56 protein-coding genes and 1 pseudogene are annotated in these 55,925 nt (G+C 74.7%); 24 read left to right on the plus strand and 33 right to left on the minus strand.

The window, feature by feature from the left end:
- Positions 1-204 (plus strand): annotated as a pseudogene (locus tag AC1WTP_RS19965) (ABC transporter permease); the annotation flags it as partial.
- Positions 205-257: 53 nt separating this feature from the next.
- Here the strand turns inward: AC1WTP_RS19965 and AC1WTP_RS19970 are convergent.
- Both AC1WTP_RS19970 and AC1WTP_RS19975 read right to left on the minus strand, forming a co-directional pair.
- Positions 258-662 (minus strand): DUF2267 domain-containing protein, encoded by a 405-nt coding sequence (locus AC1WTP_RS19970; protein ID WP_481650772.1) that lies wholly within the window; start codon positions 660-662, stop codon positions 258-260.
- A 79-nt stretch (positions 663-741) separates the two neighbouring features.
- Positions 742-1,695, minus strand: a complete 954-nt coding sequence (locus tag AC1WTP_RS19975; RefSeq protein WP_481650773.1) for a helix-turn-helix transcriptional regulator — start codon at positions 1,693-1,695, stop codon at positions 742-744.
- A 61-nt stretch (positions 1,696-1,756) separates the two neighbouring features.
- Here AC1WTP_RS19975 and AC1WTP_RS19980 point away from each other — a divergent pair, with 61 nt between their 5' ends.
- Both AC1WTP_RS19980 and AC1WTP_RS19985 read left to right on the plus strand, forming a co-directional pair.
- Positions 1,757-2,167, plus strand: coding sequence for a VOC family protein (locus tag AC1WTP_RS19980; RefSeq protein ID WP_481650774.1), 411 nt, complete (start codon positions 1,757-1,759; stop codon positions 2,165-2,167).
- The gene (locus tag AC1WTP_RS19985) at positions 2,167-2,742 is read left to right on the plus strand and encodes a YdeI/OmpD-associated family protein (RefSeq protein WP_481650775.1); all 576 of its coding nucleotides are present in this window, start codon (positions 2,167-2,169) and stop codon (positions 2,740-2,742) included. Before AC1WTP_RS19980 ends, AC1WTP_RS19985 begins: the two co-directional genes overlap by 1 nt.
- A 42-nt stretch (positions 2,743-2,784) precedes the next feature.
- Here AC1WTP_RS19985 and AC1WTP_RS19990 read toward each other — a convergent pair whose 3' ends face one another.
- The 4 genes from AC1WTP_RS19990 to shbA form a co-directional block, all read right to left on the minus strand.
- Positions 2,785-3,369 (minus strand): hypothetical protein, encoded by a 585-nt coding sequence (locus tag AC1WTP_RS19990; protein WP_481650776.1) that lies wholly within the window; start codon positions 3,367-3,369, stop codon positions 2,785-2,787.
- A gap of 343 nt (positions 3,370-3,712) precedes the next feature.
- Positions 3,713-4,864: a hypothetical protein gene (locus tag AC1WTP_RS19995; RefSeq protein WP_481650777.1), complete on the minus strand. Its 1,152-nt coding sequence runs from the start codon at positions 4,862-4,864 to the stop codon at positions 3,713-3,715.
- Positions 4,865-4,981: 117 nt separating this feature from the next.
- Positions 4,982-5,776, minus strand: coding sequence for an anti-sigma-D factor RsdA (locus AC1WTP_RS20000; RefSeq protein ID WP_481650778.1), 795 nt, complete (start codon positions 5,774-5,776; stop codon positions 4,982-4,984).
- Positions 5,773-6,354: an RNA polymerase sigma factor ShbA gene (shbA, locus tag AC1WTP_RS20005; RefSeq protein WP_481650779.1), complete on the minus strand. Its 582-nt coding sequence runs from the start codon at positions 6,352-6,354 to the stop codon at positions 5,773-5,775. Before shbA ends, AC1WTP_RS20000 begins: the two co-directional genes overlap by 4 nt.
- A 179-nt stretch (positions 6,355-6,533) precedes the next feature.
- Here shbA and AC1WTP_RS20010 point away from each other — a divergent pair, with 179 nt between their 5' ends.
- Genes AC1WTP_RS20010 through AC1WTP_RS20060 form a run of 11 tightly spaced genes read left to right on the plus strand, consistent with a single transcriptional unit; the run spans position 6,534 to position 17,601 of the window.
- On the plus strand, positions 6,534-7,511 hold the full coding sequence (locus AC1WTP_RS20010) for an ABC transporter ATP-binding protein (protein WP_481650780.1): 978 nt from the start codon (positions 6,534-6,536) through the stop codon (positions 7,509-7,511).
- Positions 7,508-8,278, plus strand: coding sequence for an MlaE family ABC transporter permease (locus AC1WTP_RS20015; RefSeq protein ID WP_481650781.1), 771 nt, complete (start codon positions 7,508-7,510; stop codon positions 8,276-8,278). Before AC1WTP_RS20010 ends, AC1WTP_RS20015 begins: the two co-directional genes overlap by 4 nt.
- A 1-nt stretch (position 8,279) precedes the next feature.
- Positions 8,280-9,083 carry an MlaE family ABC transporter permease gene (locus AC1WTP_RS20020; protein ID WP_481650782.1) on the plus strand — a complete coding sequence of 268 codons (804 nt, stop codon included), beginning with the start codon at positions 8,280-8,282 and terminating at the stop codon, positions 9,081-9,083.
- Positions 9,084-9,085: 2 nt separating this feature from the next.
- Positions 9,086-10,366 (plus strand): MCE family protein, encoded by a 1,281-nt coding sequence (locus tag AC1WTP_RS20025; protein ID WP_481650783.1) that lies wholly within the window; start codon positions 9,086-9,088, stop codon positions 10,364-10,366.
- Positions 10,363-11,394 (plus strand): MCE family protein, encoded by a 1,032-nt coding sequence (locus AC1WTP_RS20030; protein ID WP_481650784.1) that lies wholly within the window; start codon positions 10,363-10,365, stop codon positions 11,392-11,394. The genes AC1WTP_RS20025 and AC1WTP_RS20030 overlap by 4 nt, the downstream gene beginning before the upstream one ends.
- Positions 11,391-12,371, plus strand: coding sequence for an MCE family protein (locus AC1WTP_RS20035; RefSeq protein ID WP_481650785.1), 981 nt, complete (start codon positions 11,391-11,393; stop codon positions 12,369-12,371). The genes AC1WTP_RS20030 and AC1WTP_RS20035 overlap by 4 nt, the downstream gene beginning before the upstream one ends.
- Positions 12,371-13,615: an MCE family protein gene (locus AC1WTP_RS20040; RefSeq protein ID WP_481650786.1), complete on the plus strand. Its 1,245-nt coding sequence runs from the start codon at positions 12,371-12,373 to the stop codon at positions 13,613-13,615. The genes AC1WTP_RS20035 and AC1WTP_RS20040 overlap by 1 nt, the downstream gene beginning before the upstream one ends.
- Positions 13,612-15,018: an MCE family protein gene (locus tag AC1WTP_RS20045; RefSeq protein WP_481650787.1), complete on the plus strand. Its 1,407-nt coding sequence runs from the start codon at positions 13,612-13,614 to the stop codon at positions 15,016-15,018. Before AC1WTP_RS20040 ends, AC1WTP_RS20045 begins: the two co-directional genes overlap by 4 nt.
- Positions 15,015-16,259: an MCE family protein gene (locus AC1WTP_RS20050; RefSeq protein WP_481650788.1), complete on the plus strand. Its 1,245-nt coding sequence runs from the start codon at positions 15,015-15,017 to the stop codon at positions 16,257-16,259. Before AC1WTP_RS20045 ends, AC1WTP_RS20050 begins: the two co-directional genes overlap by 4 nt.
- Positions 16,256-17,038, plus strand: a complete 783-nt coding sequence (locus AC1WTP_RS20055) for a hypothetical protein (RefSeq protein ID WP_481650789.1) — start codon at positions 16,256-16,258, stop codon at positions 17,036-17,038. The genes AC1WTP_RS20050 and AC1WTP_RS20055 overlap by 4 nt, the downstream gene beginning before the upstream one ends.
- A 35-nt stretch (positions 17,039-17,073) precedes the next feature.
- Positions 17,074-17,601 (plus strand): hypothetical protein, encoded by a 528-nt coding sequence (locus AC1WTP_RS20060; protein WP_481650790.1) that lies wholly within the window; start codon positions 17,074-17,076, stop codon positions 17,599-17,601.
- 250 nt (positions 17,602-17,851) lie between these two features.
- On the opposite strand, the gene eccCb is transcribed toward AC1WTP_RS20060, so the two are convergent.
- The 6 genes from eccCb to AC1WTP_RS20090 all read right to left on the minus strand — a co-directional run bounded on the left by eccCb (position 17,852) and on the right by AC1WTP_RS20090 (position 27,641).
- Positions 17,852-22,198, minus strand: coding sequence for a type VII secretion protein EccCb (gene eccCb, locus AC1WTP_RS20065; RefSeq protein WP_481650791.1), 4,347 nt, complete (start codon positions 22,196-22,198; stop codon positions 17,852-17,854).
- Positions 22,199-22,201: 3 nt separating this feature from the next.
- Positions 22,202-22,651, minus strand: coding sequence for a hypothetical protein (locus AC1WTP_RS20070; RefSeq protein WP_481650792.1), 450 nt, complete (start codon positions 22,649-22,651; stop codon positions 22,202-22,204).
- Between the two features lie 174 nt (positions 22,652-22,825).
- A complete protein-coding gene (locus tag AC1WTP_RS20075; RefSeq protein WP_481650793.1) occupies positions 22,826-25,267 on the minus strand; it encodes a DUF4132 domain-containing protein in 2,442 nt (813 codons plus the stop codon).
- Position 25,268: 1 nt separating this feature from the next.
- Positions 25,269-25,661: a hypothetical protein gene (locus AC1WTP_RS20080; protein ID WP_481650794.1), complete on the minus strand. Its 393-nt coding sequence runs from the start codon at positions 25,659-25,661 to the stop codon at positions 25,269-25,271.
- Positions 25,662-25,822: 161 nt separating this feature from the next.
- Positions 25,823-26,287: a hypothetical protein gene (locus tag AC1WTP_RS20085; protein ID WP_481650795.1), complete on the minus strand. Its 465-nt coding sequence runs from the start codon at positions 26,285-26,287 to the stop codon at positions 25,823-25,825.
- A complete protein-coding gene (locus tag AC1WTP_RS20090) occupies positions 26,280-27,641 on the minus strand; it encodes a molybdopterin-dependent oxidoreductase (RefSeq protein WP_481650796.1) in 1,362 nt (453 codons plus the stop codon). Before AC1WTP_RS20090 ends, AC1WTP_RS20085 begins: the two co-directional genes overlap by 8 nt.
- A 154-nt stretch (positions 27,642-27,795) precedes the next feature.
- Between AC1WTP_RS20090 and AC1WTP_RS20095 the strand changes: the two genes are divergently transcribed.
- On the plus strand, positions 27,796-28,857 hold the full coding sequence (locus AC1WTP_RS20095) for an NAD-dependent epimerase/dehydratase family protein (protein ID WP_481650797.1): 1,062 nt from the start codon (positions 27,796-27,798) through the stop codon (positions 28,855-28,857).
- 24 nt (positions 28,858-28,881) lie between these two features.
- On the opposite strand, the gene AC1WTP_RS20100 is transcribed toward AC1WTP_RS20095, so the two are convergent.
- The gene (locus AC1WTP_RS20100; RefSeq protein WP_481650798.1) at positions 28,882-30,279 is read right to left on the minus strand and encodes a hypothetical protein; all 1,398 of its coding nucleotides are present in this window, start codon (positions 30,277-30,279) and stop codon (positions 28,882-28,884) included.
- Positions 30,280-30,425: 146 nt separating this feature from the next.
- Here AC1WTP_RS20100 and AC1WTP_RS20105 point away from each other — a divergent pair, with 146 nt between their 5' ends.
- Genes AC1WTP_RS20105 through AC1WTP_RS20115 form a run of 3 tightly spaced genes read left to right on the plus strand, consistent with a single transcriptional unit; the run spans position 30,426 to position 32,493 of the window.
- Positions 30,426-31,100, plus strand: a complete 675-nt coding sequence (locus tag AC1WTP_RS20105; protein WP_481650799.1) for a glycosyltransferase family 2 protein — start codon at positions 30,426-30,428, stop codon at positions 31,098-31,100.
- On the plus strand, positions 31,097-31,774 hold the full coding sequence (locus AC1WTP_RS20110) for a TIGR04282 family arsenosugar biosynthesis glycosyltransferase (protein ID WP_481650800.1): 678 nt from the start codon (positions 31,097-31,099) through the stop codon (positions 31,772-31,774). Before AC1WTP_RS20105 ends, AC1WTP_RS20110 begins: the two co-directional genes overlap by 4 nt.
- A complete protein-coding gene (locus tag AC1WTP_RS20115) occupies positions 31,771-32,493 on the plus strand; it encodes a class I SAM-dependent methyltransferase (protein WP_481650801.1) in 723 nt (240 codons plus the stop codon). Before AC1WTP_RS20110 ends, AC1WTP_RS20115 begins: the two co-directional genes overlap by 4 nt.
- Here the strand turns inward: AC1WTP_RS20115 and AC1WTP_RS20120 are convergent.
- Positions 32,490-33,362 carry an alpha/beta fold hydrolase gene (locus tag AC1WTP_RS20120; protein WP_481650802.1) on the minus strand — a complete coding sequence of 291 codons (873 nt, stop codon included), beginning with the start codon at positions 33,360-33,362 and terminating at the stop codon, positions 32,490-32,492. The genes AC1WTP_RS20115 and AC1WTP_RS20120 overlap by 4 nt on opposite strands.
- Before the next feature lie 179 nt (positions 33,363-33,541).
- On the opposite strand from AC1WTP_RS20120, the gene AC1WTP_RS20125 reads away from it, so the two are divergent.
- Positions 33,542-33,781: a hypothetical protein gene (locus AC1WTP_RS20125; protein WP_447137515.1), complete on the plus strand. Its 240-nt coding sequence runs from the start codon at positions 33,542-33,544 to the stop codon at positions 33,779-33,781.
- A gap of 206 nt (positions 33,782-33,987) precedes the next feature.
- Here AC1WTP_RS20125 and dinB read toward each other — a convergent pair whose 3' ends face one another.
- The 14 genes from dinB to AC1WTP_RS20195 form a co-directional block, all read right to left on the minus strand.
- The gene (gene dinB, locus AC1WTP_RS20130) at positions 33,988-35,175 is read right to left on the minus strand and encodes a DNA polymerase IV (protein ID WP_481650803.1); all 1,188 of its coding nucleotides are present in this window, start codon (positions 35,173-35,175) and stop codon (positions 33,988-33,990) included.
- Positions 35,176-35,242: 67 nt separating this feature from the next.
- Complete coding sequence (locus AC1WTP_RS20135; protein ID WP_481650804.1) at positions 35,243-35,827, minus strand: GNAT family N-acetyltransferase; 585 nt, start codon at positions 35,825-35,827, stop codon at positions 35,243-35,245.
- A gap of 57 nt (positions 35,828-35,884) precedes the next feature.
- Positions 35,885-36,256 (minus strand): hypothetical protein, encoded by a 372-nt coding sequence (locus AC1WTP_RS20140; RefSeq protein WP_481650805.1) that lies wholly within the window; start codon positions 36,254-36,256, stop codon positions 35,885-35,887.
- Positions 36,257-36,294: 38 nt separating this feature from the next.
- Complete coding sequence (locus AC1WTP_RS20145) at positions 36,295-36,819, minus strand: GNAT family N-acetyltransferase (protein ID WP_481650806.1); 525 nt, start codon at positions 36,817-36,819, stop codon at positions 36,295-36,297.
- Positions 36,820-36,874: 55 nt separating this feature from the next.
- A complete protein-coding gene (locus AC1WTP_RS20150) occupies positions 36,875-38,449 on the minus strand; it encodes a glutamate synthase-related protein (protein ID WP_481650807.1) in 1,575 nt (524 codons plus the stop codon).
- Between the two features lie 53 nt (positions 38,450-38,502).
- Entirely contained in the window at positions 38,503-39,723 is a 1,221-nt protein-coding gene (locus tag AC1WTP_RS20155; protein WP_481650808.1) for a PP2C family protein-serine/threonine phosphatase, read from the minus strand.
- A gap of 80 nt (positions 39,724-39,803) precedes the next feature.
- Complete coding sequence (locus AC1WTP_RS20160) at positions 39,804-40,883, minus strand: endonuclease/exonuclease/phosphatase family protein (RefSeq protein ID WP_481650809.1); 1,080 nt, start codon at positions 40,881-40,883, stop codon at positions 39,804-39,806.
- A 232-nt stretch (positions 40,884-41,115) separates the two neighbouring features.
- On the minus strand, positions 41,116-41,529 hold the full coding sequence (locus tag AC1WTP_RS20165) for a VOC family protein (protein WP_481650810.1): 414 nt from the start codon (positions 41,527-41,529) through the stop codon (positions 41,116-41,118).
- Positions 41,530-41,657: 128 nt separating this feature from the next.
- The gene (locus tag AC1WTP_RS20170; protein WP_481650811.1) at positions 41,658-42,791 is read right to left on the minus strand and encodes a peptidoglycan recognition protein family protein; all 1,134 of its coding nucleotides are present in this window, start codon (positions 42,789-42,791) and stop codon (positions 41,658-41,660) included.
- Between the two features lie 191 nt (positions 42,792-42,982).
- A complete protein-coding gene (locus AC1WTP_RS20175) occupies positions 42,983-43,675 on the minus strand; it encodes an RraA family protein (protein ID WP_481650812.1) in 693 nt (230 codons plus the stop codon).
- 264 nt (positions 43,676-43,939) lie between these two features.
- Complete coding sequence (locus tag AC1WTP_RS20180; protein WP_481650813.1) at positions 43,940-44,131, minus strand: DUF4926 domain-containing protein; 192 nt, start codon at positions 44,129-44,131, stop codon at positions 43,940-43,942.
- Positions 44,132-44,141: 10 nt separating this feature from the next.
- Positions 44,142-45,227: a WXG100 family type VII secretion target gene (locus AC1WTP_RS20185; protein WP_481650814.1), complete on the minus strand. Its 1,086-nt coding sequence runs from the start codon at positions 45,225-45,227 to the stop codon at positions 44,142-44,144.
- A gap of 53 nt (positions 45,228-45,280) precedes the next feature.
- Complete coding sequence (locus AC1WTP_RS20190) at positions 45,281-45,601, minus strand: type VII secretion target (RefSeq protein WP_481650815.1); 321 nt, start codon at positions 45,599-45,601, stop codon at positions 45,281-45,283.
- A complete protein-coding gene (locus AC1WTP_RS20195; protein ID WP_481650816.1) occupies positions 45,588-45,992 on the minus strand; it encodes a YbaB/EbfC family nucleoid-associated protein in 405 nt (134 codons plus the stop codon). Before AC1WTP_RS20195 ends, AC1WTP_RS20190 begins: the two co-directional genes overlap by 14 nt.
- Positions 45,993-46,146: 154 nt before the next feature.
- Between AC1WTP_RS20195 and AC1WTP_RS20200 the strand changes: the two genes are divergently transcribed.
- Entirely contained in the window at positions 46,147-47,007 is an 861-nt protein-coding gene (locus AC1WTP_RS20200; RefSeq protein WP_481650817.1) for an SPFH domain-containing protein, read from the plus strand.
- 30 nt (positions 47,008-47,037) lie between these two features.
- Here AC1WTP_RS20200 and AC1WTP_RS20205 read toward each other — a convergent pair whose 3' ends face one another.
- Positions 47,038-48,570, minus strand: coding sequence for a sensor histidine kinase (locus AC1WTP_RS20205; protein ID WP_481650818.1), 1,533 nt, complete (start codon positions 48,568-48,570; stop codon positions 47,038-47,040).
- A gap of 349 nt (positions 48,571-48,919) precedes the next feature.
- On the opposite strand from AC1WTP_RS20205, the gene AC1WTP_RS20210 reads away from it, so the two are divergent.
- The 4 genes from AC1WTP_RS20210 (at position 48,920) to AC1WTP_RS20225 (ending at position 53,095) form a co-directional block, all read left to right on the plus strand.
- Positions 48,920-49,771 carry a hypothetical protein gene (locus AC1WTP_RS20210; RefSeq protein WP_481650819.1) on the plus strand — a complete coding sequence of 284 codons (852 nt, stop codon included), beginning with the start codon at positions 48,920-48,922 and terminating at the stop codon, positions 49,769-49,771.
- Positions 49,772-49,867: 96 nt separating this feature from the next.
- Positions 49,868-50,815 carry a membrane protein gene (locus AC1WTP_RS20215; protein ID WP_481650820.1) on the plus strand — a complete coding sequence of 316 codons (948 nt, stop codon included), beginning with the start codon at positions 49,868-49,870 and terminating at the stop codon, positions 50,813-50,815.
- Between the two features lie 195 nt (positions 50,816-51,010).
- Entirely contained in the window at positions 51,011-52,294 is a 1,284-nt protein-coding gene (locus AC1WTP_RS20220) for an MFS transporter (protein ID WP_481650821.1), read from the plus strand.
- Positions 52,295-52,303: 9 nt separating this feature from the next.
- Positions 52,304-53,095: a maleylpyruvate isomerase family mycothiol-dependent enzyme gene (locus tag AC1WTP_RS20225; RefSeq protein WP_481650822.1), complete on the plus strand. Its 792-nt coding sequence runs from the start codon at positions 52,304-52,306 to the stop codon at positions 53,093-53,095.
- A gap of 75 nt (positions 53,096-53,170) precedes the next feature.
- Here the strand turns inward: AC1WTP_RS20225 and AC1WTP_RS20230 are convergent, their stop codons facing one another.
- The 4 genes from AC1WTP_RS20230 to AC1WTP_RS20245 form a co-directional block, all read right to left on the minus strand.
- On the minus strand, positions 53,171-53,599 hold the full coding sequence (locus tag AC1WTP_RS20230) for a PPOX class F420-dependent oxidoreductase (RefSeq protein WP_481650823.1): 429 nt from the start codon (positions 53,597-53,599) through the stop codon (positions 53,171-53,173).
- 101 nt (positions 53,600-53,700) lie between these two features.
- Entirely contained in the window at positions 53,701-54,087 is a 387-nt protein-coding gene (locus tag AC1WTP_RS20235; RefSeq protein ID WP_481650824.1) for a VOC family protein, read from the minus strand.
- Entirely contained in the window at positions 54,084-54,869 is a 786-nt protein-coding gene (locus tag AC1WTP_RS20240) for a hypothetical protein (protein ID WP_481650825.1), read from the minus strand. The genes AC1WTP_RS20235 and AC1WTP_RS20240 overlap by 4 nt, the downstream gene beginning before the upstream one ends.
- Positions 54,870-55,089: 220 nt before the next feature.
- Entirely contained in the window at positions 55,090-55,851 is a 762-nt protein-coding gene (locus AC1WTP_RS20245) for a FadR/GntR family transcriptional regulator (protein ID WP_481650826.1), read from the minus strand.
- Between the last annotated feature and the right edge of the window lie 74 nt (positions 55,852-55,925).

Below are 55,925 nucleotides of genomic sequence, written 5' to 3' on the forward strand. Positions count from 1 at the left end.
GCCGAGGCCACGCTGTCCTTCCTGGGCGTCGGCCTGAAGACCCCGGTGGTGTCCTGGGGCATCATGATCAGCGAGGCGCAGCAGTACATCCGCGTCTCGCCGTATCTGCTCTTCTTCCCCGCCGCGTTCCTTGTCACCGCCGTGCTGAGCTTCGTGATGCTCGGTGAGGCGGTCCGCGAGGCCCTCGACCCCAAGCTCCGCTGAGCCGAGGGACGACTGGCGGTTGCAGCGGTCCTGTGCGCCCGGAACGCGACGGGTCAGCCGCGGCGGGTCTCCCCGTCGTACCGCCCCGCCGAGTCGGTGACGTCCCAGAACTCGGCCGGCAGGTGGGTGATGACGTCGTCGTACTCGCCGGGCGGGATGGCCTCCCGGAGGGTGTCGAAGACCGCGCGCATGCCGGCCCTGGCGAGGTCCCCGTCCACCTCGGCCCGGCCACTGACCTGCTGGACGAACACGTCCAGTCCGAACCGCTGGGCCTTGTCCCGCGGCGCGAAGGCGTACGCGCGCAGCCCCTCCGGGAGCCGGGCGGACAGATCCCGCGCCTCGCCCCCGTCGATCCGTTCGGCCAGGGTCGTGAGCGTGGCGCGCGTGATGGCGGTCGCCTGCTCCGGTGAGGTGCGCAAGCGTCGCGCCACCGAGTCGATGAACTCGCTGTTCTCCACCTGCCGGGCCTCTCTCTGCGTGGACAGCGGCGTCTACCCGCTCGCCGGCGCGGCAAACGGGCGGGCCCGGGGGCGCGTCTCAGCCGGCGGCGGCCAGGTACCGGGCGGCCAGTTCGCGCAGCACCGTTCGCAGCTCGGGCGGCTCCAGCACGGTGAACGGCACGTCGAACTTGGCCAGGTAGGTGGCCAGGTCGGTCAGCGAGTCGGTGCCGGTGACCAGTTCGCAGGTGGCGTCGTCGAGCGGGATGATCTGACCCGACGTGGTGGTGCTGCGTTCGGCCACCACCGCGGCGGGTGCGTGCAGGCGGATCCGCGCCTGGTAGGTCCAGACCGCGGACCGGACGCCGCGCAGCACGTGCGCCGCGGCGTCGCCGCCGGGCGGCTCACGCGGCACGAAGCGTGGCCCGGTCGGCGGCAGCGGACGCACCCGGTCCGCGCGGAAGGTGCGCCAGTCCCGGCGGTCGGTGTCCCAGGCCAGCAGGTACCAGCGGCGGCCGGTGTAGACGAGGGTGTGCGGCTCGACGTCGCGCTCGCTGGCCTGCCCGTCGTGGCCGGCGTAGGTGAACCGGAGCCGTTCGTGGCTGTGCGCGGCCGCCGCGATCGCGGTGAGCGTGTCGGCGTCGACCGTCGGCCCGCCGCCGGCCGCCGACACCGTCGCCCCGCGCAGCGCGTCGACCCGCGGGCGCAGCCGCCCCGGCAGCGTCCGTTCCAGTTTGGTCAGTGCGCGCAGCGACGCGTCCTCGATGCCGGTGACCGTGCCGGCCGCGGCGGCGCGGAGTCCCACCGCGACCGCGACGGCTTCGTCGTCGTCGAGCAGCAGCGGCGGCAGCGCGGTGCCGGCGCCGAGCCGGTAGCCGCCCGCCGGCCCGGTGGTCGACCGCACGTGGTAGCCGAGCTGCCGCAGCCGGTCGACGTCGTTGCGCACCGTGCGGGTGGTGACCCGCAGTCGTTGCGCCAGCTCCGCGCCGGGCCAGTCCCGCCGCTGTTGCAGCAGGGAGAGCAGGCGCAGCAGCCGCGCCGAGGTTTCCAACATTCCCCGATTCTCCGTCAGGTTGAGGAACCAGATGTTCCGCAACCCCTCCTAGCGTGGGGTCATGACCGACACACCGAGACTGCGGGGCATGGCCAACGTCAGCTACTGGGCCAGGGACTGGCCGGCGGCCAGAGCCTGGTACACCGAACTGATCGGCTTCGAGCCGTACTTCCTGCGCGACGGCTACGCGGAATGGCGGCTCGGCGACCACCAGGACGAGCTCGGCCTCGTCGACAGCCGCTACCGGCCGTCGGGCGCGGCCGCCGGTCCGGGCGGCGTCGTCCTGTACTGGCACGTCGACGACGTGCACGCCATGCTCGCGCGGCTGCTCGCCATGGGCGCCACCGAGCACGAGCCGCCGCAGGACCGCGGCTCGGGCTTCGTCACCGCCACCGTGGTCGACCCGTTCGGCAACCTGCTCGGCGTCATGTACAACCCGCACTACGTCGAGATCGTCGCCGGGAAGGCCTGATGGTGGACGACATCGAGATCATCCGCTGTGCCGACGTCGACGAGTGGGACCGCTGGCTCACCGCGTACGGCGCGACGCGGCCCGCGGTCTGGCTGGCCATCGCGCGCAAGGGCGGCGGCGCGGCCACGATGACCGCGACCGAGGCCGGGGACGTGGCCATCTGCCACGGGTGGATCGACAGCCACCGTCGCCGCCTGGACGCCACGCACTACCTGCAGCGCTACTCGCCCCGCCGGCCGGGCAGCCCGTGGTCCCGGGTCAACGTCGAGCGCGTCGCCGCGCTCGAGGCGGCCGGCCGGATGCGCCCCGCCGGCCGGGCCCAGGTCGCGGCGGCGAAGGCCGACGGCCGCTGGGCGACGGCGTACGCCCCGCAACGCACCGCGGCCGTGCCCGACGACCTGGCCGCGGCGCTCGCGGCGAACGACCGGGCCGGCGCGGCCTACCAGGCCCTCGGCCGCAGCGACCGGTACGCGGTGTTCCTGCCGCTGCTCAAGGCGCGCACTCCGGTGGCACGGGCCGGGGCGCTACGGCGCGCGCTGGCGACGTTGGCAGCGGTGGGCGCACCGCCGCGGTGATCGGCGGTGACGTACCGGCGGGGCGGCGGATCCCGCCGGGCGTCACGGCCGGCGCCACATCGGGTAGGCGGTGGTGCCGTCGGGGAGCGGAAAGGACCCGTGGGCGACGTAGCCGTGCCGGGTGTAGAGGTCCCGGTCGGCGAGGGTCGTCGCCTCGGTGTACGCCGGCAGCGAGTTGGAGTCCATCCAGGCGTGGCTGGTGGCGAGCAGCGCGCGGGCGTGGTTGGCGCGGGGTGGCCGCGGTGCGACCGCGAAGAACGCCAGGTGGTTGTGGGGACCGGCGGGCCGGCGGGCGGCCAGCACCTCGTCGAGGCGGAGGAACCGCTCGAGGTAGTCGCCGCAGGCGACGGCGAGGCGCTCGCCGTAGCCGGGCGGCGGCGGGATCGGGCCGTAGCGGTGGAACCAGACGGCGGCGGCGGAGCGGTCGCTGGCGAGGTACGCCTCGCCGAAGAGCAGCGCGTGCTCGGTCCAGATCCGGGTGACGGCGCTGAGCACGATACGGCGACGATGGGTGTCGGGCACGAGCCAGGCGCCGGTGGCGCTCGTGGCGAGCGCCCCCACGACGAGCTCGACGATGTCGGCGACGTCGCACCAGCGGGCGCGTCCGACCGGCAGGGTCTTCTTCACAAGCTCTCCTTCCAACAGGTGTGCGGGGCTGAGCATGCGGGTCCGGTGGGTCCGGTTCCCGCTGGTGGCGGGGACCGGAGCGCCGGCCGGAGTCGCTGGCATTCGGGGTGGTGACGTTCCCGGGACCGGGCCCGGCAGCTGGGCGCCGGCCGGGTTCGGTCGGATCGGCTCGGGTCGGTGCCCGCCGGCCCGGATTCAGGCCGCCAACCGGGCGGTGCCGACGCCGTGGCCGACGAAGTGCGGCGGGACAACGACGATCACGATGCGGGGCGGGCGCCGGTGGGGGCGTGGATCGCCCCGACGCAGCGGTCGTCGTGGCTGTCCGGTGCGCTGGGGCGTCAGGTCAGGCGGGCCTGGTGTCCGGTCGGCCGGAGCGGCCGGTGAACCCGTCGCAGCGGGGCGGGTGGCCGCCCGGTGCCGTCAGGTCCGGGTGCCAGGCCCCGGGCAGCGCGCCGTCCGCGGTGCCGGTCCAGCCGCCGGCGACGCCGTTGCCGGCCGAACTGCCGCATCCGACGGGCGTCCCGTGGTGGGTGCGGCCCGGGTCGCCGGCCGGGGGCCGGTGGCCCGCTCCGGCGGCGCCGTCCGCCGCCTCACCGCCGCCGGCCGGCCGCCACGTCGGCGCGGACGACCAGGCGTCCCGGGTGACGGGCGGAGCGGGGGCGGCGTGGGCGTTCGTGGCCGCCGCGGTGGTGGTCGACACGCGTGCGGACGCCGGTGAACGGACGCCGCCGGCGCCCTCGGGCGGAATCGGGGGAGCGGCGGGCCCGCCGACGATCGGCTGCACGACGTCGAGCACCGGGGTCAGCGCCGCCACCACCGGCTCGGCCAGGTCGAGCACCGGGGTCAGCGTCGCCACCACCGGGTCGGCCAGGTCGAGCACCGGGGTCAGCGTCGCCACGACCGGCTCGGCCAGGTCGAGCACCGGGCCCAGCGCCGCCACGACCGGCTTCGCCGGACCGAGCACCGGAGCCAGGGATGCCGCGACCGGCCGGGTGAGCGGGCGGACGGCGGTGCCGACCGGTTCGAGTGGACCTGCCGTCGGCGGCTTCCGTTCGACCGGCCGCGCGGCGTCCCCGCCTCGACGGGTCACCGGCGTGGCCGGCTCGGCGGCCGGCTCCACCGCCGGTGCCGCGTCCCGGGCGGGGGTGCCCGTCCCGCGGCGTACCGGTGCGGCGGGCTTCGCCGGCCGCTCGCCCGTGGCCGCCGGGACGTCCGGCCCGGTACGCGCCGGTGGCCGCGGCGTGCCGGGCCGGGGCGCCGCCCCGGCGTCGGCAGCGTCGCTCGCGTCGTCGGTGGGCGGGGAGCAGGAGACGGGGGCGCCGAGGAGCTCGCCCACACCGTCCAGCAGCTCGCCGAGCAGGCAGGGGCGGGCGGCCGCGGCGGCGTGCGCGGCGTCGGCGGAGAGCGAGTCGTAGCCGCCCCACGCGCCGAGGGCGCCACCGACCAGCAGCAGCCCACGCAGCACCGTCCGAGCGAGCCGGCCGCGACGCCGCACCACGGGCACCTCCGAGGAGTCCTCTTCCGGGCAGCTCCGATTGTGCCGAACCGTGAGCGTTCGGACACGTTCCGACACACGGGAAATCGACAGCCGCCGAAGGCGGATGATTCGTGCTCAGCCCAGCGGGGCGGTGGGCAGCGGCAGCCCGGGCAGGGACGGCAGCAGCGTCGGCAGGCCCCCCGTGGGCAGGAGGGGCGGCAACGACGGGAGGATCCGCGGCAGGGTGGGCTGGTCGGCGGCCGGTGGGGACGGCCGTGGCGGCGTGCCGGTGGGAGTGGGACGGGGCGGCGCGGCGGACCCGTCACCGGCCGGAGCCCTCGGCGTCGGTAGGGCCGTGGCGGGCGCGGCCGGCGGCGGCAGCGCGGCCAGCAGGTCGCGGTGCAGCGCGTCGAGTTCCGCCCGCAGCCGGGTGACCACCGCCGGGTCGTCGACGGCGGTGAGGTCGTCGCGCGCCTGCTCGATCAGCCGCGCGGCCTCCGTCGGCTGACCGGCGGAGAGCGCGGCCCGAGCGCGGTCGATGACATCCTCGACGGAGCGCACCTGCGCCTGTTCCGGGTAGAGCACCTTCGTCAACGACCAGAGCGGGCTGCTCGGCCCGGCGTTCCGGCTGCCGACACCGAGCCCGGTCGCGATGGCCACGAGGACGATCACGGCGGCCGCGAGGCGCAGGACGCGTCGCCCGACCGCCGCCGGCCGGGGTGCCGGCGGCGCCGGTGGGAGCTCGACGGCGGGCCGGAGGACCGGCTCGCCGTCGTCGTCGAGGTCGGCGCGCCAGGCGGCGAGCATCGCGGCGAGGTCGTCGCCGGCCGGCGCCGGCTCGCCCCGGCCGAGCGCGTCGAGGAACTGGTCGTCCCGGGCGATGGTCGCCAGGTCCAGTTCCTCGGCCCCGTCGGGCCTGTGCTCGGTCATGCCGCCACCTCGTCGAGTGTGTCGCCTGCCAGGGTACGGAGGCGGGCCAGGGCGCGGGACTGGGCCACCCGGACCGCGGCCGCGGACATGCCCACGATGGCCCCGACCTCCTCGGCGGTGAGGCCGACCGCCACCCGGAGGACGACGATCTCCCGCTGCGCGTCCGGCAGGCGGCCCAACAACGCCGACAGGCGGCGGGCGAGGTCGGTGGCCACGGCCTGCTGCTCCGGGCCGGGCTCGGCGTCCGGCGTGTCCATCGGGGTGTCGGCGGCCGTGGTGACCGCGGCGGCCCGGGCCGCCAACCGCTGCGCGTCGGCCACCTTGTGCCCGGCGACGGCGTAGACGAACGCGGAGAACGGCACGCCCTGGTCGCGGTAGCGGGGCAGCGCCCGCAGCACGGCCAGGCAGATCTCCTGCGCGATGTCGTCGGCCGTGGTGTACGCGCCGCCGATGCGCCCCAGCCGGGCCCGGCAGTAGCGCACCAGCCCGGGGCGCACGTCGGTGAGCAGGGCCGCCATGGCCCTCGAATCGCCCTGGGCGGCCCGCCGGACGAGCTCGGGATCGATCGTTGTGGTCATCGCGTCGCGGGACACCTTCGTTACCGGCCGGTTAACGGGCACGGTAGCGAGCCGGCCGGCATTTGCCTAGCTCACCGCGAGTAGCTCTCCCGTACCGCAAAGAAATCGTGAGAGATCTGTTGCGCCCGGCCGGGCCGCAGCGATGTCCGAAGTAACAGCACCAAGGGGGAGGGGACCGAGTGGGAGTCGAGGTGGCCGTGCAGGGACTGACCAAGTCCTTCGGCGGGCAGCCGGTCTGGTCCGACGTCAGCCTGACGCTGCCGGCCGGCGAGATCTCGGTGCTGCTGGGCCCGTCGGGCACCGGCAAGTCGGTGTTCCTCAAGACCCTGGTGGGGCTGCTCCGCCCGGACCGCGGCGACATCTGGATCTCCGGACACAACCTGCCCCGGCTCTCCGAACGGGCGCTGTACGAGGTCCGCAAGCTGTTCGGCGTGCTGTTCCAGGACGGCGCCCTGTTCGGCTCGATGACCATCTACGACAACGTCGCCTTCCCGCTGCGCGAGCACACCCGCAAGAGCGAGGCGCAGATCCGCGCGGTGGTCGCCGAGAAGCTGGACATGGTCGGCCTGACCGGCGCCGAACGGAAGCTGCCCGGGGAGATCTCCGGCGGGATGCGCAAACGCGCCGGCCTGGCCCGCGCGCTCGTCCTGGACCCGGAGATCATCCTCTTCGACGAGCCGGACTCCGGGCTCGACCCGGTGCGCACCGCGTACCTCAACCAGCTGATCATCGACCTGAACCAGCGCACCGAGGCGACGTTCCTGATCGTCACCCACGACATCAACACCGCCCGGACGGTGCCGGACAACATCGGCCTGATCTACCACGGGCACCTGGCCATGTTCGGCCCCCGGGAGATGCTGCTGTCCAGCACCGAACCCGTGGTCCGGCAGTTCCTCAACGCCCAGCGGATCGGGCCGATCGGGATGGCCGAGGAGAAGGACGCCGAGGAACTGGAGGCCGAGGCGCGGGCCGGCGTGGAGCTGCCGCCGCTGCCGCCCATCCCGACCCAGTTGCAGCCCTCCGACGGCCGGCCCCGGCGGGCCGAACGCCCGCCCGGACAGTGGTGCCGCGAGCACGGCGTCACCCCACCGCCCGGGTCCTTCGCGGACCAGCCGGCGGCCGACCTGGTCGCCCCCGGGGAGGTGCGCGGATGACCGCCCCGCTGGCCGCGGTCCGCCGGTCCGGCCACTTCTTCGCCTTCTGCCTCGACACGCTGCGGGCGCTGCCCCGCCGGCCGGTGCAGGTGCGCGAGTTCGTCCAGCAGGCCTGGTTCATCAGCTCGGTGTCGATCCTGCCGGCCGCCCTCGTCTCGATCCCGTTCGGCGCGGTCATCGCCCTGCAACTCGGCTCGCTGGTCCGGCAGCTCGGCGCCCAGTCGTTCACCGGCGCCGCGTCGGTGCTCGCCGTGGTCCGCGAGGCCGGGCCGATCGTCACCGCGCTGATCATCGCCGGGGCCGGCGGTTCGGCCATCTGCGCCGACCTGGGCTCCCGCAAGATCCGCGAGGAACTCGACGCGATGCAGGTACTGGGCATCGACCCGATCCACCGCCTCGTGGTGCCCCGGGTGCTCGCCTCGATGCTGGTCGCCGTCCTGCTCAACGGGCTGGTCAGCGTCGTCGGCGTCACCGGGGGCTACCTGTTCAACGTGGTCATGCAGGGCGGCACCCCCGGCGCGTACCTGGCCAGCTTCCAGGCCCTCGGGCAGCTGCCCGACCTGCTGGTGGGCGAGGTCAAGGCACTGCTGTTCGGCGCCACCGCGGCCCTGGTCGCGTCCTACCAGGGGATGCACGCCCGGGGCGGCCCGAAGGGCGTCGGTGACGCGGTCAACCAGAGCGTGGTCATCACCTTCATGCTGCTGTTTGCGCTGAACTTCCTCGTCACGGCCGTGTACTTCCAGGTCGTACCGCAGAAGGGAAGCTGACGTGCCGGTGCTGCGACAGCTCGACGACCTGGGCGGACAGCTCGCCTTCTACCTGCGGGCCTTCGGTTGGGCGCCGCGCACCGTGCGCCGCTACAAGCGCGAGGTGGTGCGGCTGCTCGCCGAGGTCAGCTTCGGCTCCGGGGCGCTGGCGGTGCTCGGCGGCACCGTCGGCGTCATCTGCTTCCTGACCTTCTTCACCGGCACCGAGGTCGGCCTGCAGGGCTACCAGGCGCTCAACCAGATCGGCAGCAGCGCCTTCACCGGGTTCATCTCCGCGTACTTCAACACCCGGGAGATCTCCCCGCTGGTGGCGGCGCTGGCGCTGTCGGCCACCGTGGGATGCGGGTTCACCGCCCAGCTGGGCGCCATGCGGATCTCCGAGGAGGTCGACGCCCTGGAGGTGATGGGCGTGCCGTCGCTGCCGTTCCTGGTCACCACCCGCATGATCGCCGGGTTCATCGCGGTGATCCCGCTGTACGTGGTCGGGCTGCTCTCCAGCTACCTGGCCACCCGCGCCATCGCCGTCTTCTACTTCGGGCTGTCGGCCGGCACCTACGACTACTACTTCCACCTGTTCCTGCCGCCGGTGGACGTGCTGTGGTCGTTCGGCAAGGTGCTGGTCTTCAGCGTGATCGTGATGCTGGTGCACTGCTGGTACGGCTACACCGCCAGCGGCGGTCCGGCCGGCGTCGGCGTCGCGGTCGGCCGCGCCGTCCGGCTGGCCATCGTCGCCGTCAACATCGTCGACTTCTTCCTGTCGCTGGCCATCTGGGGCGCCACGACCACCGTCCGGATCGCGGGGTGACCATGAGGCATCGCATCCTCGGCATCGTCTTCGTCGCCGTGCTGACCGCGGCGCTGACCGCCGCCGTCCTGCAGTACCAGAAGGCCTTCACCCCGGTCGCCTGGGTCACCCTGCAGGCCGACCGCGCCGGCCTGCAACTCGGCGACGGCGCGGACGTCAAGGTACGCGGCGTCCTCGTCGGCGACGTCCGCTCGGTACGCAGCACCGGCGACGGCGCGATCCTGCGGCTGGCCCTCGACCCGGCGAGCGCCGCCCGCATCCCGGCCGACGTGACCGCGCGCCTGCTGCCCAAGACGCTCTTCGGCGAACGCTACGTCGAACTCGTCCCGCCGGCGGCCAGCACCGCCGGGCCGATCCGCGACGGCGCGGTGATCAGCCAGGACCGCAGCCGCACCGCGGTGGAACTGGAGCGGGTGCTCGACGAGGCGCTGCCGCTGCTACAGGCGATCCGACCCGACCAGCTGGCCACCACGCTGGGCGCGCTGGCCACCGCGCTGGAGGGCCGCGGCGACCAACTCGGCGCCAACCTGGCCCGGCTCGACGCGTACCTCCGGCAGCTCAACCCGGCGATGCCGGCGATCGCCGCAGACGTGCGCGCCCTGGCCGTGGTGCTGGACAGCTACGACGCGGCGCTGCCGGACCTGCTCGCGCTGCTGCGCGACGTCAGCGTCACCGCCCGGACCGTCACCGACCAGCGGACCCAGCTGGCGGCGTTCCTCGCCGACACCACGGACGCCGCCGACGTCGCCCGCGGCTTCCTCGACCGGCACGACGACCAGCTCATCCGGCTCGGCGCGGTGAGCCGGCCGGTGCTCGAACTGCTCGCCGCCTACGCCCCCGAGTACCCGTGCCTGATGAGCGGCCTGGTGGCCCTGCAACCCCGGGTCGAGGAGGTGTTCGCGGGCGGGCGGATGCGGATCACCCTGGAGGTCACCCGCGACGGCGGCCGGTACGAACGCGGGCGCGACGAGCCGGTCTACGGCGCGGACGACGGGCCGCACTGCCACGGCCTGCCCCGACCGGCCCGACCGGCGCCGGAGAAGCCGGTCGACGACGGCTACGACTACGCCGGCGGCCGGCCCCGGGTCACCCTGCCGGTCGGCCTGCCCACCCCGGCCGCCGGCACCACCCCGGCCATGGGTCAGGCCGCCACCACACAGGAACGGGCCCTGGTGAAGCCGCTGGTCGGCGCCCTCACCGGCACCCTGCCGGCGGAGGTGCCCGACATCGCGGTGCTGCTCTGGGGGCCGCTGCTGCGCGGAGCGGTGGTGAACGCCCGATGACCGCCCGGACCGTCTCCCCGCTGGTCAAGCTGCTCATCTTCGCCGCGGTGACGCTGCTGCTGACCGGGCTGCTCGCCCAGACCCTGGGCGCCTTCCCGGCCGGCGGCGTCAGCTACCGCGCGCGGTTCACCGACGTCACCGGGCTGCTGCCGGGCGACGACGTCCGCATCGCCGGCGTCCGGGTCGGCCGGGTCGAGGACATCCGGGTGGTCGACGACACCGTCGCCGAGGTGACCTTCACCGTCACCGCCGACGTGCCGGTCGCCACCAGCGTCCGGGCCGCGATCCGCTACCGCAACCTGGTCGGTCAGCGCTACGTCGCGCTGACCGAAGGACCGGGGGAGGGGCGGCCGCTGCGGCCGGACGGGCTCATCCCGATCGCGCAGACCACCCCGGCGCTGGACCTGACCGTGCTGTTCAACGGCTTCCGGCCGCTGTTCACCGCGCTGCGCCCGGAGGACGTCAACAAGCTCGCCTACGAGATCATCCAGGTGCTCCAGGGCGAGGGCGGCACCGTCGCCAGCCTGCTACGACGCACCGCCTCGCTGACCAACACCCTCGCCGACCGGGACGCGGTCATCGGGCGCGTGGTGACCAACCTGAACAGCGTCCTGACCACCCTGGCCACCCGGGACCGCGACCTCGACCGGACGATCACCCAACTGCAGGAGTTCGTCTCCGGGTTGGCCGCCGACCGGACCGCCATCGGCGAGGCGCTGGTCAACCTCGGCGACCTCACCGAGGCCACCTCGTCCCTGGTGGGTCAGGCCCGGCCGCCGCTCGCCGCGGACATCCGCGCGCTGGACCAGCTCGCCGGCACGCTCAACCGCAACTCCGCCGTCATCGACAGCACGCTCGGCCGGCTGCCGGAGCGCTACGACTCGCTGACCCGGGTCGCCTCGTACGGCTCCTGGTTCAACTTCTACCTCTGCGACTTCGACGGCCGGGTGTCGACCGCCGGCCAGACCCTCAACCCCGTCACGTTCAGCGCGCCGGCCGCCCGGTGCGCCACCGGAGGCAGCCGATGAAACCGTTCCGTGAACGCAACCCCGTCGTCACCGGCGTGGTCGGGTTGACCGTGATCGTCGCCGCGCTGCTCGGCGCCTTCCAGCTCGACCGGCTCGCCGCGTTCACCGGTCGGGCCTACCAGGCGGCCTTCACCGACGCCAGCGGCCTCGCCGTCGGCAACGAGGTGCGGGTCGCCGGGGTGCGCGTCGGCAAGGTCACCGCCGTCGAGCTCGCCCGCGACGGCCGGTCGTACGTGCGGGTCCGGTTCCGCCTCGACGACGACGGCGTACGCCTCGGCGACCGGACCGGCGCGACCATCCGGATCAAGACCGTGCTCGGCCAGAAGTACCTGGCCCTGGCGCCGGCCGGAGCCGGGCGGCTGCCCGAGGGCGCACAGATCCCGCTCGACCGCACCGCCGCCCCGTTCGACGTGGTCCAGGCGGTCACCGGGCTCGCCGACACCCTCGACAAGGTGGACACCGACCAGCTCGCCGCCGCGTTCGCCACCCTGTCGGAGACCTTCGCCGACACCCCCGCCAGCGTCGACTCCGCGCTCGGCGGGCTGTCCCGGCTCTCCCGTACCGTCGCCGACCGCGACGCGGAACTGCGCTCGCTGCTGACCCGGGCCCGGGAGGTCACCGGGGTGCTCGCCACCCGGGACGAGGAGTTCCGCAAGCTGGTGACCGACGGCGAGGCGCTGCTGGCCGAGGTGAGCCGCCGCCGCGACGCCATCCACAAGCTGCTTGTCGGCACCAACGATCTCGCCACCCAGCTGTCCGGACTGGTCGACGACAACCGGGCCAAGCTCAACCCCGCCCTGCGGCAGCTGCGGGAGGTCATCGCCGTGCTGCAACGCAACCGCGACAACCTGGAGCAGAGCATCGCGAAGATGGCGCCGTTCGTCACCGCGTTCGCGAACGTGGTCGGCAACGGCCGCTGGTTCGACTCCTACGTGCACGGGCTGGTGCAGCCGTACGTGCCCACGGGCGGCCGCTGATGGCCGCCCGGCGCTGGCGCCGGCCGGTCGCCGCCGCCACCGTCCTGCTCACCGCCGTCGCCGCCGCCGTGGTGGTCGCCCGGCACGAGCCGCCCCAGCGGCGGGTGACCGCCCACTTCACCCGCGCCGTCGGCGTGCACCCCGGCTCCGACGTCCGGGTCCTCGGCGTCCGCGTCGGCGAGGTGGTCGCGGTGACCCCGCGGGGCCGCACCGTCGAGGTGGCCATGCGCTACGACCCGGGCGTCGACGTGCCGGCCGACGCGCAGGCGGTGATCGTCCCGCCCAGCGTGGTCAGCGACCGGTACGTCCAGCTCACCCCCGCGTACGCCGGCGGCGCCACGCTCCCCGACGATGCCGCCATCCCGGTGGACCGCACCGCGGCCCCGATGGAGATCGACGACATCTACCGGGCGCTGGACGACTTCAACCGCGCCCTCGGCCCGGACGGGGCCAACGCCGACGGCGCCCTGTCGGACCTCGTCGCCACCGGCCGGGCCAACCTGGAGGGCAACGGCGAGCACCTGCGCGACACCCTCGACGGGCTGTCCCGGGCGCTGTCCACCCTGTCCGACGGGCGGCAGGACCTGTTCGGCTCGGTCGGCAACCTGCAACGGTTCACCACCGCCCTCGCCGAGAGCGACCAGCAGGTCCGCGCCTTCCAGCGGCAGCTGGCCGACGTGGCCGAGCAGCTCGCCGGCGAGCGCGACGAACTCTCCGCCGCGCTGCGCAACCTCGCCGTCGCGCTGGAGAAGGTCACCACCTTCGTGAAACAGAACCGGCAGCTGCTCACCGCCGACGTCGCCGCGCTCGCCGACATCACCGGCGTGCTGGTCCGCCAGCAGGAGGCGGTCATCGAGATCCTCGACGTCGCGCCGCTGGCGCTGAACAACCTCGCACTGGCCTACAACCCCCGGTCGGGCACCCTGGACACCCGCGACAACGCCACCGGCCCGTACGACCCGGCCGGCTTCGCCTGCTCGCTCCTGGTCGACCAGCTGCCCGCGAAACAGGTCCCGGCCACCTGCCACGCGCTCGCCCAGACCCTGCACGCGCGCGGCCTGCCCATGACCGACCAGCTGCGCAAGCTGCTCAAGCTGCCGCCCGGCGCCGCGACGGCCGGCCCGGTCCCCCCGGGTGAACCCCCGTCCACCCAGCCCGGTGGGCCGGCCCTCGACCTGGCGCCGGGCGGCCCCGGCGGGCCCCTGGACCGCACCCTCGGTGGCATCCTGCGGGGCCCGGCATGACCGCCCGGATGCGACGCACCCTCGCCGCGGCCCTCGTCGTGGCGCTGCTGCCCGCCGGCTGCGGCCTGCCGGAGCTGACCGACCTGCCGCTGCCCGGCGGCGCCCCGGCCGGCCCCGGATACCGGGTCACCGCCGAGTTCCGCGACGTGCTCGACCTGGTGCCGCAGGCCGCCGTCAAGGTCGACGACGTCACCGTGGGCAGCGTCGAGAAGATCTCCCTCGCCGGCTGGACCGCCCGGGTGACCCTGCGGATCGACCGCGAGGTCCAGCTGCCCGCCAACGCCACCGCGGCCGTCCGGCAGAGCAGCCTGCTGGGCGAGAAGTACGTCACGGTGGCCGCCCCGACCACCGAACCGCAGCGCGGCCGGCTCGCCGACGGCGACGTCATCCCGCTGGTCCGCACCACCCGCGGCGCCGAGGTGGAGGAGGTGCTCGCCGCCCTGGGGCTGCTGCTCAACGGCGGCGGCCTGGCCCAGCTGCGCACCATCAACCAGGAGCTCGGCCGGGCGCTCGACGGCCGGGAGCCCGCCGTCCGGGACACGTTGCGCCAGCTCGACGAGTTCGTCGGCGGGCTGGAACGGCAGAAGGCGGACATCGTCCGGGCGGTCGAGGCGCTGGACCGGTTGACCGGCCGGCTCGCCCGGCAGCGGCAGGTCGTCGGCGAGGCCGTCGACTCGCTCGCCCCCGGCGTGACCGTGCTGGCCCGCCAGCGCGCCCAGCTGACCAGCGCGCTGACCGCGCTCGGCGAACTCGGCCGGGTCGGCACCCGGGTGGTCAACCGCAGCCGGGACGACACCCTGGCCAGCCTGCGGGCGTTGAAACCGATCCTGGAGCAGCTGGTCCGCGCCGGGGACGACCTGCCGAAGTCGCTGGACTTCATGCTGTCGTACCCGTTCCCGCCGAACGTGACCGGCGCGATCGTGGGGGACTTCGTCAACCTCTCCGTCACCGCCGACCTGGACGCCGCCGCGATCCTGGCCAACCTGGTGGCCGCGGCTCCCGCGCCGGCCCGGCCGGCCGCCGGTAGGCCTGCCCCCGGCGCGGCCGGACCGCCCGCGGCGGGTGGGTCGCGCCCCGGACCCCGCCCGGGTGCCGGGTCCGGGCCGAAGCTGCCGCTGCTGGACTGCCTGCCGGATCTGAAGAACTTCCCGGCGACCTGGACGCCGCCGAAGGAGTGCCTGCTGCCGAAGGGCTGCGTGCTGCTCAAGCCCGGCTCGGCCGTGCCCGTCGGCGGGCTGCTCCTGCCCAAGGGGATCGTGCCGCCCGGCACCGCCTTCCCCGAAGGCACCGAACTGCCGGCCGGCACGATCCTCTCCGCCGACTGCATTCTGCCGGTGACCGGCGCGATCACCGGCGCCGTCGGCGACCTGACCGACATCCTCGGAGGCGGGCTGCTGCCATGATCACGCGTACCGTGAAACTCCAGGTCATCGCGTTCGTGCTGGTGAGCCTGCTCGGCGTCGGCTACGTCGGGGTCCGCTACGTCGGCCTCGGCGACCGGCTGTTCGGCGGCGGCTACGTGGTGCACGTCGACCTCGCCCGCGCCGGTGGACTCTTCCCCAACGCCCCGGTCACCTACCGGGGAGTGCCCGTCGGCCGGGTCACCGCGGTCACCCTGCGCGGCGACGGGGTCCGCGCCGACCTGCGGATCGACCGGGACGTCCGGGTGCCCACCGAGCTGCGGGCGGTGGTGGCGCAGCGCTCCGCCGTCGGCGAGCAGTACCTCGACCTGCGACCGGACCGCGACGACGGCCCCTACCTGCGCGACGGGTCGGTGATCCCGGCCGACCGCACCGGGGTTCCGCTCGCCCCCGAGGTGCTGCTGACCAACCTGGACGCGCTGGTCCGGTCGGTCGGCCCCGAGGACCTGGCCGTGCTGATCACCGAACTCGGCACCGCGTTCCACGGCAACGAGGAAGCGCTCGCCCGGATCCTCGACGCCGGGGACGCGCTGCTCACCGACGCCACCGCGGCGCTGCCCGAGACGCTCGCCCTGATCCACGACGGCCGCACCGTGCTGACCACCCAGGCCGAGTCGGCGGAGGCGTTGCGCCGGTGGGCGCGGGGCCTGGCCGAGCTGGCCGCCAGCGTCCGGGCCGCGGACCCCGACCTGCGGCGCCTCCTCGCCGCCGGGCCGCCCGCCGCGACCGAGGCGGTCGCGCTGCTGCGCGGGCTCGAGCCGACCATCGGCACCCTGCTGGGCAACCTGGTGACCGTCAACGGCATCGCCGCGCGGCGGCTGCCCGGCATCGAGCACCTGCTCGTGGTGTATCCGATCGCCGTCGCCGGGGGTTTCACCGTCACCCCGGGCGACGGCACCGCCCACCTCGGCCTGGTGCTCAACCTCAACAACCCGCCGTCCTGCGTGTACCGGGGCGGCAGCCGGCAGTGCACCGCGCAGGACCGGGCGGCCGGTGCCGGTGTCCGGGGCGCCCCGAACGCGCCGCGCCCCGGCGGCGCCGATCCGGCCCCCGCCGCAAGCCCCCCGCCCGCCGGCGCCTCCGGGCCGGGTTACGACCCGGCGACCGGCCTGGTGCTCGGCTCCGACGGGCGGCCGTTGCAGTTCGGTGCCACCGGCGGCCAGTACCGGACGGCCGGAGACCAGTCGTGGAAGCAGTTGCTGCTCGCCGGGGTGACCCCGTGACCGGCAGACCGGAGGAGGTGCCCGTGCAGACCCGCAGGGACCGCACACTGAAAGTGATCAAGGGAGCCAAGGCCGGCGTCCCCGGCCGGCCCGCCCAGCGCCGGCTGGTCAGCCGTCCCGTGTCCCGCGCGGAATCGCCGATCGAGGCGGTGCTGGAGCGGCTGGACCAGGAGCCCGTGACCGACCCGGACGACGCCGACGACCTGACCGCGCTGGACGACCCGGCGCGCGCCGACGACCCGCCGGCCGCCGACGACCGTCCCCGCCCGGCCGGCGCCGAACGTGCCGCCCAGGCCCGCCGTCGTACGCTCGTCGGCCTGCTCGTGGTGCTGCTCGCCGCCACCCTGGCCGCGGCCAGCTTCTACGGGCACCGCTGGTACACCGCGCACGCCGTCGAGGAGGCCCGCCAGGCGGCGCTGGCCGCGGCCCGGCAGGCCAGCGTCAACTTCGTCTCGGTCAGCGCGGCCAGCGTCGACCGGGACCTGCAACGGATCGTCGCCGGGGCGACCGGCGAGTTCAAGGACGAGTTCACCCGGGGCCAGGCGCAGGTCCGCGCCGCGGTGGTGGAGAACAAGGTCGACTCGCGGGGCGCCGTGCTGCGGGCCGGCCTGGTCTCCGGTGACCGGAACCGGGCCGTGGTCATCGTGGCCGTCGACGCCACCGTGAAGAACGCCAAGGCGCCCGAGGGCCGGCCGTCGCACTACCGGATCCAGGTGGACATGGTCCGCGACCGGGACTCCGGCGAGTGGCTCGTGGCCCGCCTGCAGTTCGTCGGATGACCCCGACGCCGCCCCGACGTCCCCGAGGAGGACCCATGCGCATCCCCGCCCGTCTGCCGCGGCCCGGCCGCCTCGCGCGGCTGCGGCCCGGCCGGGTTCGGCTGGTCCCGGCGCTGGTCGCGGCGATCCTGCTGGCGGCCGGCGTCGCGACCGCCGGTTGGTACGCCGACCGTGCCGCCGACCGGCGGGACACCGCGGTCCGGCAGGCGCTCGCCACCGCCCCGGCGGCCGCCAAGGCCATCTTCTCCTACGACTACCGGACCTTCGACGACAGCGTGGCGAACGCCCGGACCTTCACCACCGGCGCCTTCGCCGAGGAGTACGCGCAGACCACGGCGACGCTGAAGGAGACCGCCACCAAGCAGCAGGCGGTGGTCCTGGCGGAGGTGACCTCGACCGGCGTGGTCAGCGCCGACGCGGACCGGGTGGAACTGCTGGTCTACCTGAACCAGTACCGGCGCAACGTCACCACGGCCGGCGAGAAGGTGGACCAGAACCGGGTCGTGCTCACCCTGGAGCGGGTCGACGGCGACTGGAAGGTGACCCGGGCGACCGCCGTCTGACCGTTGCGGCGCGGGCGCTGCGGCCCGGCGGAAAGCGGGTCGTCGCCGCTAGCTCGACCAGGCTCTCGCCTGGTGCTGCACGACGGTCTCCCAGGCCGGGTTGAGGTAGCCGCCACGGCGACGGTGGCGGGAGGCGACCGTGCGCAGGCAGAGCTGGCTCGACGCGGATCGGGCGCGCCTGACCAGGCTCGGCGCGGCCCGCACGGCCGACGTCCTCGCCCCGCTGACGCCCGCGGGGGCGCCGGGGAGGTCAGGGCTCGGCGAGGGCGGTCTGGATGAGCCGGGCGCCGTCGCGACGGCGTACCAGCGTGCCGCGGCCGGGTGGCATCGGTTGCGGCCGGAGGTTGCCCAGCACCTGCCCCTCCTCGCGGTTGCCCGACATCAGCAGTCCGGGTGAGTCCAGCTCGCGCAGCCGCTGGAGCACCGGCTCGTAGAGCGCCCGGGCGAGGCCGCCGACCCGGCGGGCGAGGATCAGGTGCAGGCCGATGTCGCGGGCCTGGGGCAGCAGGTCGTGCAGCACGCTGAGCGGGTTGTTGCCGGCCGACGCCACCAGGTCGTAGTCGTCCACCAGGATGAACAGTTCCGGCCCCCGCCACCAGCTGCGGTTCCGCAGCTGTTCCGTCGTGACGTCCGGGCCGGGCAGCCGGTTCGTCATGGCCTCCCGGATCGAGGCGAGCGCCTGGGCGAAGCCCTGGTTGGACGGCGCGTACTCGAGGAGGTGCTCGGTGGGCACGGCGCCGAGCAGGCTCCGGCGGTAGTCGGCGACCACCAGCCGCGCCTGCGCCGGCGTGCGGCGTGCCACCAGCTGCTGGGCGACCAGCCGGAGCAGGTTGCTCTTGCCGCACTCCGCGTCGCCGAACACGGTCAGGTGCGGGTCGCTGTCCAGGTCGAGGTAGACCGGCGCGAGCGAGGCCTCGTCGACGCCGATCGGCAGGCCCGCGGCGGACGGGTCGCTCACCTCGTTCAGCTCGACCAGGGCGAGGCGGCGCGGCAGCATCCGCACCGGCGGTGCGGACGGGCCCCGCCAGGCCTCGGCGACCTGGTCCGCCAGCGCGGCCGTCGCCTCGGCCAGGTCGTCGACGCCGTGCCTGCCGTCGACGCGGGACAGGGCGGTGAGGAAGTGCAGCCGGTCCCGGGTCAGGCCGCGTCCCGGCGACGCCTCCGGGACGTTCGCCGCGATCCGCCGCTGGAACTCCGACTCGCTGGGATCACCGAGCCGCAGTTCCAGCTTGGTGCCGAGCAGGTCACGCATGCTGAGCCGCAGTTCCGACCAGCGGATGGCGGTGAGCACCACGTGCACGCCGTACTGGAGCCCGCGCTGGGCGAGCAGCGTGACGCTCTCCTCGAGTTCGGCGTACTCCTGGCGCAGGATGTTCCAGCCGTCCACGACGAGGAAGACGTCGCCGAACGGGTCGTCGGCGAACTCGCCGGCCGCGCGCCGCTGACGGTAGCTGGCCATGGACTCGACAGCCTGCTCGGTGAAGCGGGTCTCCCGCCCGTCGAGCAGCGCCACCACCTCGGCGACCGTGCGGCGTACCGCCTCGGTGTCGCGCCGGCCGGCCACCCCGGAGACGTGCGGCAGCGCGGCGAGGCTGCGCAGCGCGCCGCCGCCGAAGTCGAGGCAGAAGAACTGCACCTCGCGCGGGGTGTGGGTCAGTGCCAGCGAGGCGATCAGGGAACGCAGCATGGTGCTCTTGCCGCTGAGCGAGGCGCCGACGACGGCCACGTTGCCGCCGGCCCCGGCGAGTTCGACCAGCAACGGGTCGCGGCGTTGCTCGTACGGCCGGTCCACGACGCCGACCGGCGCGGTCAGCGATCCGGCGCCGACGGCCGACGTGAGGCCGCGCTCCGGGTCCCGGGTCAGCGGCAGCAACTCGTCCAGGGTGGGCGGCTCGGCCAGCGGCGGCAGCCAGATCTGGTGCGCGGGCGGCCCGCCGTCGCGCAACTGGTGCACCACGACGTGGAGCAGGCTGCGACCGGCGAGTTCCGGGGGCACCGTCGCACCGGCGTCGGCGCCGGTGAGGGCCGGCGGCCCGGAGACGTACGTGGCCCGGAACCGGGTCATCGTGGCGCCTGTCTTCAGGTAGCCGTGGCCGGGAGCGTTGGGCAGCTCGTACGCGTCCGGCACGCCGAGCACGGTGCGGCTCTCGAACGCGGAGAAGGTGCGCAGCCCGATCCGGTACGACAGGTGGGTGTCCAGCCCGCGCAGCTTGCCCTCCTCGAGGCGCTGGCTGGCCAGCAGCAGGTGCACGCCGAGCGACCGGCCCAGCCGGCCGATCATCACGAAGAGGTCGATGAAGTCGGGCTGCGCGGCGAGCAGCTCGCTGAACTCGTCACAGATGATCAGCAGGCTGGGCATCGGCGCCAGCGGCGCGCCGGCGTCCCGGGCCCGCTCGTAGTCCAGCCGGGAGACGTAGTTGCCGGCCGTCCGCAGCAGCTCCTGGCGCCGGACCACCTCGCCGGCGAGCGCCTCGCGCGTCCGCTCGACCAGGGACAGCTGGTCCGCGAGGTTGGTGATGACCGCGCTGGTGTGCGGCAGCCCCGCCAGGGAACCGAAGGTGGCGCCGCCCTTGAAGTCGATCAGGACGAGGTTGAGGTCGGCCGACGAGTGCCGCGCCGCGAGCGCCAGGACGATCGTACGGAGCAGCTCGCTCTTGCCCGAGCCGGTCGCGCCGACGAGCAGCCCGTGCGGGCCCATCCCGTCCTGTGCCGACTCCTTCAGGTCGAGCAGCACCCGGGCGCCCCCGTCGTCGACGCCGATCGGCACCCGCAGGTAGTCCGGTCCGAGCGGTGTCCGGTGCCCCGCGAAGCTCCACAGCGCGGCGTAGTCCGGGATGTCGAGGACGGCCAACGGCTCGTCGGGCGCCTTGGTCGCGTCGGGGCGGGCGTCGACCCGCCCGGCGTCGACCCGGGGCATCCCCCACGCCTCCGCGATCACCGACACCATCGCCCGCGCCCCGCCCGACGGCCGGCCCTCGCTCTCGATCTCCGCCTCCGGGTCGCTCCCGCTGACGGTGAGGTCGGGCAGCGCCACCCGGAAGGTGCGCCGGCCGTAGACGGCCCAGCCCGGCACGTTCATCGGCAGCCGGGCGGCCTGGTCCGGGTTGACCCGCGACTCGTGCGGCTGCGACAGCCGGGTCTCGATCCGGGCCTGGGGCAGCTCCAGCAACTCCTCCGGGATGACCCGCCAGCTGCGTTCGAGCACCACGACGTGGAGCCCGTAGCCCAGCCCCTTGTTCGCGAGGTCCACCACCCGCGGGGAGAAGTCGGGCAGCAGCGTCGCGAAGTCCTGCCACCGGTCGACGACCAGGAACACGTCCGGATAGGGGTTGGCCTCGACGCCGGCGCGCCAGGCCCGCAGGCTCGCCGGCGACTCCAGCTCGTGCCGCCGGAACAGCTGCTTGCGGTCGAGGACCTCCTGTTCCAGCAGGTCGAGCAGCGCCCGGACCTCACCCACCTCGTCGTCGCCGACGACCGCGCGGACGTGCGGCAGCCGCCGCATCGGCCCGAGCAGGTTCCCGCCCGACTCCAGGCAGTAGAAGGCGACCTCGCGGTCGGAGTGGGTGAGCGCCAGCCCGGCGATGAGGGAGCACAACAGCGTCGTCTTGCCGGTGCCGGTCCGGCCGACGACGAGCAGGTGCCCTTCCGAGGCGGCCAGGTCGAGCCAGACCAGCTCGCCGGCCGGCTGGTCGATCCGCTGGGCCTGGCCGATCGGCACCTTCAACAGCCCTCGTCGCCGCCAGTCGGTGGCGCAGAGCTTCACGTCCCCGCCGGGTTCCAGCGGGCCCAGCAGGTCGCCGAGTCGCGGTTCGCGTTGGTCCCGCCGGCGCCGCTGGCGGTGGTGCCCCTCCCGGGACAGCGCGATGTGCACCTCGTCGCTCGCCTGCCCGAACTGGCACGGCGACTGGGAGGAGGTGCGCTTCGGCAGTTCCAGCCGCACGTACCGCCACAGGTCGTCGGGGGTGATCCGGCCCTGCCCGGTGATGTCGGCCGCGCCGGTGCTCAACCCCTGGATGATGGTCTCGGTGAACGCCGAGCGGAGCCGCGACGTGGTCTCGGAGGCCGGCCGGCCGTCGTCGGCCCGCTCCACCGAGTTGGTGGCGGTGATGACGTAGCGGCCGTAGCCGGTGCGCAGTTCACCGTCGATGGCCAGGTCGTCGGTCGTCTTCAGGCCGTGCCCCTCGAAGGCGCCGCTGTAACAGCAGTCGAGCAGGATCACCGAGCTGGCGGCGTCGGACTCGTCGAGCAGTTCCCGGACGAAGGACGCGGACACCGCCGTCGAGGAGAGGTGGTCCACCTCGGTGTTGGCGACCGCGAGGTAGAGCCGCCCACGCTTGCTGCTGCGCACCCCGTGCCCGGAGAAGTAGAGCAGGACCAGGTCCTCCGGGCCGGCCGCCCGGAGCATCGACTCGATCGCCCGCTCGATCGAACTCTTCGACTCGTTCTCCAGCAGCACGGTCTGGTCGAAGGCGCCCACGTCCGCGTCGGCCAGCAGGCTCAGCAGGTCACGCGCCTCTTCCCGGGGCGCGTAGAGGTCGGTCAGGGACTCGTCGATGTAGCGGTCGTTGGCGATCAGCAGGGCACGGCGCTCTCCCACGGGTCAGCTCCCGGCGGCGCCGCCACCGTGCTGGCCGGCCACCGGCCGCCGCTCCGGCTGGGCCGGCAGCTCGGCGGTGGCCGCCGGTGTGCCGCCGAGGAGCTGCGTCAGCTCGGTGACGAGGCGCGCGTCGACCCGGGTCGATCCGGTGATCACCAACTCGTTGTCGCCGCTGCGCAACGTGATCGACCGCGCCTTGACCCGGTCGGCGTAGGCGACGGCGACGTACGCGAGGGCGCGCAGGCTGGCGGCCGAGAAGAGGCCGCCCACCGCCAGCATCCCCAGCTCCCACGCCTGTTGCGACTTGCCGTGTCCGTCGGTCGCCGACTGGGCGTGCGCGATTCGCAGCCCCGGCACCGTGCGCAGGTCGTCCGCCAGCTGGCGGGCGAACTCGTCCACCCGCTCGGCGGGCGTCGACGGTCGCGGTTGGATCGACAGCAGAAGCTCGCTCACAGCACACCTCCGTACGGGTGTCTACATTCAACACCACCGCCGCGACCGCGATGGTCGTCGCCCGGCGCGACGAGGACGACCTCCCACCGCCCGGCGGAGAGGTCGGCGAGGGTGACGTCCGCTTCGGCGAGCACCTCCGGGTGGCCGGCGCCGGCGGCGAGCGCGGCGAAGTCCTCAGTCGCCCGTCACGACGCCGAGTTGCCGGAGCACGGTGGGGTCGGTGATGGTGTCGTCGGCGGCCAGCATGATCGCCTTGGACAGGATCATGGACAGCATCGGGTCGTCCTCGAACGGCAGGTGAAGCCGGCCGGTGCCGCCCCGCGCCGGGACGATGCACAGGTAGGCGTCGTTCGGGTCGATCAGGATGTTGCCGGAGCCGAGGTGTATCCGGTAGCTGCGGAGGTTGCCCCGGACGTGCAGGTAGCGCTCGGACAGCTCCACCCGGTCGGCGATCCGCATCCGCGGCAGCAGCCGGGCCAGCGCGTCCCGGCGGATCTCCGCCGACGGGGTCAGCTCGGCCACGACGCTGCGCTGCCAGTACGCGTGGAACCGGTCCTCGCCACGGTCGGCCCACTGCGGGTCCGCGGCGATGGAGGTGACCCCGACGAACAGGTCCACGTCGCGCATCGCCTCGGTGAACACCATCGGTGGCACCTCGACGACCGGTACCGGCTGCCAGGTCGCCCCGTCGCGCCGCGCGAAGCGCACCTGGTCCGTCGAGCAGTACCGGACCTCGTAGCCGCGTCCGTCCACCTCCTCCACCAGCTGGTGGTGGAAGGACGCCTGCCACAGGCCGCCACCGAACAGCTTGGTCGCCTCGCTCTCGTACCCGCCGTCCCAGTAGCCGAGGTAGCCGGCCTGCCAACCACGAACCCGCATGAGCGCGTTCGCCTGCCGGTAGCGCAGGATGTGGGCGGCGAACCGGTTGGAGTAGACGCGGGTCTCCTCCTCGGCCGGGGTGAGCAGGTAGACCTCCCGGAACGCCTGCTTGAACGGCTGCCGCAGCCCGGTGGCGAGGACGTGCCCACGCCACGCCGCGACCTCGGGCACCGCCGCCCGGATCGGATGCCACAGCCGGACCTCGTCGCCGCGCACGGGCCGGCCGTCGAGGCCCACCACCGCCCAACCGTCGGCGTCGCGCCGGGGCAGGCCGGCCGCCCACCGCCGCCCGTCGGTCCTGGTCTCCCAGAGCAGCCGCCGCCCGTAGGTCCCGGTGACCGGGTGCTCCAGGAACCGGGACACCCAGTCCGGGTACGCCCAGGTGCGCTCCTCGGACAACAACCCCTCGACCCGCTGGCGCTCTGCCGTCAACGTCGCGCCGACGCTCTTGACCAGCTCCCGCAACTGCCTGAGCTGGTCCGCGTGCTCCTGCTTGACCGCGGTGGGGACGCCCTTCAACGGCTGGCCGTCCCGGGCGAAGGTCAGCCGGACCTTCTCGCCCACCACCTCGACCGTCGCGTCGTACGCCCCCACCCGGCGGCGCCGGCGCCCGTCGCGGTCGAGCCCGTGGTCGTCGACCGCCAGCTCCATCACCTCGCTGAACGACCACCCGCGCAACGCGCCGAGCTGGGTCAGCGCCGTGCGGACCCGGCTCTGCACCGCCTTGTTCTTCACCGTCACGGCCAGCCGGGCCAGGGTCCGCACCGGCGCCTCGCCCCGGCGCTCGGCCAGCACCCGCACGGCGGCGATCGCCGTCCGCTGGGCGTGCGGGTAGCCGGGGGCGTCCCGGGGCGCCGCCGCCGCGACGGCGGTCACCCGCGCCAACAGGTCGGTCGCGGCGTCGTCGCGGGCCCGTGACAGCGCCCACACCAGCCCGCGCAGCAGCGGATCGGTGTCCTCGTGCACGGACCGGCCGTGCGCGACGAAGATCTCCAGGACCGCGCGAACGACACCGGGACCGTCCGGTGCGTTCGCGAGGTGCCCGTCGAGCCGGCGCAGCCAGGTCGCCGACGGACCGGGCCGGGTCAGTGCGGCGCAGTGCACCAGCAGCTCCGCCACACCCGGCGCGGCGAGCACCTGGCCCAGTTCGGCGCGGACCCGGGGGCCGAACGCGTCGCCGTCGTGCAGCAGCCAGTACGGCACCCGCCGGTCGACCGCGCGGTCGACCGCCCCACCGATCAGCTGGACGGCCCGACGCCGCGGCTCCCGGGCCACGAAGGGGTCGTTCGTGAGCTCGGTGAGCAGCCCGGACAGCGCCGGTGCCAGGTCGACCAGGTCCGCCGGGGGCAGGCTGACGGCGATCACCGTCGGCAGTTCCAGGTGGACTCCGTTGTCCCAGGCCTCGCCATCGGCGATCGTGTGCAGGCACCAGAGCAGGTCCGCCCGTCGCCAGCGCAGGTCACCGTCGGCGAGAGCGCGCAGCGCGGAGTTCAACCCGAGCGGGCTCGACGCGATCGTGACCGACCGGTGCAGGGCGAGCGCGGCGAGTCGACGCTCCGGCGCCGACCAGGCCATCACCGACGGCCACTCCGGGATCCGGGTGACCGGTCCCCAGCAGTAAGCGGACGCCCGGCGGAGCACCTCCTGGATCCGCGCGCCGGCCTCGGCCAGCCCGGTTTCCACCTGCGTCCGCTCCGACGCGGTCAGGTCGGGCAGCAGGGTCTGCCAGCCGCCCACCTCAGCCGCCCACCAGCGGCACCAGCCGCACGAACGCCACGTCCGGGTCGGCGCGCAGGTCGATCTCCTCGTCCAGGTCGTCGACCTGGTGGTCACCGACCAGCAGCACGAAGCCGTTGCGGGCGAACGCCGCGCAGGCCGCGTCCGCCTGGTTCTCCCAGTCCAGGCGCCGGTCGCGGCCGACCCGGTAGCCGTTCAACGTCGCCTCCGTGTCGGTCGGCTGCACCAGCCCACGGAAGTGCTCGGGACGGTTCGCGTTGAACCGGGCCACCTCCTCGCGGACCCGCAGCCGGACCAGCTCCCGGGCGGTGATCCGGTCGGGCAGGCCCGGCATCGGCCAGCAGTCGATCGCTTTCCCTGTCGCGGTCTCGTCCCGGACCGTCACCGTGGCCATCCGCGCTACTCCTCGTCTCGGTGTGGCCGGCATCATGGCAGCACCGTCCGACGCTTTACCGCCGGTGCGCGGCGGCGACGCCGGACGGGACCCACGACGACCGTGCGCCCGCGCACCGGTGCAACCGGCACCAGCCTGCGCCGACAGCGACGGGGCCCGGGTCAGCGGCGTCGCGCGCGGAGCCGGCGCAGCGCGTACCCGGCGCCGCTGGCCAGGAAGAGAACGCCGCTGACCAGCAGCCAGCGGCCGAGGAAGGGCTGCTGGTCCTGGCCGGTGGCGGCGAGGTAGGTCGGCCGGCCCTGCCGGAGGATGCCGGGCAGGTGGACGAGGAACAGCAGCGCGGCGGCCAGGGCCGGCACCCGGACGTGGTTCACCAGCGACGGCCCGGCCGCCGGGGGGCGAGCGGCGCGCCGCAGCACCCGGTCGGCCAGCGCGTAGACCGGGAACAGGACCAGGTCGTGGGCCACCACGGCGCCGACGAACCAGACCAGCATGCGCCCGGCGGTCGACTCGCCGGCCAGCCGGAGCGCCACCCATCCGGTGACCGCGAAGGCGGTCGCCATCAGCAGCAGGTGCCGCCCGCCGGCGCCGTACGCCGCGCGGAACCGGGACCGCACCTCAGCCATCGGTACGCGCCCGGAACTCGATCTCGCTGACCCACTTGGTGCAGTGCACCCCCGGCAGCGCGGGGACGATGATCCGCGCCGGGTAGCCGTGGTCGGGGGAGAGGTCGGCCCCGTTGACCGTCAGCGCGAGCAGCGAGTCGCCGTCCAGCACCTGGTTGGCCTGCAGGGTCGCCTGGTTGAACAGTCCCGCCCGCTCCAGCGAGCGCACCCGGGCCGAGGTGAGGTCGCCCGCCCCGACCAGCGCGGCGAGATCGCGCAGGCGCACGCCGGTCCAGGTCTGCAGCGTCGACCAGCCCTCCACGCAGGCGATCGGCAGGCGGGCGGTGTGCTGGGTCATCGCCAGCAACGCGGCGCGGTCCAGCGCGAGGGTCCGCCCGCCGGCCCGCAGGGTCACCCGCCACCGTTCCCCGGTGTCGGCGGCGCGGACGCCGGCGGCGACGGCCGTGCGGTTGACCGGGAAGCCGTTCGGCCCCGCACCGGGCTCCCGCCCGCGGGGCAGCAACAGGGCGGTGCGTCGCCACGCCCCGTCGAGGCTCTGACCGACGGTGAGCGCCCCCAGCAGCAGGGACAGGCCGCCGACCAGGCCGAGGGCGCCGCGACGACTGATCGTGGCCGGCCCGGGGTGGGCGGGCACGAGCCGGTCCGGGTCCGGCGGCTCCGGGTGGGTGGCGGCGCGGGAGGTGGTCAGCTCGCGCCGCGGCGGGCGGGACCGCAGCGCGGAGACCAGCCGCGGCAGCTTCAGCCCCACGTGCGCGACCAGGGCGGCGGTGAACACCCAGGCGCCGAAGTAGTGGGCGGTGTAGAAGTCGAATCCGAACAGGTACGCGTACTGGATGTTCAGGAGCCCGGTGGCGATCTGGAACAGGATGCCGCCGACCAGCAGGAGCAGCGACAGCCGTTCCAGCATCTGCGCGACGGAGCGGGCCGGCGGCCAGTCGAACAGCTTCGGGATCACCGACCAGAGCTTCGCCAGCACCACCGGGATCAGCATGATCCCGAGCGTCACGTGCAGCCCCTGGGTGAGCCGGAACAGCCAGGACGGGCGGGTCGGCCAGTCGAACTGCGGCAGCCGCAGCCACCCCACGTCGCGCGGGAAGGCCTGGCCGAACTGCGGGCTGTAGGCGAGGTAGTCGAGCAGCCCGGTGATGATCACCAGAGGCAGGGTCACCAGCAGCACCGCGCCGAACACGGCGGTGAGCCAGGGTCCGCGCAGCGGGCTGCGCCAGCGGCGGTTCGCCGTCGACGCGCCGGGCGGCGGGTGCTCGGCCAGGAAGCGCCACCACCGCCGGGGCCAGCCGTACCCGACCCGGTCGGGCTCGGCCGGCCCGTCCGGAGAGCTGCTGTCGGTGCTCACTCCCGCAGGCTAGAGGGGGCGATCGCGGTCGAGCCCCGGTTGCCCGATTACGGGAGCCTTACCGAACCGGCCGCGGGCGGGACGATGTTGCGAGCTCCTTACGGCCGCGCCGACCCGGCCCGCCGCGGCCTCCGGCCGACCTACCCTGAGGCGCATGCGGGTACTGGTCACCGGCGCGGCCGGGTTCATCGGGTCGCAGGTCGCCGACCTGCTCGCCGACTCAGGGCACGAGGTCTTGGCGCTGGACGCGCTGTTGCCCCAGGCGCACGGCGCCGACCTGCCCGGGTGGTCGCGGCGGCACGACCCGGTGGTCGGCGACGTCCGCGACCCCGACCTGCTCGACCGGTTGCTGCCCGGGGTCGACGCGGTCTGCCACCAGGCGGCGATGGTCGGGCACGGGCTCGACCCGTCCGACGCCCCGGCGTACGCCAGTCACAACGACTACGGCACGGCGGTGCTGCTCGCCGCCATGCACCGCGCCGGGGTGCGCCGCCTGGTGCTGGCCAGCTCGATGGTCGTCTACGGCGAGGGGCGCTACGAGTGCCCCCGCCACGGCGTCGTCCGCCCCGCCCCGCGACGCGCCGCCGACCTGGCCGCCGGCCGTTACGACCCGACGTGCGCGCGCTGCGCCACCACCCTGACCCCGCTGCTGGTGCCCGAGGACGCGCCGCTGGAGCCGCAGAGCACGTACGCGGCCAGCAAGCTGGCCCAGGAGCACCTGGCCGGAGCCTGGGCGCGGCAGACCGGCGGGCAGGTGTGGGCGCTGCGGTACCACAACGTCTACGGGCCCCGGATGCCCCGCGACACCCCGTACGCCGGGGTGGCCTCGCTCTTCCGGTCCGCGCTGGCCGACGGGCGGCCCCCCACGGTGCTGGAGGACGGCCGGCAGCGGCGGGACTTCGTCCACGTCACCGACGTGGCGCGGGCCAACCTGCTCGCGCTCGCCACGCCGCCACCGCAGCCCCTGGTGGCCGTCAACGTCTGCTCCGGTGAGCCACGCACCGTCGGCGACCTGGCCGCCACCCTCGCCGCGGCGATGGGCGGACCGGCGCCGGTGGTCGTCGGCGGCGCCCGCCCGGCCGACGTGCGGCACGTGGTCGCCGACCCGGCCCGCGCGGCCGATCTGCTCGGCTACACCGCGCGGGTCCGGTTCGCCGCCGGGGTGGCGGCGTTCGCCACCGACCCGCTGCGCGAGCCGGCGGCCCTGCCCGCCTGAGCGCCCACCCGTCGACCGGACCGGTCAGGAGACCGTCCAGAGCAGGTGGTTGACCGCGAGCGCGGTCGCCGCCTGCCCGGCCAGCCACCACCGGCGGCTCGCGGCCGGCAGGTGCGCGGTGGCGACCAGCAGCCAGACCGCGAACGGCAGCCAGATCCGCTCCACCTCCGCCTTGCTCAACCCGGACAGGTCCGCGGCGAGCACCACGACCGCCGCGGTCAGCGGCAGCAGCACGGTCGGCCGGGCGGCGACCGCCCGCACGGCGGGCCGGAGCCCGGCGCGGCGCAGCGCGGGCCGGACCGCCACCGCGGCGGCCCGCGCCGCCCGGCGCAGCGCCGGCCCGACCGCGGGTCCGGCGCAGAGCAGCAGCGCCGCCAGGTTCGCCCAGACCCAGTAGCCGTACGGCCGCTCGGCCGCCCACCCCTGGTAGTAGCGCTCCACCACGAGCCGGTAGCCGTCCCACCACCAGAAGCCGGCCACGGTGAACCCGGCCACCACCGCCGCCACCCCGGCCAGCCCGACGGCCAGGGCGGCGACCCGGCCCGCCGGCCGCAGCGCCAGCACCGCCAGCGCCAGCAGGCCGACCAGGACGAAGCCGTACGACAGGTACAGCGCGCAGCCGAGCAGCAGTCCACCGGCGGCGGGCGCCAGCCGGCCGCGGACCGCCAGCAGGGCCAGGCCGGCGGCGACCACGCCGGTGAAGACGCCGTCGGCCGAGGCGCCCACCCACACCGCGCCCGGCAGCAGCACCAGGAACGGCAGCACCGCACGGGCGGCCGGCTCGGCGCCGAGCGCCCGCAGCGCCACCGGCACGGAGACGGTGACGCTCGTGCCGACCAGCACGCAGGCCAGCGCGGCGGCGGTGCCGCCGCCGAGGCCGACCCGGTCCAGCCCGACGAAGAACAGCAGCGCGCCGGGCGGGTGCCCGGCGGTGTGGGTGGACCACGAGTCGGGCTGGAAGTCCAGGATCCGTCCGGTGAACCCGGCCAGCATGGCGGGGACGTCCCGGATCCCGGGCACCTCGTGCAGGTACTCCGCCTGCGGGGTGAGCCGCTCGGTGAGCCCGGCCGACCAGCCGTCGACCAGCGCCAGCGCCAGCGTCCAGGCCGTCGACGCCAGCCAGGCGGCGCCGAGCAGCGGGCCCCAGCGGGCGACCGCCGTCCACCGCACCCCGGACCCGACCACCGCGACGGCCACCAGCACCGCGACCGGCGTACCCCAACCGAGGTGCGGGCGCCAGGTCGCGTAGAGCGGCGCGGCGTCGGCGTACAGGCCCGCGTCGCGGGCGTTGAGGAGCGCGCCGACCGCCACGGCGAGGACCAGCAGCGCCGCCTCGACGCCGAGCACGGTCAGGTCGCCGCGCCACCGGCGGGTCGGCGCCCGCCCGGGCGCGTCGGGCGGCGGCCTCGTGGTCGTTCTCATGCCGACCGGACGGTACGGCGTCCAACGGACCGGTGACAGGCGAACGGCCGGAATGTCACCGTCCGGTAAGAACCGTTCCGGTGGTAACAGATCCGTAAGGCCCGATCTGCCCACCACGGTCCGGATGGCGTCCTAGCGTCGGCGGTATGCCGACACGGATCGACGTGGTGCTGCCCTGTTTGGACGAGGCGGCCGCCCTGCCCGGTGTGCTCACCGCGCTCCCGCCGGGATACCGGGCGATCGTGGTGGACAACGGCTCGCGGGACGGCTCCCCGGAGGTGGCGGCCCGGTACGGCGCCCGGGTGGTGCACGAGCCCCGCCGCGGCTACGGCGCCGCGGTGCACGCCGGGCTGGAGGCGGCCGAGGCGGAGCTGGTCTGCGTGCTCGACGCCGACGGTTCCTTCGACCCCGGCGAGCTGCCCGCCCTGGTCGCGCCGGTGGCCGACGGGGTGGCCGACCTGAGCGTGGGACGGCGCCGGCCGGTCTCGGCCGGGGCGTGGCCGTGGCACGCCCGCGCCGGCACCGCCCTGATCGCGGCGCTGCTGCGGCAGCGGGGCGTGCCGCTGCGCGACCTCAGCCCGATCCGCGCCGCCCGCCGGGACGCGCTGCTCGCCCTCGGCGTCGCCGACCGGGCCTTCGGCTACCCGCTCGAACTGCTGATCCGTGCCGCCGCCGCCGGCTGGCGCATCCACGAGCTGGACGTGCGCTACGCCCCGCGCGCCGTCGGCACCCGCTCCAAGGTCTCCGGCTCGGTACGCGGCACCCTGCGCGCCACCCGCGACTTCGCCGGCGTGCTGCGTACCGTGGGCCGGCCGCGATGACCGTGCTGCTGGTGATGGCCAAGGCGCCGGTGCCGGGCGCGGTGAAGACCCGGCTGGCGCCGCCGGCGACCCCGGCCCAGGCGGCCCGGATCGCCGCGGCGGCCCTGCTGGACACCCTCGACGCGGTCCGCGCCGTGCCCGGCGCGATCCCCGTGCTGGCCCTGTCCGGCCGGCTGGACGACGCCGAGCACGGCGCCGACCTGGCGGCGGCGCTGGCCGGCTGGACCGTGCTCGCCCAGCGGGGCGGCGGGCTGGGCGACCGGCTGGCCAACGCCCACGCGGACGTGGCGGCGTCCTTTCCGGGACACCCCGTGGTGCAGATCGGCATGGACACCCCGCAGCTGACCCCCGCCCGGCTGCACGCCGCGGTCCGCCGGCTCGCCTCGGCCGACGCGGCGCTCGGCCGCGCGGTCGACGGCGGCTGGTGGGCGCTCGCACTGCGCGACCCCCGGCACGCCGCCGCCCTGCGCACCGTGCCGATGTCCACCGCGCGCACCGCGCGACACACCCGGGCGGCCCTCGGCGAGCGGGGGCTACGGCCCGCCCCGTTGCCGGTGCTGCGTGACGTCGACGAGTGGCCGGACGCGCTGGCGGTGGCCGCCGAGGCCACCGGAAGCCGGTTCGCCCGACAGGTGGCGACGCTGCGCCCGCTGCTGCCCGGCGGCCGCCGGTGACGGTGCACGCCGTCGGGCCGCCCACCCGCGACCTGGACCCGGCCACCGCCCCGGACGACCCCGACGGCGCCGCCTTCGCCGCCGCCCTGCGCCGCCGGTCGGGCAGCCACTGGCTGGAGCAGAGCGACGGCCGCCGCGCCCCGCTGCCCGTACGCCGGTGGCACGGTCCGCCCGAGCCGGCGACGGCGGCGGTGGTGGCCCGGTGCGACGGCCCCACGCTCGACGTGGGTTGCGGGCCGGGTCGATTCACCCTCGCGCTGGCCCGCGCCGGACGCAGCGCGCTCGGCGTGGACGTCTCCGCCCAGGCGGTACGGCTCACCCGGGCCCGCGGCGCGGTCGCCATCCGGCGGAGCGTCTTCGCCGCCCTCCCCGCGGAGGGCCGGTGGCACCACGTCCTGCTGATGGACGGCAACATCGGCATCGGTGGCGACCCGGTCGCGCTGCTGCGGCGGTGCCGGACCCTGGCCCACCCGACCGGGACGGTGGTGGTCGAACTCGAACCGCCCGGGCCGGGCCTGTGGCGCGGGCACGCCCGGCTGACGTCCCGGTCGACCGACGGAGTGCTGCGCCGTGGCGGGGCGTTCCGGTGGGCCCGGCTGGACACGGTCGCGGTGCACGACGTGGCCGGGGCGTCCGGCCTCGCGGTGCGGGACACCTTCGCGGCGGGCCGGCGCCGGTTCGCCGAACTCGCCGTGCCGGCCGGACGGATCGGGCGTTAGCCGAGGAAGGCCAGCAGGTGCCGGGCCGTCTCGTCGGGTGCCTCCTCGGGGAGGAAGTGACCGGCCGGCACCGGGCAGCCGGTCACCTCGTCGGCCCACGCCCGCCACACCTCCAGCGGTTGATACCAGGCCGCGACGGGCCCGCCTTGACTCCACAGCACCAGGACCGGGCAGGTGATCCGCCGCTGCCCGCGGTCGGCCTGGTCCTGCCGGTAGTCCAGGGTGGCGGCGGCGCGGTACTGCTCGCAGACGGCGTGGATCCGCTTCGGGTCGCTCAGCTTCGCGACGTACTCGGCGCGGACCTCGGCCGGGAACGCGTCGGGCACCTCGGACAGCGTGTCGAGCATGTGGTCGACGATCACCTCCGGGGCCCGGGCGACGAGTCGTTCGGGCACCGGCTCCGGCGCCGCGAGGAACGACCAGAGCCAGAACCCGAGGCTGAACTCCATGTCGGCGCGGCCGAACGCGTCGCCGGTGGGCACGATGTCCAGCACCGCGAGCCGGGTGACGACGTCCGGACGGTCCAGCGCCATCCGGTACGCGCAGCGGCCGCCGCGATCGTGCCCGACCACCGCGAAGGTGTCGTGCCCCAGGGCCCGCATCACCTCCACCTGCTCGCGGGCGACCGCGCGCATGCCGTACGGGGCGTGGTCCGCGTCGCTCGGCGGGGTGCCGCTGTCGCCGAAGCCCCGCAGGTCGGTGGCGACCACGGTGCGGCGCTCGGCCAGCCGCGGCGCGACCCGGTGCCACATGAGGTGGGTCTCCGGCATGCCGTGCAGCAGCAGGACCGGCGGACCGTCGCCACCCCGGCGGACGTGGACCGTGCTGTCCGTGGTGGCGACGTCCAGTTCCTCGAAACCGTCGAACACGCCGGTTCAACGACGCGACGCCCGAGACGGCGACCCCGGCGCCGATCCCGGGGTGCCGGGGCGCGGACGCCGCCCGGGCGGGGTCGGGCCGGCTCGTGCCCCCGGGGCGGGGCCGCGACCGGCGGGAATCCCGGCAGCCCCCACTACTGCTCATGCGCCGCGTGCTCTACCGTCGGCTTGTGAACCTCGAGCAGCATTGGTGGAACGGCGACCCGACCCCCCGCGGTCGCCGGGACGTGTACATCCGCACCGACGGGCAGCGCTGGGAGGTCCAGGCGCAGATCGGCGGGGCCTCCGGCAAGTCCCGGGTGCAGGGCTGCCCCAGTCGTGCCGCCGCGGCGATCCTGGCCAGCGCCTGGCGGGGCAGCCAGCCGAGCTGGCGCGAACTGCCCACCGACCGGGCGCCACTCGCGTCGTAGCGCCGGTCGGCCCACGGTGATCCGGACCGGCTCGTCGTCCGGATCACCGGGCACCCTCACCCGAGCGTGCGCCGCCGACACGGCGCCCCGGCTCGTGGCCACCGGCCGCTCGGTGGCCAGCACCACCTCGTCGTCGTTCAGTCGTGGTTTCGCTCGGGCGGCACGCCGTGCGGCAGCAGGCTTCGGCGGCGCCGGTGGCCTCGGGATCAGTCCGGCAGGCGCGGCATCTCCGGCCCCGGTTCGCGCCCGAGCAGCACCGCCCGGGTGAGCGCGGTGGATCCGAACCGGTCCCGCACCGCGTCGACCGCGGCGTCGAGATCCGCGCCCGGGTCCCGCTCGAAGGGCAACGGTGGCTGTACGTGCCCGCCGTCCAGGTTGGCCACCGAGACGCCGATCAGCGTGATGCCGCGCCGGTCGATCTCCGGCAGCGCCGCGCGCAGCAACGCCCGGGCGGCGGCCAGCAGCGACTGGGTGTCCGCGGTCGGCTTCGGCAGGGTGTGCGAGCGGGTCGCCCGGGTGTAGTCGGCGAAGCGCAGCCGCAGAGTCACCGTCCGCCCGCTGCGGGTGGCCGTGCGCATCCGCCGGGTCACCCGGTCGACCAGACCGGCGAGGACGGCGTCCAGGTCGGCCGGCGAGTGCGCCGCGCCGCCGAGGGCGTGCTGCGCCCCCATCGACGCGCGCCGGCGGCCCACCTGCACCGGCCGGGGGTCGCGGTTGTGCGCCAGCGCGTGCAGGTGCCGGCCGGCGCCCGAGCCGAGCAGCGAGACCAGGGTCGCCTCGCCGAGCCGGGCGACCTGGCCGACGGTGCGGATCCCCCGCTCGCGCAGCTTCGCCGCGGTGACCGGACCGACACCCCACAGCCGCTCCACCGGCAACGGGTGCAGGAAGGCCAGCTCACCGTCGGGCGGGACGACCAGCAGGCCGTCCGGCTTGGCCACCCCGCTGGCGACCTTGGCCAGGAACTTCGTCCGGGCCACGCCCACCGTGATCGGCAGGCCCACCCGGTGGCGCACCTCGCGGCGCAGTCGCCCGGCGATGTCGGCCGGCGGCCCGGCCAGCCGGCGCAGGCCGCCCACGTCGAGGAACGCCTCGTCGACCGAGAGCCCCTCGACCAGCGGGGTGGTCTGCCGGAAGATCTCGAACACCGCCCGGCTGGCCGCCGTGTACGCCGACATCCGGGGCGCCACGACGATCGCCTCCGGGCACAACCGGCGGGCCTGCCGGCCGCCCATCGCGCTGCGGACGCCCCGGGCCTTCGCCTCGTAGCTGGCGGCGAGGACGACCCCACCGCCGACGATCACCGGCCGGCCGCGCAGGCGCGGGTCGTCCCGCTGCTCGACCGACGCGTAGAACGCGTCCAGGTCGGCGTGCAGGATGGTGGCCTCGGACGACACGAACATATGTTCGCACGGGGGTCGCTGATCCGGCACTGACCTGCCGGAACATCGACCGGTCCGGCCTTCACGGCGCCACCCGGGACCCGGCGGTCGCGCCGCGCGAGCGCCATTCGTCGGCCAGGACGGCGAAGACGAGTTGGTCGGCCCACTCTCCCCGGAACAGGTAGCTCTCGACGTGGCGCGCCTCCTGGCGCATGCCGAGCCGGGTCATCAGGCGGGCGGACGCGGCGTTCCGGGCGTGACACCGGGCGTAGACCCGGTGCAGCCCGAACTCGTTGAATCCCCAGTCCAGCATCGCGGTGGCGGCTTCCGTAGCCAGCCCGCGGCCGCCGTGGTCGGGGTGGAAGACGTACCCGAGTTCGGCGGTGCGGTCGAGCCGGCTGCGCCAGACCAGCTCCACTGTCCCGATCATCCCGGCGTCGGTGGCCACGGCGAGCGTCAGGCAGTCACCCTCCGCGCGCAGCGCGTCCTCGCCCGCCATGGCGACCACCGACGCCCGCGACTGCTCACGGGTACGCGGCTCGGCCCCGAGCATCCAGCGGACGACGTCGGGCCGGCGCTGGTAGGCGTACACATCGTCGAGGTCGTCCAGCGTGACCGGGCGCAGGATGAGCCGTGCGGTGCGGATCGGGTACGTCGGCTGGACCATCAGGCGCTCCCAGGGAAGCCGGGGCCGCCCGGCCCGGTCGACGGCACCGAGCGCACCCTAGGCGACCCGTGGCGCCGGGACGACCGGCAGCGCCGCGCGGTGCGCCGGGCCGGCGATCTCGCCGGTCTGCTCGACGGAGGCGGGGCTCGGGGCGGGCACCACCGCCGTCGCGTGGGCGCCGTCGCCGGTGGCCGGGCCGCCCCGGTGCGGCCGGGGCGCCGCGGCCGCGCTGATCTCGGCGAGCAGCGACAGCAGCTTCGGCACGTCGCCGACCGCCATCCGGAAGGAGCCCCGGCACACCGTGCCGTTCCACAGGGACACCACCACGGCGCCCCGGTCGGGGTGGTAGCTGACCCGCATCGTCCGGTCGTCGCCCCGGGTGTCGGCGAACAGGTCACCGAAGCCGGGCATCGGCAGCACCTCTCCCATGGCAACCAGAATGCAACAATCGGTCACCGGGCGGAAGGTCAGAGATCCTCGAACGGTGCCGCGTAGCGGAACTCGCCGCGGATCGACGGCCGCCAGGCGCTCAACGGGCGGGCCATGAAGTAGGGCGGCCCCCACGGTCCGGGCGGGGTGACGCCGAGGTCCACCGCCGGCCGGAAACCGAAGCGGGGGTAGTAGTCGGGGTGGCCGAGCAGCACCACCAGCGGTTCGTCGAGTGCATCCGCCGCGCCGAGCACGGCGTGCATCAACGCGCTGCCCACGCCGCGCCGCTGCCAGGCCGGCAGCACCCCGAGCGGCCCGAGCCCCAGCGCCACCGGATCGCCGGCCACCCGACCGCGGGTGCACACCACGTGCCCGACGACCTGCCCGTCCGGGTCCGTCGCGACCAGGGACAGCGCCGGCAGCCAGCCGTCGTCCGCGCGCAGCGCGTCGACCAGGGTCGCCTCCACCGGTACGGCGTCGGGCTGGTCCGCCTTGGCGAAGGCGGCGGTGTGCACCGCCCGGACGGCCGCGGCGTCGGCGGGGCTCTCGCGTCTGATCAACACCGCGCCACCATAGGCCTCGTGTCGGCCGGGCGCGACGGGTTTCCGCGCGGGCCGGTCAGCCGACCGCGGTGGCGGAGGGCGGGGCGGAGTGGCCCTGCGGCGCCTCCGCGGTCATCAACCGGACGATCTCCGCCTGGTCGGCCGGCGACGGCAGGCCCCACTCCGGCCGGTACCCGTACACCTCGCGCAGCGGGGTGGAGGCGGTGCGGCCGGCGAGCACCTCGACGGCCTCGGTGGAGATCAGCCCGGGATGTTCCACCCCGCACGCCTCGGCCACCTTCACCAGGTCCCGGCGCAACGTCCGGACGTAGTTCGCCGCGCGCACCGACTTCAGGGCCGGATCCAGGCCCCGGGCGAGCCAGGCGTTCTGGGTGGCGACGCCGGTCGGGCAGGTGTCGGTGTGGCACTTCTGCGCCTGGATGCAGCCGATCGCCAGCATCGCCTCCCGGCCGACGTTGACCAGGTCGCAGCCGAGCGCGAAGGCCACCACGGCGTTGTCGGGCAGGCCGAGCTTGCCGGCGCCGACGAAGGCCACCTGCTCGTGCAGGTCCCGCTCGGCGAAGACCCGGTAGACCCGGGCGAATCCCTGCTGGAAGGGGAGCGACACCGAGTCGGTGAAGATCAGCGGCGCGGCGCCGGTGCCGCCCTCGCCGCCGTCGACGGTGACGAAGTCGACGCCCCGGCCGGTGTCGCGCATCAGCGTGGCCAGCTCCGCCCAGAAGTCGAGGTCGCCCACCGCGGACTTGATGCCGACCGGCAGCCCGGTCTCGGCGGCCAGCAGCTCCACCCAGTCGAGCAGGCTGTCGCAGTCGGAGAACTCGGCGTGCCGGGACGGGCTGACGCAGTCCTGCCCCTCCGGGACGCCCCGGGTGGCGGCGATCTCCGCCGATACCTTGGCACCCGGCAGCAGCCCGCCGAGGCTGGGCTTCGCGCCCTGGCTGAGCTTCACCTCCAGCGCCCGCACCGGCGCGCCGGCCACCAGGTCCTTGAGCCGGTCCAGGCTGAACCGGCCGTGTTCGTCGCGGCAGCCGAAGTACGCGGTGCCGATCTGGAAGACCAGGTCACCGCCCTTGCGGTGGTACGGCGACAGCCCGCCCTCGCCGGTGTTCTGCAGGCAGCCGGCCAGCGCCGCGCCCCGGTTCAGCGCCTCGACCGCGTTGCCGGACAGCGACCCGAAGCTCATCCCGGAGATGTTCACCACCGACTCCGGCCGGAAGGCGCGGGCCCGGCCCCGCGCGGCGCCGAGCACCTTGGCGCACGGCAGCCGTACGTCGTGCCCGGCCGCCGGCGCGGACGGCGGCACCGCCCGGCCGAACGTGCGGTGCTTGATGATCGGGTAGCCGGGGGTGAACTCGATGTCGTTGTCGGTGCCGAAGCCGAAGTAGTTGTTCTGCCCCTTCGCCGACGCGTACACCCAGCGCCGCTGGTCCCGGGTGAACGGCCGCTCCTCGTTGTTGCCGGCCACGATGTACTGGCGCAGCTCCGGCCCGATCGCCTCGAGCAGGTAGCGGGCCCGCCCGAGCACCGGAAAGTTGCGCAGCAGCGCGTGGTCGCGTTGCAGGAGATCCCGCGCGGCCAGCGCGGCGACGGCGGCGGCGACGGCGGGTACGGCTCGACTGGCCCACTTCATGCCCGCCACTCTTTCCGGGATCGCGGCCGGTCAAACGGCCCGGCGTGCCCGGGTCAGCCGCCGCTCGGGTGGCGGCGGACAACCAGCACGGCGATGTCGTCGGTGGGGCGCTCGACGCCGAAGCTGCTCATGATGGTGGCGCACACCTCCTCGGCCGGCGCCGGCCGGACCGCACCGATCAGCTGCTCGACCCCGGCGTCGATCACCTCGCCGCGCCGCTCCACCAGCCCGTCGGTGTAGCAGACCAGCACGGCGCCGGGCGGCAGCCGCACCGCGGTCTGCTGGCGGGGCGGCGGCCGCCGGCCGGTGCCCAGCGGGGGGTCGACGTGCGCCGTCACCAGGGTGGCCGGCACATCGGGAGCGGCGAGTACGGGCAGTAGGTGCCCGGCCACGGAGAGGTGGATGGTCGACCGGTCAGGGGAGATCATCCCGTAGAGCGCCGTGGTCAGGCTGCCCGCCTCGAAGTGGCTGACCTTGCGGTCGAGGAGGGTCAGCGCCTCCGCCGGCTCGTCGCAGACCAGCGCGTACGCGCGCAGCGCGCTGCGGACCCGGCCCATCACCACCGCGGACTGCAGCCCGTGGCCCGACACGTCGCCGATGACCAGTCCGAGCCAGCCCGACGGGAGGGTGAACACGTCGTACCAGTCGCCGCCGATGCCGGCGACGTGGCCGGGCACGTACCGGGCGGCCATCTCGAGCCCCGGCACCTCGGGCAGCCGGGTGGGCAGCAGGCTGCGTTGCAGGGCGAGGGCGGCGTTGTGGTCCAGGTTGTCGGAGCGGGCCAGGCTGGCCAGGCTGGCCCGGTCGGCGACCAGCTCCAGCAGGCGTACGTCGTCGTCGGTGAAGCTGCGCGGTTCCAGCGTCCCCACGTGCAGCACGCCGATGAGCTGACCCCGGGCGAACATCGGCACGCCGAGCAGGGACCGCAGCCCGATCTCCAGCAGGATCGGGTTGACCACCTCGGCCGGGGTGACATCCGCGATCCGCACGGGCCGCTGGGTCAGCGCGATCCGGCCGGCGAACCCCCGGCCGATGGAGACCCGGAAACCCTGCCGGACCTCCTCCTCCAGCCCCTTGGCCGCGGTGGCCACCAGCTGCCGCGCGTGCGCGTCCAGCAGCAGGATCGCGGCGGTGTCGACGCCCAGCAGGTCCCGGACTCGCTCGAGCAGTTCGTCGAACAGGTCGGCGACGTCGAGCCGGGACAGCGTTGCGTCCGTCACCGCCTCGATGCGGCGCAGCCGCTCGTCGTCCCGGATGAGCCCTGTGTCGACCACGAAAGGATCCTAGTCTCGCGGCATTACGGCGACGCCTCTGACCTGCTGCGCCGGGAGCCGCGAGGGCCCGGCGGGCGGGTTCACGGCAGGGCGAGCACCGCCACGTGCCCCAGGTGGTCGGAGGCCCAGCGGCCCTCCGGCGTCCGCCGGTCGGTGCCGAAGACCTCGCTGGCCACCGGCACCACCGGGCCGCGGACCAGCACCATGTCGATCCGGTGCTCGACGTCGTCGGCCGGCTCGGTCAGGTCGTCGCCCAGGCCCGCGGTGTAGCCCGGGTCGCCGGGGTGCAGGATCGGCCAGGTGTCGACCAGACCGCCGGCGACCAGCGTGAAGTACGCGAGCCGGTTCGCCGGCACCGGCAGTTCGGGCCCGGTGTTGAGGTCGCCGATCAGGACCACCCGGCCCGGGACGGCCAGCGGTCCGCGCAGCAGTTCCTCGGCCTGCAGCACCCGGACGCCGGGGTGGAACGCCTCCAGGTGGGTGTTCACCACGCGGAAGGCGCGCCGGCCGTGCACCACGTCCACCGCCGTCCAGCCCCGGGTGCTGGTCACGCTGCCGCCGGTGGCCGGTAGCCGGGTCACCATGTTGTTGCCGAAGTTCCCCGAGGACGTCCCGGTCACCTTCACCCGGCCGCCGTGGCGGACCAGCATGACGTCCCGCATGGTGAGTCGGGCGTCCACAGTGTGCGGTGCCCCGGCCGGTGCCTCCAGGTCCGCCTCGTCCTGCACCACGGCCACGTCGTAGCGGTGGCCGGCGGCGTTCAGCTCGGCCATCAGCAGCGTGAGGTAGTCGTAGCGGACGGTGGTGGCGGGTGCCGGGTCGCCGAACGGGCCGGTCCGCCAGAGCGCCACCTCCTGCAGGCCGACCAGGTCGGGCCCGTGCTCGCGGATCTCCGCCGCGATCAGCTTCGCCCGGGCCGGGAAGTCGACCAGGTCGACGTGACTGAGCAGGGCCGCGTTGGCGGCCAGGAACGCCGGCAGGCTCGGCGCGGTCATCGACGGGGTGAGATCGCCGCCGAGGTAGAGGTTCCGGGTCATCACCGTGATCTTGGCGCCCGGTTGCGCCTGGGCGGGCGGGGCGACCAGGCTCAGGCCGGCTGCCACCAACGCGGCGGCGGTGAGCAGCCGGGTCAGTCGGTGCAGGCGTGCCGAAACGTCCATCTCGCCGGTCCTCTCCTCGCCGGAGATCCGCGTAGCGGAAGCCTGCCGTACGGTAGCGCCAGGAGGGCCCTCTCGGATACGCCCGATCGGCCGGGTCTGCGGAATCGTCCCGCGGCAGGCGGTAACCGGCGGAGGTCGCCCAGAGTGTGGCGCAGCGGACCATCGCAACGTCCGGTAGCCGCTGGCGCCCACCGAGGTGCGGCACCGCCCCGGCGGCGGACGGCGCGGTCGGTCAGCCCTGGGGCTGGTTGATGTTCACCAACCACCCGATGCCGAACCGGTCCACGCACATGCCGAACTCGTCGCCCCACATCTGCTTCTCCAGCGGGACGCTCACCGTGCCGCCGACGCAGAGCTTGTCCCAGTAGCCGCGCAGCTCGTTGGCGTCGTCGCCGCTGACGCTCACCGAGACGTTGTTGCCGGGGACGTGCTCCATGCCGGGGGCGGTGTCCGAGGCCATCACGGTGTACCCGGCCGGCGTCTCCAGCATGCCGTGCATGACCTTGTCGGCCAGCGTCGGATCGTCGGTGCCGAACTCCGCGAAGGTGCTCAGCGTCAGGTCCCCGCCGAAGACCTGCTGGTAGAACTCCATCGCCTCGCGGGCGTTGCCGTCGAAGCTGAGGTACGGGTTGAGTCGCGACGTCACGGCACCCTCCTTGGTCCTGACCAGGGGCCATCGTCGCAGACGGCCCGGTGCCGGACAACGAGACTCGCCCATCGCTCACCCGGAGGCGGTGGGGGTGGCCCGGCCACCCCCACCGCGGGCCGGCGTCGTCAGGCCTTCCGGTACGACTGGCGGACCGAGCCGCCGACGAGTACGCACCAGGTGCTGGTGGTGAGCTTGCCGTCCTCGGGCAGGTTGTGCAGGGACTGGAGCTCCTTGACCGCCTTCTTGGTCGCGTAGTCGTACTCGCCGGTGACGGCGACCTCGGCCCACCCCTTGAAGTTCAGCATGAACTGCACCGCGCTGACCGGGATGCCGCTGGCGTCCTTGTCCAGCTCCGGCGCCAGGGTCTCCCAGGTCTGGGTGGTGAGGGTGGCGTCCACGTCGACCGGGATGTCGTTGCGGAACTGCCAGTCCTGCACGGCCGCCACGGTCGCCGCGTCGAAGACGCTGTTCACCGGCACGGTGTAGCCGCGGTGGGCCAGCAGGTACTGCACCACCCGCACCGACGGCGAGCCGACGAACCGCCAGAGGTCCGGCCAGCGGCGGGCCGGCACGTCCGCGAGGTCGGTGCCGAGCTCCCGGAAGACCCGCCGGCGCAACATCGGGAACTGCCGGTAGAACGCCGCGCCCGGGCACAGCGTGGTGCGGAAGTCCCAGTGACCGAAGATGTCGTGGGCCTTGAGGCCGTACTGCCGGCAGATCGTGGTGCAGAGTTTGACCAGCGAGTCGAGCAGAGCCTCCGGCGGCGTCTCGGTGACGTAGGTGCCCTCGTTCTCGATGCCGATGGCCCGGCCGTTCTCGCCCGGGCAGTGCGCCGAGATCATCTGCCGGTCGCCGGCCTGGAGGCGCTCCAGGCTGCCGCGCCGGCCCTCCAGGACGTAGCCGCCCCGGCTGATGGTGAAGTGCTGGCCGGTGTCGGACCAGCCGTTGCCGTCCATGTGCAGGTTCTGGCAGTCGCGGGCGAGCTTGATCGCCTGCGCCTCGGAGTAGTCGGTGACGTTCGGGAACGCCATGTGGTGCACGATGATCTTGTTGGTGGGGATGGCGCTGACCGACAGCGGGTCGGCCGGCGGGCGCGCCCCCCACTCGTCGCAGCTGTAGATCCAGTCCAGGTCCGCGCCCGGGTCGGCCTGCGCGGCCGCCGGGAAGGCGAGTTCGCTCCCGACGACCGCCACGGTGGCGGCGCCGAGACCGGCCCGCAACAGGGTGCGACGGTCCAGTTCGGAATGGTCGACGTGCATGGCATCTCCTCTGCGGCCGACGGGGGAAGGGCGGAGCGGGTGAAAAGTAGCTCCAGAGGCCGCGCGTCGTGTGGAGGATATTGCCAACACTCCGGCCCGCGCTAGAGGTCAATCACCGCCGGTGTCGCCGGCACCGTCCGCCCTGGACCGACGACACCTGGGGCGCCCCGGCCGTACGTCGGCCGCGCGCCTCACTCCTCGATCGCGCCGCCGACCCGGCGCAGGTGCCGCCGGAACGTGTAGGAGGGATCCTCGTCGCGCCGGGCCAGGTACTCGTCGAACGCGGTCTGCTGGCGCAGCGTCTCGCCGGCGCGGATCCGGGCGGCCTGGGTCCGTTCGGTCCGCCGGATCCGCGTCGCGGTCGCCGCGATCTCCCCGGCGCGGGCGGCGGGCAGGAAGAGCACCCCGTCGTCGTCGGCGCAGACCAGGTCGTCGACGGCGACCAGGTGCGGGCCGATCCGCGCGCTGGTCAGCGTCTCCGGGTCGCGACCGTCCAGCCGGGTCGGCCCGAGCGGGCAGCTGCCGTAGCTGAACACCGGCAGGCCGATCTCCACCAGCTCCGCGGTGTCCCGGTGCAACCCCCACACCACCAGGCCGGCGACCCCGGCCGACGCGGCCTCCAGCACCGCCAGGTCACCGACGCACGCCTCGTCCGTCCGGCCGCCGTTGTCGATCACCAGCACGTCGCCCGGCGCGGCGGAGCCGAACGCCTCCAGGAACACGTCCACGCTGCCGTGGTGCCGTACCGGCAGCACCCGGCCGGCCACCCGCTGACCCGACACGACCGGCCGGACACCCACGGGCGCCGCCCGCAGCGGCACGTCCAGCCGTACGCAGGCGTCGGCGAGCAGCGGCGTGGGCAGGTCGGCGATGTGCTCCACCATGGCGTCCTCCGGGTGACTCTGGACCGTGGGCCGCCATCGTAGGGACGCCGACCGGCGGGCCAACCAGGTCCAATCCCGATCGGCTGGCCCGCGCCCGGCCGCGACGTGCTCCGGTTGCGGCACTCGGCGATCACCGCGGCGGGCGCCGGCACGCGCCCAGCACAGAGGACAGTTGACAGCGCATCGCGTACAGACAGCGCCACGTGCAGATCCACGACGGCGAGGGCGGGCAAGGGGTCTCCACACCCCAATCGCTTCGCGAGGCTATCGAGATGGCCGGAGCTTGTCCGGTGTCAGCGCGACCGTCGCGAGCGTCCTGCCGTCGTCATCGGCGAACTCCACCTCATAGGCGAGTTCCGGCCGCTGGAAGACGTGCACGATCGTGCCGACCGACCCCGCGGGAATCCGCTCCTCGGGCAGGTCGGTCGTCAGCTCGACAAGGTCGTACAGGTCCACGTTGAGATCCTCATGGGAACGAGATAGTGACGAGTCGAGGCGTGGCCGAAGCCTCTTCGAGCAGCCAGGCGGTTCGGACGATGATAGTGCCGTTGGGCCCCGTAAGCGGAAGGTCGACAGACCATCGCTGTCCGTACTGATCGGCCTTGCCCGGCATCGGCGTGCCATCACGGACGCCGTTCCGGATCTGGCTTTCGATGAGGTCCGCATCGCCGACGTCCAATCCGGTAGCCGATTTGATCACCCGGTACTTGTTCCTTCCGACCGGGTGGTCGGGGTTCATCGCATAGTTTGTGATCTTCCGAGAATCGATCTCCGGATGACTGAAGTTCGGTGTGTTCGGGTCACGAGGAACGTGAGGGCCCTGCCCGCCCGATGACGGCTCGGGATCCTTCGGCCTGCCACGTCGTTGCAGGTGTCGTCTCAGGAGGTCGATCAGTTCGGTGAGGCGGCGCGCCTCGGGGATCAGCCGCCGGAGGCTGGCCAGCAGCCCGCGCAGCCACCGGGCGATCCTCGCCGCGAATGCGGCCACGGTCGTGACGACCTGTTCCACCACGAGGGGCGTGGCCAGCCCGAGACTGAGGGCCTCCTCGGCCGCGTACACGACGAGGCGGGAGACGCAGAGCGCGATGGCGTCGCGGACCATGAGCCGCACGGCGGCGATCAGGCAGCCGGCGCCCTCGGTGAGTGCGGCCATGGTGTCGGCGGCCCGGCTCAGGCCGACGAGCGCGCCCTGCTGCTCGGCCGCCCACGACCGGTACGCGGCGCCGGCGGCCCCGCCCCACTCGGCGAGGTCCAGCCGGACCGCCCGGGTGAGCGCCTCCGCCTCGGTACGCAGCGACCCGGCGACGTTGCGGCAGGTCTGCGCGTGGGCGGCGATCTGCGTCGGGTCGCCGGCCAGCCAGTCGAGCGCCTCGGTCAGCGGGCGGACGTGTTCGATGATCCAGGCGATGCCGTACTGCAGCAGCGAGCCCACCGGGTCGGAGACGAAGGCCAGCGCGTCGAGGCCGGCACCGATCACGCCGAGGCTGCCGTCGATCCAGTTGCCGTCGCGGATGCCCTGCCCGATCAGCTCGATGTCCTCGGCGATCCACACCCCGCTCCACGGGCTGGTGCTGTCGACGGGGGCGGCGACGAGTGGGTTGCCGGTCACCGCCGCCCGCGCAGCCCGTCCAGCGCGGCCTGCGCCCGGGCGTCGGCGCCCCGGTAACGGTCGGCGGCGGTCCGCAGCCGACCGGCGGTGTCCCGCACCGAGCCGGCGGCGCCGTCGACGCCGTCGACCAGCACCCGTTGCACCTGGTCGACCAGCACCGGCATCAGCGCGCAGAGCTGCCCGTACGCGTCGCCGCCGAGTCGCACGGAGCGACCCGCCCCGGCGGCGAGGTCGACCGCGTCGGCGACGGCGTCGAGGTGCCCGGCGTGCACGTCGAGGTCCTCCGGCCGGACCCGGACGCCCTCACCGGGTGGCACCGGCGCCTCCGTCGTCGGGCCGGCGCAGCCGGCGGGCGTACGACTCGACCACGGCGCGTGCCGTGGCGTCGTCCGCACCGAGCGCCGCCTCCGTCGCCGCGACCGCCCGGCGGACCAGCTCCGCCTGCGCCGCGCGGGCGGTCGCCAGCACCTGCTCGGCGGTCCGCGCGGCCGACTGCCCGCGCACCCGTTCGTCGAGCCGCAGGTCGACCAGAGCGCCGGCGGCGTCGACGGTGGCCTCGACCGCGCCGTCGGCACTGCGCGCGGTCGCGGTGAGCGCCGTCAGGTCCCGGGTCAGCGCGGCGGTGCGCGCCGCCCGGTCGGTGATGGCGGACTCCCAGTCGTCGACCCGCCGTCGTACGGCGTCCAGCGCCGCGTCATCCGTCCACACCCCGAGCCTCCCCGTCCCGCCGGTGCGAGCCCGCGTCACGTTACCAACCGAAGTCGATCCGTGCCGCCCCGTGACGGCGGGCAGGCGTGTTCGCCTGCGCAACGGGTATCCGGCGTCCCGGGCGGCGGCCGTGGCCGCCGGGATCGGAGGTGCCATGGAGGCCACGGTGGTCGGCGTGGTGATCGTGCTCGCGCTGCTGGCGCTGCTCGGGACGCTGAGTATCCGGCTGGTGCAGCAGTACCAGCGGGGTGTGGTCTTCCGCTTCGGCCGGGTGCTCGACCGTGTCCGGGAGCCGGGTCTGCGCGTGATCGTTCCGGTTGCCGACCGGATGGTGCGGGTCAGCATGCAGACCGTGGTGATGGACGTGCCGGCGCAGGGCGCCATCACCCACGACAACGTGACGCTCACGGTCGACGCGGTCGTCTACTACCGGGTGGTCGACCCGGTGAAGGCGCTGGTCAACGTGCACAACTACCCGTCGGCCGTGCAACAGGTGGCGCAAACCGCGCTGCGGTCGGTGATCGGCAAGGCCGACCTGGACACCGTGCTCGGCGACCGGGCGAAGGTCAACGCCGAGCTCAAGGCGGTCATTGACGAGCCCACCCAAGAGCCGTGGGGGCTGCTGATCGAGCGGGTCGAGGTCAAGGACGTGGCGCTGCCCGAGGGGATGAAGCGGTCGATGTCCCGCCAGGCCGAGGCGGAGCGCGAGCGCCGTGCCCGGGTGATCGCCGCCGACGGCGAGTTCCAGGCGTCCCGCCGGCTCGCCGACGCCTCCCGGGCGATGGCGGCCACGCCCGGGGCGTACCAGCTGCGCCTGCTGCAGACGGTGGTGGACGTGGCGGCGGAGAAGAACAGCACCCTGGTGATGCCGTTCCCGGTCGAGCTGCTGCGCTTCTTCGACCAGTTCGCCCGTACCGGGCCGGAGCGGAGCGGGCCGGGCGTGCCGGATCTCGGGCCGGTCACCGGGAACGTCACGGCGGCGGCCGAGCCCGAGCGCGACTCGCCCCCCGGCTGATCGCGGTGGGCCGGGGCCCGGCCGCGCCACTCAGGCCGGGACCGCCGATTCCGCCGCCGGCTCGCCCGACTGTTCCGGCACGGCGGGCGCCGGCGGGCGGGGCAGCGTGAACCGGAACCGCGCGCCGCCGGTGTACGTCTCGTCCAGGCCCAGCGTGCCGCCGTGGTACTCCACGATCTTCTTGCAGACCGCCAGGCCGATCCCGGTGCCCGGGTACGAGCCGCGCGGGTGCAGCCGCTGGAAGATGACGAAGATCTTCTCGGCATACCGGGGGTCGATGCCGATGCCGTTGTCCTCGACCGTGAACGACCAGCCGTCCGGGGTGTCGGTCACCGTCACCCGGATCCGCGACGCCCGCTCCGGGCTGCGGAACTTGACCGCGTTGCCGAGCAGGTTCTGCCACAGCATGGTCAGCAGCGTCGGGTCGCCCTGCACGGTGGGCAGCGGGTCGCGGGTGATCTCCGCGCCGGCCTCCTCGACCGCGTGGGACAGGTTCGCCTCCGCCTGCCCGAACACCTCGCCCAGGTCCACCTCGCGCAGGTCGCCGTAGACCCGGCCGATCCGGGAGAACGTCAGCAGGTCGTTGATCAGCTCCTGCATCCGGGTGGCCCCGTCGACCGCGAACCCGATGTACTGCTGGGCCCGGTCGTCCAGCTGGCTGGCGTAGCGGCGCTGCAGCATCTGGCAGAACGAGGCGACCTTGCGCAGCGGCTCCTGCAGGTCGTGCGAGGCGACGTAGGCGAACTGCTCCAGGTCCTCGTTGGACCGGCGCAGCTCGGCGGCCTGCTGCTCCAGGGCGTCCCGGTCGTGCTGGCTGCGCTCCAGCGCGTCCACCATCCGCTGCCGCATCGTCTCCACATCGTCGGTGAGCCGGGCGATGTCGGCCGGCCCCTGCGGGCGCAGCCGGTGGCCGAAGTCGCCGCCGGCCACCTGCCGTACCGAGACACCGAGCCGCTCCAGCGGCCGCAGCACCGTCATCCGCACCAGCACCGAGCTGATGACGCTGGTCAGCAGCAGCGCGGCGAGGATCGCCACGAAGGTGAGGTCCCGCAGGGCGCGGGCCCGGTCGAGGTCCGCCCGGCCGGCGTCCCGGATCCGGTCCAGCCGCCCCTCCAGGCCGGTCAGCTCCGCCCGGGCCGCGTCGAAGGCGGCCGACCCGCGGGTCGCCACCGCCGCCAGCTCCGCCGGGGTCGCGCCGGCCTGCCGGCCCCGGATCAGCTGCTCGGCGACGTCGTCGCGCCACCGGTCGGCGAGTCCGCCGGCCCGCTCCAGGTCGCGCAGCGCCGCCGGCTCGTCGGCGAGCAGGCCGCGCAGCCGCAGCGCGGTCGCGTGTTCGGCCGCCACGCTCCGCCGGTACGGGGCGAGCAGGCGCTCCTCGCCGACGAGGGCGTACGCGTGCACGGCCGCCCCCTGGCTCGCCAGCTCGTTGTCGAGCTGCCCCACGGCCGTCCGGGCCGGGGCGATCCGGTCGGCCAGCCGGTCGGAGACGGTCGCGGTGTGCGCCAGGGCGGCCGCGCCCACCGCCCCGCCGAGCACGACGAGGGCGGCCATGGTCAGCAACATGACACTGAGCCACCACCGGGTCGTCTTCCGCCGGCCGCCCGGCGCCGGGACCGTTCCGCTGCCGCTCACGGCCTGCACATTAACCGAGTCGGCCGGGCCCGGCGCGGTGGGCGTGACGCCGGCGGCGGGGCTTGCCGGGTGCTGCTACCTGTGGGGGCGTGTGTCCGCGATCGACCATGCCAGCACCCCGCCGGGTACGCCGTCACCCGGCGGTCCCGACCCGTCCGGGGCCGACCGGGCGGACGTCCGGGGCGGCGGAGGCAGCCGTTGCGCCGACGGCCCGTCCCGCACGTCCGGCCACAATGACCGGCGTGGCGCCCCCTGACTACAGAACGACCCGACCGAGGCGGTGCCCACCCGCGTCCTGCACGACGACGCGTCGGGCCGCCCCGCCCCGCCCCCGGCCGAGCCCACCGTGCGGCTCACCCCCGCCCGGCCCACGCCCCGCCCGGATCCGGTCGAGCCGACCGTCCAGCCGGGTCCGCCGCAGCCGACGGTCGACCCGGGCGTGGGGGAGTCCACGGTGCACCTCGGCGTGGGGGAGCAGACGGTCCGGCTGGGCGGCGCGCAGCCGACAGCGGGGCCGGGCGGAGCGAGGCCGACCGTGGGCGCAGCCGACACCGGGCGTACCACCGCGGCCGGGACGGGCACGGTCTACGGCGCGCACACCGCGGGCGGCGGCGGGCACCGCACGGCCGCCGCGCCGCGGGGCGCGGAGGTGCGGTTCGGGCCGGGCGTCCCGGCGACGCCCCCGGCCGCGCCGGCCTGGCCGACGCCCCCGGCGCGGCGGCGACCGTTCTGGCGGACGGTCACCTCGGTGCTGTCCGCCCTGCTCACCGTGGCGCTGCTCGTCGCCGTCGGGGTGTACCTGTGGCAGCGGATCAGCCCGCTGGAGATCAGCGGGGTGAACGTCACGGTGCCCGAGCCGGCCGGCGACCGGTGCGACGTCACCGTCGAGGTGGTCGCGACCGTGCGCACCAACGGCCGGGGCGGGGTCATCGAGTACCAGTGGCTGCGTTCCGGCAGTCCGCCGAGCAGCGTGCTGACCGAGCGCGTCGGCCGGGGGCAGCGCAGCGTCGACCTGACCCTGGAATGGACGTTCAGCGGGGTCGGCAGCACCCGGCAGACCGCCACCGTCAACATCACCTCCCCGGCGCCGGTACAGGCACAGACCGAGGTGGCGTACGACTGCCGCGGTTGACCTCCCGCCCGCGGTGCCGCCGGGTCCGGGTTTCCGCCGGATCCCCACGGGGTAGGTCGGCCCGGACGAACCGGTGCCCCCTGTGGAGGATTTCCGATGCGAGACAACTTCGGTGACGCGGTGGGAGACGCCCTCCGCTCGGTGATGCTATTTCTGCCCAAGGCGGTCGCCTTCCTGGCCATCCTGGTGGTCGGCTGGCTGATCGCCAAGGCGGTGCTGAAGATCGTGGACAAGGTGCTGGAACGGGTCGGCTTCGACCGGGCCGTCGAGCGCGGCGGCATCCGGCGGGCGTTGGCCCGGTCCCGGTACGACGCCAGCGACATCGTCGCCAAGCTCGCCTACTACGCGGTGCTGCTGGTGACCCTGCAGCTCGCGTTCGGGATCTGGGGCCCCAACCCCATCTCGGACCTCATCGCCGGGGTCATCGCGTGGCTGCCCCGCGCCTTCGTCGCGATCGTCATCGTGGTGGTCGCCGCGGCGATCGCCAACGCGGTCAAGGACATCATCGGCGGCGCCCTCGGCGGCCTGTCGTACGGCCGGATCCTGGCCACCATCGCCTCGGTGTTCATCCTCGGCCTGGGCGTCATCGCCGCGCTCAACCAGATCGGCGTGGCCACCGCGGTGACCACCCCGGTGCTGATCGCGGTGCTGGCCACCGCCGGCGGCATCCTCGTCGTCGGCGTCGGCGGCGGGCTGGTCCGGCCGATGCAGAGCCGGTGGGAGTCCTGGCTCGCCCGCGCCGAGCAGGAGTCCCAGCTGATCGCCACGCACGCCCGCGCGTACCAGGCCGGCCGCCGCGACACCGAGGCCGGGCTGGCCGGGGCGGGCGCCGGCGCGGAGCCGACCCAGGTGGTCGGCGCCGACCCGGAGGCCACCCAGGTGGTGCCCGCCCCGTCCGGCCACTCCGGCCCGGCCGCGCCGGTGCACACCGACCCGGACGCGACCCAGCCCACTCCGCGTGGCGCCACCATCCCGGCGCAGCCGAGCGGCGACGACGCCGAGGCCACCATGGTCATCCCGCCGGTGGACCGCGACCGGCGCTGACACACCGCCGCCGGGGTGGGGCCCGTTGGGGCCCCACCCCGGCGCGTGTCCGGGGAAAGGCGTGACCGAGCCGGGTCGGCCCGTCTACCATCGCCGCATGACCTGGCGATGTTGATGCACCACTAGAGGCCACTGCCGTGGGCCGCCGCGGTCGCCGTACGTCCGGCGTCCGTTTCGTCCCTCCGGGAAGGCCTCATGACCCCCATCTCCGCACGCGTGCCCGACCCGCGTGTCCGCCGGCTGGCGGCCACCCTCTACGGGTACGCGTTTCTCGGTGAACTCGTCCTGCTCTACCCGGTGTACGCGCTGCTGTTCAGCGACACCGGCCTCTCCGTCTGGCAGATCAGCTCGCTGTTCGTGATCTGGTCGGCCAGCAGCATCCTGCTGGAGGTGCCCTCCGGCGCCTGGGCCGACGCGGTCTCCCGGCGGCTGCTGCTCTGCCTCGCGCCGCTGGTCAGCGCGGCCGCCTTCGCCCTCTGGGTGCTGGTCCCGTCCTATCCGGCCTTCGCCGTCGGCTTCGTGCTCTGGGGCGCCGGCGGTGCCCTGGCCTCCGGGGCGCTGGAGGCGCTGGTCTTCACCGAACTCGACCGCTGCGGCGCGGCCGGCCGGTACGCCCGGATCATCGGCCGGGCGCGGACGGCCGAGACGCTCGCCGTGCTCGCCTCGATCGTGCTGGCCGCCCCGGTGCTCGCCGCCGGCGGTTATCCGGCGGTCGGCGCGGCCAGCGTGCTGGCCTGCCTGCTCGCCGCCGCCGTCGCCACCCGGTTCCCGGAACACCGCGCCGCCGCGACCGGCTCCGCCGATCCGGCCGGCGCGCCGGAGCCGGCGGAGGCCGACCTGGGCTGGTGGGCCAGCCTGCGCGCCGGGCTGGCCGAGGCGCACGCCGATCCGGCGGTCCGCGCGGCGGTGCTGCTGGTCGCCGCGGTCACCGCAGTGTGGGGCGCGCTGGACGAGTACACCCCGCTGCTGGCCCGGGACACCGGCGTCGCCGCCGAGACCGTGCCGTTGCTGCTCCTGCTGACCTGGGTCGGGGTGAGCGTCGGCGGGCTGCTCGCCCCGGCCGGGGAGCGGCTCACCCGGCGCGGCTACGCCGCCCTGCTGGCGCTGGCCGCCCTGGCCCTGGCCGTCGGGGCGCTGCTCGGCCGGCCGGTCGGCTTCGTCCTGGTCGGGTTGGCGTTCTGCGGCTTCCAACTGGCCAGCGTGCTGGCCGAGGCGCGGTTGCAGGCGCGGATCACCGGACCCGGCCGGGCCACCGTCACCTCGCTGGCCGGGATGGGCACCGACCTGACGATCATCGTGGTCTACGCCGGCTACGGCCTGGTCGCCACGGCCGCCGGAAACGCGGTGGCCTTCGCGGTGGCCGCGGCGGCGTACCTGCTCGTCGCGCTGCCGCTGGCGGCCGGCGGGGGCCGGCGACGATGGGCCCGGCGGGCGACGCGCCAACCGGTGGGCGCCGACGACGTCGGTGGTGCGGCCTAGGGTGGCCGGGTGACGTCGACGTACGACAGCTGGGCCGACGGGATCCTGACCCAGACCGGCCTGCTGCGATCGCACCTGGCCGGCGCCGACCTGCGCGCGCCGGTGCCGTCCTGTCCCGGCTGGACGGTCGGGCAACTGGCGCGGCACCTCGGCCACGGTCACCGCTGGGCCGAGGAGATCGTCCGCACCCGCGCGGCCGGTCCGCTGCCCGACGACGCCCTGCGCGACCTCACCGGCTACCCCGACGAGGATCCGGCCGTGCTCGGCCCCTGGCTGGCCGAGGGCGCGACCCGGCTGGCCGACACCCTGCGCGCGGCCGGGCCGCACGCCCGGGTGTGGACGCCGGTCCCGGGCACCGTTTCGGCGTCCTTCTACGCCCGGCGGTTCTGCCACGAGACCCTGCTGCACCGGGCGGACGCGGCGCTGGCGCTCGGCGTGCCGTTCGCCGCCGCCGAGGCGGTGGCGGTCGACGCCCTCGACGAGTGGCTGGAGCTCGGCTCGCTGCCGGTGATGGTCGACCTCTACCCGCAGCGGCGGGAGCTGCTCGGCCCCGGCCGCACCGTGCACCTGCACGCCACCGACGCCGCCCCCGACAGCGCCGCGGAGTGGCTGGTCGACCTCACCGGCGATGTCATCGCCTGGCGCCGCGCCCACGAGAAGGCCGCCGTCGCGGTCCGCGGCCCGCTCACCGAGCTGCTGCTGATCGTCTACCGGCGCCGGTCACCCCGGGGTGGGGGCGTCGAGGTGCTCGGCGACGGTGAGCTGCTCGACCGCTGGTTGGCGGCGGTCGCCTTCGGGTGACCGCCGACCGGCCCTCGGCGGAGAGGTGCGAGCGCCCCCCGCCGAGGGCCGGTCACCGGCGACGCCGGCGTCGGGTCAGTCCGCGACGCCGGTGAACGCCACCACCTGCTCCACCCGGAGCCGCACCAGCAGCTCACCGGCCACCGCGTTGCGGCGGCCGTACTCCTCGGCACGGTCGCCGCCCATGTAGCGGGCGGCGATCCGGATCGACCAGGGAAGCATCTCGTCGACGTCCTCGCTCACGGTGACCCGCCCGCGCACGGAGACGAAGGCGTACGGCCGGTGCTCCTCGTCGACCGTCAGCGCCGCCCGCGGATCGCGCCGCAGGTTGCGCCCCTTCACGCTGGTCGCTCCGGTGTTGAAGACGAGATCGTCGCCGTCCAGCACGAACCAGACCGGTACCACGTGGGGTGAGCCGTCGGCCCGTACGGTGGCGAGCTTGCCCGTCCGGGTGCCGTGGCTGACGAACGCCCGCCACTGTTCGTCGGTCATCTTCTGGGCCATGGGGCCATTCTGGTCGATCTTCCCGACGGACGCGCCGGGTGCGGCCTGCCCGCCGCGGACCGGCCCGGCGGCGGTCGGTGGACCGCCGCCGGATCCGCCGGTCAGCCGGTGACGTGCAGGAACGACCACTGGTGGCCGTCGAGGTCGCGGAAGCCGCGCATGTAGAGCCCGTCCTGTTCCTGCGCCTCGCCGAGCGGCTCGGCCCCGGCCGCCACGGCGCGGCCGATCAGGTCGTCGACCTCCTCCCGGCTGTCCAGGGCGAGGCCGACGATCACCTCCCGGGCGGTCGCCGTGTCCGGGACGCCGACGCCGGTGTAACCGGCGAAGGCGCTCATGGTGTGCAGCATCAGGTGCGTCGTGTCGGTGAGGACGAGCTGGATGCTGCCGCCGTCCGGCGACAGGTCGCCGGAGGTGAACCCGACGGTCCGGAAGAACTCGGTGGCGATGGCCAGGTCGCGTACCGGCAGGTTGATGAAGGTCGTCGTCATCGCGGGTCTCCGTCCGACTCGAGGAGCTGCTTGAGCGCGGCCAGCCGCTCCCGCCAGTACGCCTTCAACCGCGCGGCCTGCTCCGCGCCGGCCAGCTTCTCGTGCTGCACCGCCACCCGGGACTTCGACTCGCCCACCGCGGCGAAGCCGACGACGATCCGGGTCGACCCGTCCGCCCAGTCCGCGCGGAACGTCTTCGGCGCGGTGGCGGTGCGGACCGAGACCGGGTCGGGCAGCCACTGTCGGCGCAGGGTGTCGTCGGCGAAGGCATCGAAGAGCCGCCGCACGGGCACCGCGACGGTGCGCGAGCCGTTGGCCGAGAACCCGCCGCCGCGCCGCTGGCCGGGTGCCCGCAGGCCGCGCGCCTGCTCGTACCCGACGGTGATCGTCTGCGCCCACCAGCCGGGCACCTCGTGGGTGGTGACCAGCCAGCGGGCGATCTCGGTGTGCGTGCGCCCGGTGCCGCCCCAGTCGTCGAGCAGGGCGAACCACTGCGCCCAGCCGCGGCCGGTGCGTTCGCCGAGCAGCGCGTCGGAGATCCGCTCGGTCTGCTCCGCGGTGCCCCCGGCGGTCGGGGCGGAGGTCGGCGCCGGCGGCTGGCCGGCCGGGTCGGTGACCGGCGCGGCGGGCTCGGCCGGTGCGGTCGGCCCGGCCGCGGTGGCGGGCTCGGTCTCGGGGGTCTGGGCGCGGGCGAGCAGTTGCCGGCGGGCGGTGGTGTAGCTCTCGCCGGTCTTGGCCATCCGGGTGCGGACCCGGGACTTGAAGGTGCGCTGGTGCGTCATCACATGCTCCCTGTCAACGGCACGGCCGCAGGGACTCACGCTCCCGTCGACCGCGCCGGAGAAGGCATGTGGCACGGCATCCCGAGAACACCTGGTTCCCTTTGCCTCCGCGACGCCGGCGGCGTGAGCACCGGAAAGGAGGTGGGGCGCGGGACGGCGCCGCCACCAGCATACGCCGGCCGGGGGGAGTTCGGGGAAGGGCGCGCGGAAGCGGTGGGGGTCAGGACGCGTCCGGCTCGGCGCTCTGCTCCCAGATCGACTTCATCTCGTCGAACGCCTGCTCCATGAGCTGCACCATCGCTCGCCGGGCGCGCTCGCCGTCGTGCCGCTGGATCGCCTGGGCGACGTCGGCGTGCAGCTGGAGGGCCTCGTCGCTGGGGTGGTGCGGCATGAGGTGGTGCTTGTGCCGGCCGGTGAGCACCTCCGCGATCAGGTCCTGCAACCGGACGAACATCTCGTTGCCGGACGCAACCAGGACCTGTCGGTGGAATTCGATGTCGAGGCGCAGGAACCGCTCCTCGTCGCCGGCCTTGCCGGCGGCCCACATCTTCGCCGCGAGCCCGACGAGATCGCTCGCCTCGTCGTGACCGGCCCGGGCGGCGGCCAGCCAGGCGGCGTGCGGCTCGACGGCGGTGCGCAGCTCGGTGATCGACCGGAGCTGGGTGATCCGGCCGGCCGAGGCGAGCCGCCAGCGGATCACCTGCGGGTCGAAGACGTTCCAGTCGTGCGCCGGGCGGATCATCACCCCGACCCGGCGGCGGGTCTCGATGAAACCGATCGAGGCGAGGACCCGCAGCACCTCGCGGATCACCGAGCGGGACACCGCGTAGCGCTCGACGAGCTCGTCGATGTTGAGGACCGCCCCGGGCGCCGGATCGCCGCCGCAGATGGCCGTGCCGAGGTGGTCGAGGACACGTGCGTGCAGCCCGGCCTCAGCAGGGGCGTTCTGGGCGGCTGCGCCCCCGGAGGAGTACCGTTCCACGCCACGGATCATATCAGTTGGATCAACCTCTTGAATAAGTCCGCTTTTTCGGCCTAGCATCCCGACGTTAAGCG

The sequence above is a fragment of the Micromonospora sp. R311 genome (assembly GCF_056780015.1).

Excerpts from the sequence above, each read along its gene's own strand:
- AC1WTP_RS19975 (WP_481650773.1), bottom strand. The coding sequence starts at position 1,695 with ATGTTGGAAACCTCGGCGCGGCTGCTGCGCCTGCTCTCCCTGCTGCAA.
- AC1WTP_RS19980 (WP_481650774.1), top strand. The coding sequence starts at position 1,757 with ATGACCGACACACCGAGACTGCGGGGCATGGCCAACGTCAGCTACTGG.
- AC1WTP_RS19985 (WP_481650775.1), top strand. The coding sequence starts at position 2,167 with ATGGTGGACGACATCGAGATCATCCGCTGTGCCGACGTCGACGAGTGG.
- AC1WTP_RS20000 (WP_481650778.1), bottom strand. The coding sequence starts at position 5,776 with ATGACCGAGCACAGGCCCGACGGGGCCGAGGAACTGGACCTGGCGACC.
- shbA (WP_481650779.1), bottom strand. The coding sequence starts at position 6,354 with ATGACCACAACGATCGATCCCGAGCTCGTCCGGCGGGCCGCCCAGGGC.
- AC1WTP_RS20015 (WP_481650781.1), top strand. The coding sequence starts at position 7,508 with ATGACCGCCCCGCTGGCCGCGGTCCGCCGGTCCGGCCACTTCTTCGCC.
- AC1WTP_RS20025 (WP_481650783.1), top strand. The coding sequence starts at position 9,086 with ATGAGGCATCGCATCCTCGGCATCGTCTTCGTCGCCGTGCTGACCGCG.
- AC1WTP_RS20030 (WP_481650784.1), top strand. The coding sequence starts at position 10,363 with ATGACCGCCCGGACCGTCTCCCCGCTGGTCAAGCTGCTCATCTTCGCC.
- AC1WTP_RS20035 (WP_481650785.1), top strand. The coding sequence starts at position 11,391 with ATGAAACCGTTCCGTGAACGCAACCCCGTCGTCACCGGCGTGGTCGGG.
- AC1WTP_RS20040 (WP_481650786.1), top strand. The coding sequence starts at position 12,371 with ATGGCCGCCCGGCGCTGGCGCCGGCCGGTCGCCGCCGCCACCGTCCTG.
- AC1WTP_RS20045 (WP_481650787.1), top strand. The coding sequence starts at position 13,612 with ATGACCGCCCGGATGCGACGCACCCTCGCCGCGGCCCTCGTCGTGGCG.
- AC1WTP_RS20050 (WP_481650788.1), top strand. The coding sequence starts at position 15,015 with ATGATCACGCGTACCGTGAAACTCCAGGTCATCGCGTTCGTGCTGGTG.
- AC1WTP_RS20060 (WP_481650790.1), top strand. The coding sequence starts at position 17,074 with ATGCGCATCCCCGCCCGTCTGCCGCGGCCCGGCCGCCTCGCGCGGCTG.
- AC1WTP_RS20080 (WP_481650794.1), bottom strand. The coding sequence starts at position 25,661 with ATGGCCACGGTGACGGTCCGGGACGAGACCGCGACAGGGAAAGCGATC.
- AC1WTP_RS20085 (WP_481650795.1), bottom strand. The coding sequence starts at position 26,287 with ATGGCTGAGGTGCGGTCCCGGTTCCGCGCGGCGTACGGCGCCGGCGGG.
- AC1WTP_RS20095 (WP_481650797.1), top strand. The coding sequence starts at position 27,796 with ATGCGGGTACTGGTCACCGGCGCGGCCGGGTTCATCGGGTCGCAGGTC.
- AC1WTP_RS20100 (WP_481650798.1), bottom strand. The coding sequence starts at position 30,279 with ATGAGAACGACCACGAGGCCGCCGCCCGACGCGCCCGGGCGGGCGCCG.
- AC1WTP_RS20105 (WP_481650799.1), top strand. The coding sequence starts at position 30,426 with ATGCCGACACGGATCGACGTGGTGCTGCCCTGTTTGGACGAGGCGGCC.
- AC1WTP_RS20110 (WP_481650800.1), top strand. The coding sequence starts at position 31,097 with ATGACCGTGCTGCTGGTGATGGCCAAGGCGCCGGTGCCGGGCGCGGTG.
- AC1WTP_RS20135 (WP_481650804.1), bottom strand. The coding sequence starts at position 35,827 with ATGGTCCAGCCGACGTACCCGATCCGCACCGCACGGCTCATCCTGCGC.
- AC1WTP_RS20140 (WP_481650805.1), bottom strand. The coding sequence starts at position 36,256 with ATGGGAGAGGTGCTGCCGATGCCCGGCTTCGGTGACCTGTTCGCCGAC.
- AC1WTP_RS20150 (WP_481650807.1), bottom strand. The coding sequence starts at position 38,449 with ATGAAGTGGGCCAGTCGAGCCGTACCCGCCGTCGCCGCCGCCGTCGCC.
- AC1WTP_RS20160 (WP_481650809.1), bottom strand. The coding sequence starts at position 40,883 with ATGGACGTTTCGGCACGCCTGCACCGACTGACCCGGCTGCTCACCGCC.
- AC1WTP_RS20170 (WP_481650811.1), bottom strand. The coding sequence starts at position 42,791 with ATGCACGTCGACCATTCCGAACTGGACCGTCGCACCCTGTTGCGGGCC.
- AC1WTP_RS20175 (WP_481650812.1), bottom strand. The coding sequence starts at position 43,675 with ATGGTGGAGCACATCGCCGACCTGCCCACGCCGCTGCTCGCCGACGCC.
- AC1WTP_RS20200 (WP_481650817.1), top strand. The coding sequence starts at position 46,147 with ATGGAGGCCACGGTGGTCGGCGTGGTGATCGTGCTCGCGCTGCTGGCG.
- AC1WTP_RS20205 (WP_481650818.1), bottom strand. The coding sequence starts at position 48,570 with ATGTTGCTGACCATGGCCGCCCTCGTCGTGCTCGGCGGGGCGGTGGGC.
- AC1WTP_RS20215 (WP_481650820.1), top strand. The coding sequence starts at position 49,868 with ATGCGAGACAACTTCGGTGACGCGGTGGGAGACGCCCTCCGCTCGGTG.
- AC1WTP_RS20220 (WP_481650821.1), top strand. The coding sequence starts at position 51,011 with ATGACCCCCATCTCCGCACGCGTGCCCGACCCGCGTGTCCGCCGGCTG.
- AC1WTP_RS20230 (WP_481650823.1), bottom strand. The coding sequence starts at position 53,599 with ATGGCCCAGAAGATGACCGACGAACAGTGGCGGGCGTTCGTCAGCCAC.
- AC1WTP_RS20235 (WP_481650824.1), bottom strand. The coding sequence starts at position 54,087 with ATGACGACGACCTTCATCAACCTGCCGGTACGCGACCTGGCCATCGCC.
- AC1WTP_RS20240 (WP_481650825.1), bottom strand. The coding sequence starts at position 54,869 with ATGACGCACCAGCGCACCTTCAAGTCCCGGGTCCGCACCCGGATGGCC.